The organism is Undibacterium sp. Di26W (assembly GCF_049340265.1).
Classification (GTDB): Bacteria; Pseudomonadota; Gammaproteobacteria; order Burkholderiales; family Burkholderiaceae_D; genus Undibacterium.
In genome coordinates, this window is record NZ_JBMPOR010000007.1 from 1 (window position 1) to 54,510 (window position 54,510).

The 54,510-nt window shown below is 49.8% G+C and carries 66 protein-coding genes, 1 tRNA gene and 1 rRNA gene (1 of these 68 only partly in view); 52 read left to right on the forward strand and 16 right to left on the reverse strand.

Annotation, left to right across the window (positions count from 1 at the left end; all coding sequences use genetic code 11):
* Positions 1-8 precede the first annotated feature (8 nt).
* From rrf to ACO0LM_RS10390, 6 genes are all read left to right on the forward strand, one after another.
* Positions 9-121: ribosomal RNA gene (rrf, locus tag ACO0LM_RS10365) — 5S ribosomal RNA — on the forward strand.
* 507 nt (positions 122-628) lie between these two features.
* Positions 629-1,318, forward strand: coding sequence for an aquaporin Z (aqpZ, locus tag ACO0LM_RS10370; RefSeq protein WP_422990609.1), 690 nt, complete (start codon positions 629-631; stop codon positions 1,316-1,318).
* 157 nt (positions 1,319-1,475) lie between these two features.
* On the forward strand, positions 1,476-2,042 hold the full coding sequence (locus tag ACO0LM_RS10375) for a DUF1415 domain-containing protein (protein ID WP_423036790.1): 567 nt from the start codon (positions 1,476-1,478) through the stop codon (positions 2,040-2,042).
* 455 nt (positions 2,043-2,497) lie between these two features.
* Complete coding sequence (locus tag ACO0LM_RS10380) at positions 2,498-3,748, forward strand: aspartate kinase (protein ID WP_422990605.1); 1,251 nt, start codon at positions 2,498-2,500, stop codon at positions 3,746-3,748.
* A 102-nt stretch (positions 3,749-3,850) separates the two neighbouring features.
* A tRNA-Ser gene (locus tag ACO0LM_RS10385) sits at positions 3,851-3,942 on the forward strand.
* Between the two features lie 159 nt (positions 3,943-4,101).
* Positions 4,102-5,235 (forward strand): tyrosine-type recombinase/integrase, encoded by a 1,134-nt coding sequence (locus ACO0LM_RS10390; RefSeq protein WP_423036792.1) that lies wholly within the window; start codon positions 4,102-4,104, stop codon positions 5,233-5,235.
* Here ACO0LM_RS10390 and ACO0LM_RS10395 read toward each other — a convergent pair.
* The 9 genes from ACO0LM_RS10395 to ACO0LM_RS10435 all read right to left on the reverse strand — a co-directional run bounded on the left by ACO0LM_RS10395 (position 5,214) and on the right by ACO0LM_RS10435 (position 9,851).
* The gene (locus tag ACO0LM_RS10395; protein WP_423036794.1) at positions 5,214-5,390 is read right to left on the reverse strand and encodes a helix-turn-helix transcriptional regulator; all 177 of its coding nucleotides are present in this window, start codon (positions 5,388-5,390) and stop codon (positions 5,214-5,216) included. The genes ACO0LM_RS10390 and ACO0LM_RS10395 overlap by 22 nt on opposite strands.
* Complete coding sequence (locus tag ACO0LM_RS10400) at positions 5,387-7,246, reverse strand: ParB/RepB/Spo0J family partition protein (protein WP_423036796.1); 1,860 nt, start codon at positions 7,244-7,246, stop codon at positions 5,387-5,389. The genes ACO0LM_RS10395 and ACO0LM_RS10400 overlap by 4 nt, the downstream gene beginning before the upstream one ends.
* 13 nt (positions 7,247-7,259) lie before the next feature.
* A complete protein-coding gene (locus ACO0LM_RS10405; RefSeq protein WP_423036798.1) occupies positions 7,260-7,463 on the reverse strand; it encodes a hypothetical protein in 204 nt (67 codons plus the stop codon).
* Between the two features lies 1 nt (position 7,464).
* Positions 7,465-7,638 (reverse strand): hypothetical protein, encoded by a 174-nt coding sequence (locus ACO0LM_RS10410; RefSeq protein ID WP_423036800.1) that lies wholly within the window; start codon positions 7,636-7,638, stop codon positions 7,465-7,467.
* Complete coding sequence (locus ACO0LM_RS10415; protein WP_423036802.1) at positions 7,638-7,787, reverse strand: hypothetical protein; 150 nt, start codon at positions 7,785-7,787, stop codon at positions 7,638-7,640. The genes ACO0LM_RS10410 and ACO0LM_RS10415 overlap by 1 nt, the downstream gene beginning before the upstream one ends.
* Positions 7,784-8,209 carry a hypothetical protein gene (locus tag ACO0LM_RS10420; protein ID WP_423036804.1) on the reverse strand — a complete coding sequence of 142 codons (426 nt, stop codon included), beginning with the start codon at positions 8,207-8,209 and terminating at the stop codon, positions 7,784-7,786. The genes ACO0LM_RS10415 and ACO0LM_RS10420 overlap by 4 nt, the downstream gene beginning before the upstream one ends.
* A 158-nt stretch (positions 8,210-8,367) precedes the next feature.
* Positions 8,368-8,658, reverse strand: a complete 291-nt coding sequence (locus tag ACO0LM_RS10425; protein ID WP_423036806.1) for a hypothetical protein — start codon at positions 8,656-8,658, stop codon at positions 8,368-8,370.
* A gap of 310 nt (positions 8,659-8,968) precedes the next feature.
* Positions 8,969-9,313, reverse strand: a complete 345-nt coding sequence (locus tag ACO0LM_RS10430; RefSeq protein WP_423036808.1) for a helix-turn-helix domain-containing protein — start codon at positions 9,311-9,313, stop codon at positions 8,969-8,971.
* Between the two features lie 232 nt (positions 9,314-9,545).
* Positions 9,546-9,851 (reverse strand): hypothetical protein, encoded by a 306-nt coding sequence (locus ACO0LM_RS10435; RefSeq protein WP_423036810.1) that lies wholly within the window; start codon positions 9,849-9,851, stop codon positions 9,546-9,548.
* Positions 9,852-9,919: 68 nt separating this feature from the next.
* Between ACO0LM_RS10435 and ACO0LM_RS10440 the strand changes: the two genes are divergently transcribed.
* From ACO0LM_RS10440 to ACO0LM_RS10470, 7 genes are all read left to right on the forward strand, one after another.
* Positions 9,920-10,411 (forward strand): YmfL family putative regulatory protein, encoded by a 492-nt coding sequence (locus tag ACO0LM_RS10440; RefSeq protein ID WP_423036812.1) that lies wholly within the window; start codon positions 9,920-9,922, stop codon positions 10,409-10,411.
* Positions 10,401-10,838, forward strand: coding sequence for a hypothetical protein (locus tag ACO0LM_RS10445; RefSeq protein ID WP_423036814.1), 438 nt, complete (start codon positions 10,401-10,403; stop codon positions 10,836-10,838). The genes ACO0LM_RS10440 and ACO0LM_RS10445 overlap by 11 nt, the downstream gene beginning before the upstream one ends.
* Entirely contained in the window at positions 10,835-13,336 is a 2,502-nt protein-coding gene (locus ACO0LM_RS10450) for a VapE domain-containing protein (RefSeq protein ID WP_423036816.1), read from the forward strand. The genes ACO0LM_RS10445 and ACO0LM_RS10450 overlap by 4 nt, the downstream gene beginning before the upstream one ends.
* A 371-nt stretch (positions 13,337-13,707) precedes the next feature.
* Positions 13,708-14,142 carry a hypothetical protein gene (locus tag ACO0LM_RS10455; RefSeq protein ID WP_423036818.1) on the forward strand — a complete coding sequence of 145 codons (435 nt, stop codon included), beginning with the start codon at positions 13,708-13,710 and terminating at the stop codon, positions 14,140-14,142.
* A gap of 1 nt (position 14,143) precedes the next feature.
* Positions 14,144-14,665: a hypothetical protein gene (locus ACO0LM_RS10460; RefSeq protein ID WP_423036820.1), complete on the forward strand. Its 522-nt coding sequence runs from the start codon at positions 14,144-14,146 to the stop codon at positions 14,663-14,665.
* A 61-nt stretch (positions 14,666-14,726) separates the two neighbouring features.
* Positions 14,727-14,951: a DUF7681 family protein gene (locus ACO0LM_RS10465; RefSeq protein ID WP_423036822.1), complete on the forward strand. Its 225-nt coding sequence runs from the start codon at positions 14,727-14,729 to the stop codon at positions 14,949-14,951.
* Positions 14,952-15,018: 67 nt separating this feature from the next.
* A complete protein-coding gene (locus ACO0LM_RS10470; RefSeq protein ID WP_423036824.1) occupies positions 15,019-15,783 on the forward strand; it encodes a hypothetical protein in 765 nt (254 codons plus the stop codon).
* A gap of 133 nt (positions 15,784-15,916) precedes the next feature.
* Here the strand turns inward: ACO0LM_RS10470 and ACO0LM_RS10475 are convergent, their stop codons facing one another.
* A complete protein-coding gene (locus ACO0LM_RS10475; RefSeq protein WP_423036826.1) occupies positions 15,917-16,810 on the reverse strand; it encodes a hypothetical protein in 894 nt (297 codons plus the stop codon).
* Positions 16,811-16,906: 96 nt separating this feature from the next.
* On the opposite strand from ACO0LM_RS10475, the gene ACO0LM_RS10480 reads away from it, so the two are divergent.
* The 30 genes from ACO0LM_RS10480 (at position 16,907) to ACO0LM_RS10625 (ending at position 43,070) form a co-directional block, all read left to right on the forward strand.
* On the forward strand, positions 16,907-17,500 hold the full coding sequence (locus tag ACO0LM_RS10480; protein WP_423036828.1) for a hypothetical protein: 594 nt from the start codon (positions 16,907-16,909) through the stop codon (positions 17,498-17,500).
* Positions 17,501-17,556: 56 nt separating this feature from the next.
* Positions 17,557-19,566: a phage terminase large subunit family protein gene (locus ACO0LM_RS10485; protein WP_423036830.1), complete on the forward strand. Its 2,010-nt coding sequence runs from the start codon at positions 17,557-17,559 to the stop codon at positions 19,564-19,566.
* Positions 19,566-19,793 (forward strand): gpW family head-tail joining protein, encoded by a 228-nt coding sequence (gpW, locus tag ACO0LM_RS10490; protein ID WP_423036832.1) that lies wholly within the window; start codon positions 19,566-19,568, stop codon positions 19,791-19,793. Before ACO0LM_RS10485 ends, gpW begins: the two co-directional genes overlap by 1 nt.
* 2 nt (positions 19,794-19,795) lie before the next feature.
* On the forward strand, positions 19,796-21,412 hold the full coding sequence (locus tag ACO0LM_RS10495) for a phage portal protein (protein ID WP_423036834.1): 1,617 nt from the start codon (positions 19,796-19,798) through the stop codon (positions 21,410-21,412).
* Positions 21,412-22,713, forward strand: coding sequence for a S49 family peptidase (locus ACO0LM_RS10500; RefSeq protein WP_423036836.1), 1,302 nt, complete (start codon positions 21,412-21,414; stop codon positions 22,711-22,713). The genes ACO0LM_RS10495 and ACO0LM_RS10500 overlap by 1 nt, the downstream gene beginning before the upstream one ends.
* Positions 22,714-22,770: 57 nt before the next feature.
* Positions 22,771-23,157 carry a head decoration protein gene (locus ACO0LM_RS10505; protein WP_423036838.1) on the forward strand — a complete coding sequence of 129 codons (387 nt, stop codon included), beginning with the start codon at positions 22,771-22,773 and terminating at the stop codon, positions 23,155-23,157.
* 70 nt (positions 23,158-23,227) lie between these two features.
* A complete protein-coding gene (locus ACO0LM_RS10510; RefSeq protein ID WP_423036840.1) occupies positions 23,228-24,256 on the forward strand; it encodes a major capsid protein in 1,029 nt (342 codons plus the stop codon).
* A gap of 36 nt (positions 24,257-24,292) precedes the next feature.
* On the forward strand, positions 24,293-24,475 hold the full coding sequence (locus tag ACO0LM_RS10515; RefSeq protein ID WP_423036842.1) for a hypothetical protein: 183 nt from the start codon (positions 24,293-24,295) through the stop codon (positions 24,473-24,475).
* Positions 24,472-24,795 (forward strand): hypothetical protein, encoded by a 324-nt coding sequence (locus ACO0LM_RS10520; RefSeq protein ID WP_423036844.1) that lies wholly within the window; start codon positions 24,472-24,474, stop codon positions 24,793-24,795. Before ACO0LM_RS10515 ends, ACO0LM_RS10520 begins: the two co-directional genes overlap by 4 nt.
* 2 nt (positions 24,796-24,797) lie before the next feature.
* Complete coding sequence (locus ACO0LM_RS10525; RefSeq protein WP_423036846.1) at positions 24,798-24,971, forward strand: hypothetical protein; 174 nt, start codon at positions 24,798-24,800, stop codon at positions 24,969-24,971.
* Positions 24,955-25,383 carry a hypothetical protein gene (locus tag ACO0LM_RS10530; protein ID WP_423036848.1) on the forward strand — a complete coding sequence of 143 codons (429 nt, stop codon included), beginning with the start codon at positions 24,955-24,957 and terminating at the stop codon, positions 25,381-25,383. Before ACO0LM_RS10525 ends, ACO0LM_RS10530 begins: the two co-directional genes overlap by 17 nt.
* Positions 25,384-25,451: 68 nt before the next feature.
* Positions 25,452-26,204: a hypothetical protein gene (locus tag ACO0LM_RS10535; protein WP_423036850.1), complete on the forward strand. Its 753-nt coding sequence runs from the start codon at positions 25,452-25,454 to the stop codon at positions 26,202-26,204.
* A complete protein-coding gene (locus tag ACO0LM_RS10540) occupies positions 26,201-26,554 on the forward strand; it encodes a hypothetical protein (RefSeq protein ID WP_423036852.1) in 354 nt (117 codons plus the stop codon). The genes ACO0LM_RS10535 and ACO0LM_RS10540 overlap by 4 nt, the downstream gene beginning before the upstream one ends.
* A gap of 272 nt (positions 26,555-26,826) precedes the next feature.
* The gene (locus tag ACO0LM_RS10545) at positions 26,827-29,478 is read left to right on the forward strand and encodes a hypothetical protein (RefSeq protein ID WP_423036854.1); all 2,652 of its coding nucleotides are present in this window, start codon (positions 26,827-26,829) and stop codon (positions 29,476-29,478) included.
* Positions 29,475-30,071 (forward strand): DUF2460 domain-containing protein, encoded by a 597-nt coding sequence (locus ACO0LM_RS10550; RefSeq protein ID WP_423036856.1) that lies wholly within the window; start codon positions 29,475-29,477, stop codon positions 30,069-30,071. Before ACO0LM_RS10545 ends, ACO0LM_RS10550 begins: the two co-directional genes overlap by 4 nt.
* Positions 30,068-30,919 (forward strand): DUF2163 domain-containing protein, encoded by an 852-nt coding sequence (locus ACO0LM_RS10555; RefSeq protein ID WP_423036858.1) that lies wholly within the window; start codon positions 30,068-30,070, stop codon positions 30,917-30,919. The genes ACO0LM_RS10550 and ACO0LM_RS10555 overlap by 4 nt, the downstream gene beginning before the upstream one ends.
* The gene (locus ACO0LM_RS10560) at positions 30,916-31,353 is read left to right on the forward strand and encodes an NlpC/P60 family protein (RefSeq protein ID WP_423036860.1); all 438 of its coding nucleotides are present in this window, start codon (positions 30,916-30,918) and stop codon (positions 31,351-31,353) included. Before ACO0LM_RS10555 ends, ACO0LM_RS10560 begins: the two co-directional genes overlap by 4 nt.
* A gap of 2 nt (positions 31,354-31,355) precedes the next feature.
* Positions 31,356-35,144, forward strand: coding sequence for a phage tail tip fiber protein (locus ACO0LM_RS10565; RefSeq protein ID WP_423036862.1), 3,789 nt, complete (start codon positions 31,356-31,358; stop codon positions 35,142-35,144).
* Positions 35,141-35,506 carry a hypothetical protein gene (locus tag ACO0LM_RS10570; protein WP_423036864.1) on the forward strand — a complete coding sequence of 122 codons (366 nt, stop codon included), beginning with the start codon at positions 35,141-35,143 and terminating at the stop codon, positions 35,504-35,506. Before ACO0LM_RS10565 ends, ACO0LM_RS10570 begins: the two co-directional genes overlap by 4 nt.
* Complete coding sequence (locus ACO0LM_RS10575; RefSeq protein WP_423036866.1) at positions 35,503-35,673, forward strand: hypothetical protein; 171 nt, start codon at positions 35,503-35,505, stop codon at positions 35,671-35,673. Before ACO0LM_RS10570 ends, ACO0LM_RS10575 begins: the two co-directional genes overlap by 4 nt.
* A 28-nt stretch (positions 35,674-35,701) precedes the next feature.
* Complete coding sequence (locus ACO0LM_RS10580; protein WP_423036868.1) at positions 35,702-36,574, forward strand: hypothetical protein; 873 nt, start codon at positions 35,702-35,704, stop codon at positions 36,572-36,574.
* 88 nt (positions 36,575-36,662) lie between these two features.
* Positions 36,663-36,974: a hypothetical protein gene (locus ACO0LM_RS10585; RefSeq protein ID WP_423036870.1), complete on the forward strand. Its 312-nt coding sequence runs from the start codon at positions 36,663-36,665 to the stop codon at positions 36,972-36,974.
* Entirely contained in the window at positions 36,975-38,090 is a 1,116-nt protein-coding gene (locus ACO0LM_RS10590; protein WP_423036872.1) for a hypothetical protein, read from the forward strand. It abuts the gene before it with no gap.
* Positions 38,091-38,094: 4 nt separating this feature from the next.
* Positions 38,095-39,270 (forward strand): hypothetical protein, encoded by a 1,176-nt coding sequence (locus ACO0LM_RS10595; protein WP_423036874.1) that lies wholly within the window; start codon positions 38,095-38,097, stop codon positions 39,268-39,270.
* Positions 39,267-39,821: a hypothetical protein gene (locus ACO0LM_RS10600; protein WP_423036876.1), complete on the forward strand. Its 555-nt coding sequence runs from the start codon at positions 39,267-39,269 to the stop codon at positions 39,819-39,821. The genes ACO0LM_RS10595 and ACO0LM_RS10600 overlap by 4 nt, the downstream gene beginning before the upstream one ends.
* A gap of 11 nt (positions 39,822-39,832) precedes the next feature.
* On the forward strand, positions 39,833-40,384 hold the full coding sequence (locus ACO0LM_RS10605; RefSeq protein ID WP_423036878.1) for a DUF4376 domain-containing protein: 552 nt from the start codon (positions 39,833-39,835) through the stop codon (positions 40,382-40,384).
* A gap of 68 nt (positions 40,385-40,452) precedes the next feature.
* Positions 40,453-40,629 carry a hypothetical protein gene (locus ACO0LM_RS10610; RefSeq protein WP_423036879.1) on the forward strand — a complete coding sequence of 59 codons (177 nt, stop codon included), beginning with the start codon at positions 40,453-40,455 and terminating at the stop codon, positions 40,627-40,629.
* A gap of 13 nt (positions 40,630-40,642) precedes the next feature.
* Positions 40,643-41,617 (forward strand): hypothetical protein, encoded by a 975-nt coding sequence (locus ACO0LM_RS10615; protein ID WP_423036880.1) that lies wholly within the window; start codon positions 40,643-40,645, stop codon positions 41,615-41,617.
* Complete coding sequence (locus tag ACO0LM_RS10620; RefSeq protein ID WP_423036881.1) at positions 41,614-42,111, forward strand: hypothetical protein; 498 nt, start codon at positions 41,614-41,616, stop codon at positions 42,109-42,111. The genes ACO0LM_RS10615 and ACO0LM_RS10620 overlap by 4 nt, the downstream gene beginning before the upstream one ends.
* A gap of 170 nt (positions 42,112-42,281) precedes the next feature.
* Positions 42,282-43,070, forward strand: coding sequence for a DNA adenine methylase (locus ACO0LM_RS10625; RefSeq protein ID WP_423036882.1), 789 nt, complete (start codon positions 42,282-42,284; stop codon positions 43,068-43,070).
* A gap of 87 nt (positions 43,071-43,157) precedes the next feature.
* Here ACO0LM_RS10625 and ACO0LM_RS10630 read toward each other — a convergent pair whose 3' ends face one another.
* The 5 genes from ACO0LM_RS10630 to ACO0LM_RS10650 form a co-directional block, all read right to left on the reverse strand.
* The gene (locus ACO0LM_RS10630) at positions 43,158-43,841 is read right to left on the reverse strand and encodes a type II toxin-antitoxin system HicB family antitoxin (RefSeq protein ID WP_423036884.1); all 684 of its coding nucleotides are present in this window, start codon (positions 43,839-43,841) and stop codon (positions 43,158-43,160) included.
* A gap of 245 nt (positions 43,842-44,086) precedes the next feature.
* Positions 44,087-44,329, reverse strand: coding sequence for a hypothetical protein (locus ACO0LM_RS10635; protein ID WP_423036886.1), 243 nt, complete (start codon positions 44,327-44,329; stop codon positions 44,087-44,089).
* A gap of 114 nt (positions 44,330-44,443) precedes the next feature.
* Entirely contained in the window at positions 44,444-44,596 is a 153-nt protein-coding gene (locus ACO0LM_RS10640; protein WP_423037185.1) for a helix-turn-helix domain-containing protein, read from the reverse strand.
* A 25-nt stretch (positions 44,597-44,621) separates the two neighbouring features.
* Positions 44,622-45,008 carry a hypothetical protein gene (locus tag ACO0LM_RS10645; protein WP_423036888.1) on the reverse strand — a complete coding sequence of 129 codons (387 nt, stop codon included), beginning with the start codon at positions 45,006-45,008 and terminating at the stop codon, positions 44,622-44,624.
* A 29-nt stretch (positions 45,009-45,037) separates the two neighbouring features.
* Complete coding sequence (locus ACO0LM_RS10650) at positions 45,038-45,274, reverse strand: hypothetical protein (protein WP_423036890.1); 237 nt, start codon at positions 45,272-45,274, stop codon at positions 45,038-45,040.
* 402 nt (positions 45,275-45,676) lie between these two features.
* Here ACO0LM_RS10650 and ACO0LM_RS10655 point away from each other — a divergent pair, with 402 nt between their 5' ends.
* From ACO0LM_RS10655 to ACO0LM_RS10675, 5 genes are all read left to right on the forward strand, one after another.
* The gene (locus tag ACO0LM_RS10655) at positions 45,677-47,014 is read left to right on the forward strand and encodes an HlyD family secretion protein (RefSeq protein WP_423036892.1); all 1,338 of its coding nucleotides are present in this window, start codon (positions 45,677-45,679) and stop codon (positions 47,012-47,014) included.
* Between the two features lie 161 nt (positions 47,015-47,175).
* Positions 47,176-47,592, forward strand: coding sequence for a hypothetical protein (locus ACO0LM_RS10660; RefSeq protein ID WP_423036894.1), 417 nt, complete (start codon positions 47,176-47,178; stop codon positions 47,590-47,592).
* A gap of 87 nt (positions 47,593-47,679) precedes the next feature.
* Entirely contained in the window at positions 47,680-48,606 is a 927-nt protein-coding gene (locus tag ACO0LM_RS10665) for a TraB/GumN family protein (RefSeq protein ID WP_423036896.1), read from the forward strand.
* A 286-nt stretch (positions 48,607-48,892) separates the two neighbouring features.
* A complete protein-coding gene (locus ACO0LM_RS10670) occupies positions 48,893-51,019 on the forward strand; it encodes a peptidase domain-containing ABC transporter (RefSeq protein ID WP_423036898.1) in 2,127 nt (708 codons plus the stop codon).
* 76 nt (positions 51,020-51,095) lie between these two features.
* Positions 51,096-51,296 carry a hypothetical protein gene (locus ACO0LM_RS10675; RefSeq protein ID WP_423036900.1) on the forward strand — a complete coding sequence of 67 codons (201 nt, stop codon included), beginning with the start codon at positions 51,096-51,098 and terminating at the stop codon, positions 51,294-51,296.
* On the opposite strand, the gene ACO0LM_RS10680 is transcribed toward ACO0LM_RS10675, so the two are convergent.
* A complete protein-coding gene (locus tag ACO0LM_RS10680; RefSeq protein ID WP_423036902.1) occupies positions 51,293-51,565 on the reverse strand; it encodes a hypothetical protein in 273 nt (90 codons plus the stop codon). The two genes, ACO0LM_RS10675 and ACO0LM_RS10680, sit on opposite strands and share 4 nt — an antisense overlap.
* A gap of 450 nt (positions 51,566-52,015) precedes the next feature.
* Here ACO0LM_RS10680 and ACO0LM_RS10685 point away from each other — a divergent pair, with 450 nt between their 5' ends.
* The 4 genes in view from ACO0LM_RS10685 to ACO0LM_RS10700 are tightly spaced (at most 9 nt apart) and all read left to right on the forward strand, a layout consistent with a single transcriptional unit that may run on beyond the window.
* Positions 52,016-52,561, forward strand: coding sequence for a pilus assembly FimT family protein (locus ACO0LM_RS10685; RefSeq protein WP_423036904.1), 546 nt, complete (start codon positions 52,016-52,018; stop codon positions 52,559-52,561).
* 9 nt (positions 52,562-52,570) lie between these two features.
* Positions 52,571-53,104: a type IV pilus modification protein PilV gene (gene pilV, locus ACO0LM_RS10690; RefSeq protein WP_423036906.1), complete on the forward strand. Its 534-nt coding sequence runs from the start codon at positions 52,571-52,573 to the stop codon at positions 53,102-53,104.
* Positions 53,101-54,174, forward strand: a complete 1,074-nt coding sequence (locus ACO0LM_RS10695) for a PilW family protein (RefSeq protein ID WP_423036908.1) — start codon at positions 53,101-53,103, stop codon at positions 54,172-54,174. Before pilV ends, ACO0LM_RS10695 begins: the two co-directional genes overlap by 4 nt.
* Positions 54,174-54,510 carry the 5' portion of a pilus assembly PilX family protein gene (locus ACO0LM_RS10700; protein WP_422986015.1) on the forward strand. 245 nt of this gene lie beyond the right edge of the window, so the window shows 337 of its 582 coding nt (coding positions 1-337); the start codon lies at positions 54,174-54,176; its stop codon lies off the right edge, out of view. Before ACO0LM_RS10695 ends, ACO0LM_RS10700 begins: the two co-directional genes overlap by 1 nt.

Sequence of the window (54,510 nt, forward strand, 5' to 3'; positions counted from 1 at the left end):
AAGTTATGCCTGATGACCATAGCTAATCGGTACCACCCCTTCCCATCCCGAACAGGACCGTGAAACGATTACGCGCCAATGATAGTGCTGCAACCAGTGTGAAAGTAGGTTATTGTCAGGCTTGTATCCAGAAACCCCCGCTAGAGCAATTTAGCGGGGGTTTCGCTTTGCGCGATCGGAAAATACACGCGTAACACCAGATCAAAAACAACACCAACATCAACATCAAGACCTCTCAACACAGAGGCACAGAGATGCACAGAGGGCACTGAGAAAGGCAAGAACAGCAAAATCATGAGAACTTCTCTGCTTTTACTCTGTGGCTCGGCCTTCGGTGCATCAGCGGGACGGTAATGAAGATCAGCAGATCCTCTTGTTTTGCTCTGTGAACCTCTGTGCCTCCGTGCCTCTGTGGTGAGCGGTCTTACAGCTTTTTAATGGTTTTCGATTTTGAAAAACATGTTTAATTTGCCTGCAATACCTCAGATTTTCACACTTCCCATCACAAATTTTAACAATAAGGCAATATAAAATTTGCTATATTGATGCCACTTTGCTTTCAGTTTTAGAGGGAATGAGAGTAAGGTAGTTAACATCCATATTCCTCAATAGAAAAGTGAGCAAGCAAATGAAACAATACGGTGCAGAGTTTTTTGGGACATTCTGGCTGGTGCTGGGTGGCTGTGGTAGCGCTGTGCTGGCCGCCGCATTTCCGGGTGTGGGTATCGGTTTGCATGGGGTATCGCTGGCATTTGGTTTGACCGTGTTGACCATGGCTTATGCGATAGGGCATATCTCGGGTTGTCACCTGAATCCTGCTGTTTCCATCGGTTTGTGGGCTGGTGGCCGTTTTCCGGCGAACAAGCTGTTGCCATATATCATTGCCCAGGTACTGGGTGGCATCGTGGCGGGTGGGGTGTTATACCTGATCGCCAGCGGCAAGGCCGGGTTTGACGTATCGGCTGGTTTCGCATCCAATGGTTACGCAGATCATTCGCCAGGTGGCTATTCCTTGTTGGCTGCATTGGTGACTGAAGTAGTGATGACGGCGATGTTTTTGATCATCATTTTAGGTGCGACAGATGCCAGGGCACCGCAGGGCTTTGCACCGATTGCTATTGGCCTGGGCTTGACCCTGATCCATCTGATCAGTATTCCTGTGACCAACACGTCAGTTAATCCGGCGCGTAGTACAGGCGTTGCCATTTACGTGGGTGGTTGGGCGCTGCAGCAACTGTGGCTGTTCTGGATAGCACCTATTGTTGGCGCAGTGCTTGGTGCGCTTGCTTATAAGTCGATAGCCAGCGAAGACAAATAAGTAGGGATAACAGCATCTGTTGGTGCAGGTGCTGTTGCCCGATGGAATGGTCCGGGAATGGCCCGAAAATGGTCCGGAAGCACATTAAATTTTCTGATGTCATGCAGATGGAAAATTGGCATGTTATTCTCGGGCCTTCTTCATTTTGATGTTGATCATGACCAGTAATCTCCTTAATTCTGCGGATGTCATTGCAGCGACTGAATTGTGGCTGGAAAAGGCTGTTATCGGACTGAATTTATGTCCCTTTGCCAAAGCTGTGCAGGTGAAGCAGCAAATTCGCTATATCGTCAGCCAGGCCCGTACGCCGGAAGCTTTGCTGGATGATCTGGCGCGTGAATTGGAGTTGCTGGCAGAAACGAATCCGGAAAAAACCGAAACGACGCTGCTGATTCACCCGATGACCTTAAATGATTTCCTGGATTTCAATGATTTTCTGGATGTCGCAGATGGTCTGCTGGAAGAAGTGGAGCTGGATGGGCAACTGCAGATCGCCAGCTTCCACCCCGATTATCAGTTCGCCGGTACCGAGCCGGATGATATTGAAAACTATACCAATCGCGCGCCTTTCCCGACTTTGCATCTGTTGCGCGAAGATAGCATAGACAAAGCTGTTCTGGCTTTTCCTGAGGCAGAGCAGATCTATGAAAAAAACATGGATACCATGCGTGAACTGGGCCATGAAGGCTGGCGTCGCCTGTTTTCCAAGTATGGCAAAAAATAAACTGCGCCCCCAATTTTATAAAATCTCGGCGGCGAGCTATTTGCATAGCAATTGAATTCTTATATTGATATGCAAATAAGTAATTTGTAGTGATGCATAGTTGCCGAATTCTTGTAAAACATCATTTTTCCTTATACTCAGGGGAGTATAAGTAATTTGCACGGCTCATATAGCTATGACAGAGCCGCTTGCCCGTCATATATACTCCATGAAGATGGCTGTCATTCACAGACCTCCCCGGTTATTTCAGTCCATAGTGCATTGCATTTTCTTGCTAATCGGGCGCAAATTTCTTAATTGAAATACCATTTTTCTGTAGAAAATTTGCTTTCACTTCGGCAATGACCACTGTTTCTTCAGGATTTCTGCGTCAGAGTGCCTTGTTATTTTGCGGAGCAACATGTACAGTAAGAGGTTGATTTTTCGCATTTTTCACCCCTTAGTCTTCTATATCTATGGCTTTAATCGTCCACAAATACGGCGGTACTTCGATGGGTTCGACAGAACGCATCAAGAACGTCGCCAAACGCGTCGCCAAATGGCATGATGCCGGTCACCAGATAGTTGTGGTGCCTTCAGCAATGTCAGGCGAAACCAATCGTATCATCGGTCTCGCAAAAGAGATTTCCGCGCAACCTGATCCACGTGAACTCGACATGATTGCCTCGACCGGCGAGCAAGTATCGGTCGGTTTGCTGGCACTGGCCTTGCAGGCCATAGGCAAGCAGGCTGTATCGTATGCAGGCTGGCAGGTCGCTATCAAGACTGATTCAGCCCACACCAAAGCCCGCATCGCCTCGATTGATGATGTCAAAGTCAAAGCCGATCTCGATGCAGGCAAAATTGTCATTATTACCGGCTTCCAGGGCGTGGATGACAAGGGCAATATCACTACCCTGGGTCGTGGTGGCTCTGATACTTCTGCGGTAGCGGTAGCTGCGGCCCTGAAGGCGCAGGAATGCCTGATTTACACAGACGTAGATGGCGTCTACACGACTGATCCGCGGGTGGTGTCTGATGCCCGTCGCCTGAAAACCGTGACTTTCGAAGAAATGTTGGAAATGGCGTCGCTGGGCTCCAAGGTATTGCAAATTCGCTCGGTCGAATTTGCTGGTAATTACCGCATGCCGACCCGCGTATTGTCATCATTGACTGACCCTTTAATGCCGCTGGAAGAAGAAGCAAATTCCGGCACCCTGATTTCGTTTGAGGAAGATACACACATGGAACAAGCTACCATCACCGGCATCGCGTTTAACCGTGATGAAGCAAAGATCACCGTTTTGGGTGTGCCCGACAAACCTGGCATCGCCTACCAGATTCTGGGACCTATTGCCGATGCCAATATCGAAGTCGACATGATCATCCAGAATCAATCGGTGGAAGGCAAGACCGATTTCACTTTCACGGTGCCGCGTGGTGAATATACCAAGGCCATGGAAGTGCTGGAAGGCAGCGTCAAGGCGCATATCGGTGCCGGCAGCATCGTTGGTGACTCCAAGGTATCCAAGGTCTCTGTGGTCGGCGTTGGCATGCGTAGCCACGTCGGTATTGCGTCCCAGATGTTCCGCACTTTGTCGGAAGAGAGCATTAATATCCAGATGATTTCCACATCAGAGATCAAAATCTCTGTATTGATCGACGAAAAATACATGGAACTGGCCGTGCGCTCCCTGCACAAAGCCTTCGGTCTGGAAAGTGCATAAAAGAAAAGATGATTTTTTAGGGTTGACTGTTGACCAAAATCATTCAAACAGCTATTATCTCGGTCTCGATTGCGACTGAGTAATTGGCAGTTGTAATAGTGTGGAGATGTGGCCGAGTGGCCGAAGGCACTTCCCTGCTAAGGAAGCATTTGGGGTAACCTGAATCGTGAGTTCGAATCTCACCATCTCCGCCAGTAACACGTAAGAAGGGGTTAAGCCTAGTAAGGTTTAACCCCTTTTTCCTTTTGTAATCAAGGGTTTAACGTCATTTCATGCAATTTGGCGTCATCTATTGTAAATAATGATAAGTAGGTAGAATGTAGGTAAGACAAAAAATTTACCTACTTTCCGCGATGGCTCTTACCGTTAAACAAATTGATGCAGCAAAGCCCAAAGACAAGCCGTTTAAAATCCGCGATATAGAGGGCCTATACCTCTATGTGTCGGCGGCTGGCTCTAAATCATGGAAGTGCGATTGCGACGTAGCTGGCAAGCGCACGACCATCACATACGGTAAATATCCTGAAGTCTCCCTGGCCTATGCAAGGCTAAAGAATCTCGAACGAAAAAAAGCACCGGCTGAGATTAAAAACAAAGTGCCATCGTTTAAAGAGGTGGCCAGGCAATGGCTCGATAACAAAGTGCCGTCACTTTCCAATAGCAAGCACCAGCACCAGACCATAACGTCCCTGGAACAGATCATCGCTAAAATAGGTGACCTGCCTGTCGATAAAATACCGCGCACCACATTCGTCCAGGCCCTGCAAGATTTTGCAGATACGCCAGAAAGCGCCAGGCGCTTGGCTGGCCGGGTCACTATGGTGATGGATTACGCGATGGACCTGGGCTACTTAGAGCAGCACTCAGCGAGCAACTTAACCAGGGTGCTGCCGTCGATCCGTGCGCGGCGTCACATGGCCTGCATTGAACTCAGTGAAGCCCCAAAACTGTTTAAGGACATTGCAGGGATGGAAGAGGGCGTATCGAAGCAGGGGTTGATGTTGCTGGCGCATACCTTTGTCAGGACAAACGAGCTGATCAAGTCTACGCTGAGTGAGTTTGATTTTAACAATAATGTCTGGATCATCCCGGCAGAGCGCATGAAATTACGCAAGGCGCACGTTGTGCCGCTGACGACACAAGCACTCAAGATTATCTCTGACCTGGCCGATGTGACTGGCTCAGAATTCCTGCTAGATTCGCCAGTTAAGCGCGGTCAGCCTATTACCGACAACTCGATGCTGTTTGCCTTGTACAGGCTTGGATATCGCGGAAAGATGACTGGACATGGTTTTAGAGCGCTGGCCAGCACAGTGCTGAACCAGCAGACTCAATTTAATCGGGATTGGATAGAGAGACAATTGGCACACAAAGAAAGCGATGATGTGCGTCTGGCGTATAACCGCGCTGATTATTACGATCAGCGCGTCACCATGATGAAGTGGTACAGCGACTGGATTGACACTCAGATTGCTGCTGTATGTTGAGATGCAAATTTTTCAATGTCTTCTTGCTTCCAGCGTAGAAAGCGGCCAACTTGAAACGGTTTAGGAAATATCTCTTGCCGTCTCCAGACATAAATAGTTTGGCGAGTTACTTGCAGATAGTCGATGACATCCTGTTGAGAGAGTAGTTTAGTCATGCTGCGCCTTTAGATGTTGGGTATGGCCAGGGGGCATTCTTTGGTAAAACTACTTCCGCCTCTTTTGCCGCCTTGTTTTCTTCAGTCAATGTTACGTCGGCTGGTGTCTCAGTTTTTGGCTTGCGACCACGTTTCGCTGGTTTTTGCACCGACTCTGGTGCTGTTTCAGGCTCGACAGGTGTCTCCAGTTCGGCACGTACCTGGTCGGGGTCGATGCCTTCGGCCCTAGCCATTGCAAGCACGGTGTTAAACTGGTCGTCTTCGTCGCCCGCGTCATCAATTGTCCATTGACTGATGCTGAGTGTTTCGCCCAGGATTAGGTCAACAAGCAGTATTTGAACTTCTTCAATTGATGCCTGATCAATGTAGCTGCACACGGTTTCGTCATCACCACTCTCAAACGGGTATAAGTCGCCCAGGAGATCGTCTGGCACCGAAAAATCATTGCGATAGTCAGTAACGATAGCTTTGACAAATTCACGCAGTGATTGCAGGCTGAAGCCAGCGAAACTACGTTGGCGGAGCCGCTTATACAGGGCAACGCGGAAAGAGGTTTCTTTTTCGGCGCGTTGTTTTTTCTCATCCTCTTTCTTGCAGCGTTCCAGGTAAGCGTCGTTCTGGGCTGAATCGACAACCTTTTCTTTATCTTTTGCTTGTTCAAGCGCAGCGTATTCTTGCTCGGTATAGCAAAGCCCGGCCTTTTCAAGTGCTGCTTGGACCTTAGCGCGGGTGTATGCCATTTTGACTTTGCCAAAATCGAGCTTGATTGCAAAATCTGCTGCAGGTGCTTTGGCTGCAAGTAGATCAATGACCTTAGTGTCAACTGGTGCTGTATTGTCTTTGACACGCTCAAAATAACGGAGCGTCGCCTCGTCATCAACGTTCTCGTTCCCCCAACGGTCGTAAATGATCTGGTTGTTGGCTTCGGTCGCTTGCTGACCTTCAAGTACGGGAATCCCCTTTTTATTGGCGGCATTCAGTTTCTTGACGTTGTGCGCGGCTGTTTTTTCGGCAAAGCAATCTGGATCAGTGCAAATGTTCTGGTCGGTATCGGGAAAAATTTCTGGTTGATTGCCGGTGCGTTTTGGGCATTTATCGCATGATCCGGCAATCGCGAGTAGCTTGGCGTCTTTGATTTCAAACGTCGCCTTGGTTAAGTCCAGCATATAGCGATTTTTGATAATCTGGACGGCAGCGCGATACGACAGCGTGTCACCGTTGTGCTGTGGTGCCAAAATCTCTTTTGCTGCCTTCACCTGCAGCGCCGGTGTTGGAATGCGGGCGATAAGCAGCGCCACGCTATGATTGAATTTGTCATCCAGAAAATCTTCGCGCAATTCAAGTGCCAAGTTGCACAACTTCAAGCGGCCATAAATATAGCTGCGTGATCGCTTCAGTTCGTCTGCTAACTGGTCGGCATTGTAGCCATGCGACATCATCAGGTTTTCATACCCTTCTGCTTCTTCCAGTGGGTGAGGGTTTTCCCTTTGGAGGTTTTCCAGAATTTGAATTTTTGCCGCCTGCAGGTCGGTCAATGTTCGACACATCGCAGGTATGGTGAATGCACCAGCGATGATGCTGGCGCGGTAGCGACGTTCACCGGCGACAATTTCAAACCCTTCTGGGTCGACCTCGGTCGGTGCGACTGGGCGAATGAGAATAGGTTGTGCTACACCCATTTCCTTGATACTAGCGGCCAGTTCCTGCAAGGCGACTTCATTAAAGCGCTTGCGGTTGGTTTTTGATATGCGTATATCGCTAAGTTTAAAAATATTGAAGGTGCTGTCATCGACCAGCTCGGCAACGATGATCGGCTGGTCTGTGTTGGCTAATGCTGTAGATTCTGAAAGGCTCATGAACTGCTCCTGGTTAGATAGGTATCAAAGTGTCTGCCGGCACGCGATAAACAATGCCGGGTAGTGGGTGGTCAATCTCGATAACTGCATGCTCTCTGCCGTTCAAGAGGCAGGGTAAAAAGTCGATGACCTGGCCGGATTGCGGGCCGTAGTCGCTATCAAAGACGACTCGGCTACCAATGGCCGGGGTAGTGGATGCGGGCTGATTTTTTTGCATTTCAGCCCCGCTTTTTCAAAAGTGCAGACGTCTGCACTTTTGCAGGTTTCTGTCTTTGAGTGATGTATGCGCGACCGTACAAGCCTGTGAATACACCAGGCTTAGGATTGGTCGGGCCTTCTTTGGCTGTCAGCTCTGTGGGCTTGATGCGATGGGTCAGGAAATTGAAAGGCATTATTTACCTCCAACTAACGGCAGGGCGCTGACTGAGGCAATGCCGAAATGATCCAATGCGTCGAGTATGGCATCGGCAGATGTGGGCGCAATTGCTGGATAGCTGACGACCTGGTCAGGTGTGCGCACAGTGACCGTAAAGGTACTCATGCTGCCACCTTGTCGCTTACGCGGCGTTTTTGATTGGCTGGTGCAGGTCTGTCAGGTGTGCGATAGCCTGGGGCTGTGTCAATGGAAATAAACACCTGGCCTTTTTCAAAGATGGCGTGGTCATACAATCCGCTGGAAATTCCCAGGCGATAGACTTCCACGAAGCCTAGGGATAACAGGCAATCATGCAGGCGGCGGTCGTGATGGCTGTAGTACGTCTCGCTGAGGAACAGCGGGCGCGGATAGAAGGTGTTGTCTTCTAGTTGGCTGCAAACCTTTAGCTGGTTTCCCAACTGGGTTTCAAGCTGCCTGATTATTGGCTCGGCAGCTTCTATCTCGGACATCATGCGCACGATTTCGGCTGTACGAGTTTCAAAGCGACGTTTGTTTTCGTCGATCAGTCTTTGCAAAAAGGTCTTCATATTTAGCTCCGTCTAAAAAGTTGACAAGCCAAATATTAGATAAATCTAAATTTAATATCAATAAAAATATTAGATTTATCTAAAAATATGTTTATTGTTACACTTTTGGAATTTTTTACGTTGTATTTTTAACGCGAGAAAATTGGGATACATGAGGCTCAGCGAGACTTCAAAGCCAATTCTATTTCTGTAAAGAAACCTACAATTTGACCATGTTTTGCACTGCTGATCTTGTCATTATCAACTGCTGACAAAACACACATTGGCAAAATAGGTGAGTGTGGCGGCAAGGTATTAACTTCCTTCAGATACAACCTTCCCATTTCGGTTCCAAGTAAGACGCCATCTTCATAAGTTCCCTTGTTTGGAAAGGACCAGTAAGAAGCGGTTTTTTTTTGACGGTCTTTTTTGATAAATGGCAGTATTTTCCTAATGGTTGGTTGTTTCACGTCTATTTCCTTCTGTTAATTCATATACTTTATGTGGCTTCATTTCTTGTTGCCGAATTCAGTGTAATTGTTATTAATATATTTACTGAATCGTTCACAATGTTTAAAGCACGTATGTTTCAAGGAATGTTCCCCTCACGCAAGTGTTAATAAAAACTGAAACAGTGGTGTTTAAGTACATGCAATTGGGGACTGTGACTATAGTAGGACATAGGCCAGCACCCATTGTTAAGAGGCGAGGAGGCAGAAACTGGATACGATGATCCAGTACTGCTAGAGCAGAAAAAAGCCCGCGAACAGCGGGCTTTTTTTATTGAACCTTTGATTTTAGGGAGAATGTCTCAATAATCGCGATAATTTGACTTAGATCAGTATCGCTGAGCTTTTCCATGCGTTCTACCGCAAGAGCTATTTGAGCATTAGCCCCCTCATATTTATAACTTACCTTCGGTGGATCATCCCCATTAATAAGCCAGGCAGGGGTGATGCTAAGTGCCTCACAGATTTTCAATGTGTTTGAAGATGAGGGGCTCTCTGTGTCCCCACGTTCCCATTCGGTAATAGTCGCCGGTTGGACGCCAATTACCCTCGCAAAATGCGATTTCTTGAGTCCCTTAGCTTCGCGGGCAACTTTTAGTCGTTCGTACCATTTCATGAACGCAATCCTAAAGTAAAAATATTTAGATTTAGCTAAAATTCATCTTGATGTTTAAATTAGATTAATCTAATATTTGCGACTATTATGAAAACAGACTCGATGCCAATTAAAGAGGATGACTCGCGGATTATTGACCAGCTTGGAGGGACTGGTGCGGTTGCGCGCCTGTTTGAAATTAAAGACCCGACAGTGTCAATTTGGCGGCGAAACGGTATTCCGAAGGCGAGGCTTATGTACTTGAGGCTTGCATACCCACATTTATTTGTTTCCGAAGTGAGCGTGCAAGAAGAGAGCGATCCCCGTCAATGCTCGGACTTATCCACGTCTTAGTTTCGATTTCGGCCAGGGCCTCGCAAACAATCACAAACAGGCTTGGGTCGTGTTTAAGCAGTGCCTTCAACAGTATCGCTATCGATTGGGATGTCGCCAAACGGAAGCTGTCGATTGTGCTGTTCAAGTAGTCAGATTTTTTTATTAGATCATTGAAAAGTCGCTGCATTTCATGACGTTCTTCAGCGGTTGTTTTGGATGTCATCGCATTGGCTCCTTGTTGAATTTGAGCGAAGTGTATGCGCGGTTTGGTGATAGTTCAACCACAAGGAAATGGGGGAAGTTGTGAATTTACGGCAAGCATATTTATCGATGATCAGGGCTTACCAGGGTGGCTGGGATGGCATGGCGGCTGTTCTGGCCATGAGCCGCGATGGGCTCGAAAACCGCATCTATGAGCGCAAAGGGCAAGACCTGCATGTGCAAACTGCTCTGCAAATGCAGAAATTTGCATGCACGACCCATTTTGCCGAAGCGGTCGCCACCGCAAGCGGCGGCACGTTCGTACTTCTGCCGTGCTTGGATCACATTGACAACAGCTCAATAGCTGACAAATTCCATGAGTTGTATGGAGAACTGGGCGAATTATCGGTCGAGTTTCAAGCTGCGACAAAGGATGGCGAAGTCGATGCGAAAGAGCGCGAACGCATCAATTGCGTGGTGGACCGCATGCACAAAACGATGGATGAGCTGCGGGCGCTGACATTCAAATTTTACTGCCATGAGACGGCAGCAAAAACAGGAGGGCGCAAGCATGGCAATTAGACGTTCAGGCCCGCGTACCGGCTCTGCGGCACACCGGGCAATATGCCGCCTTGTTGAACTCGGTGGCCGTGCAAAAATCAGCCAGTTGCTCGATGTCATCCCTGTCGAGTATCACCGCGCCCACACGCTGGAAAATCATGTATTGATGCCTCTTGCTGAGTTTGCCCTGGTATTGGAAGTGGGCGACTACCTGCAGGCCACACCCAAGGGAAAAGAATACGCTGGCCAGCACCTGGTCACGCATTTGCCTGTGGGTCAGAAGTATGTCGGCCAGATCGTGCCTGGTCGTGTACCTAGTGTGCCTCGTCCTTTGAATGTGGCCAAACATCGCGCCGGTGCGCCATCCCGGCCTGGCTCTGAAGACTGGCGCGATATACCGTCGCTTATGGGTGGCCAGCGTATTGCCCACAAGGGATCAAGCAATTGAATCTCAAAGACATCGAGCGCGTAGCGCTCGCACTTAATAATTCTATCGAAGCTACGCTTGGCGATTGGTTCCCCAGGGGAGTCATCGAAGGGGCAGAGTTTTGTATTGGTTCTGTCTCCGGCGAAGCCGGGCAATCATTACGCATTCGCCTGAAAGGCGACAAAATCGGCATCTGGTCCGACTTCTCAGAAGGGGAAGTCGGCAAAGACCTGATTTCACTTTACGCTTACCGCGAGGGATTGTCCCAGGGTAAAGCCTGCGCGGCGCTAGCTGCGCAGTTGGGTATAGAGCTTACCCCAAGTGACCCTAATTTCAAGCCTAACAAAGCTGTTTCTTCAATTGCTAAAAGGCCGCAGAAACCAGCGCCTGCGCAAGCTGCACAGGGGGTAGAAGACCGTAAGCCACGTACCGAATGGACGCCTGTTTTACCCGTTCCAGGGGATGCTGGCCCTTATCCAGTTGCGCATAGTCACCGTGGACGACCAGAGGCGCATTGGGAATACCTGGACCAGCAGGGGCAATTGCTGGGAGTGATTTACCGATTCAAGACGTCGGATGGAGGCAAGGAGGTTTTGCCTTGCGTATATGCGCAACATCCAGTAACGGGGGCTTGTGACTGGCGCTGGATTCAATTCAGAGAGCCGCGCCCTTTGTATATCCGTTGCGCGTTTCGGCCTGAATTGCCGGTGCTGGTGGTCGAGGGTGAAAAATGCGTCGATGCGGCATTTGATCTGGTTGGCGATGTATTCGATGTGGTGTCCTGGCCTGGTGGTGGCAAGGCTGTATCCAAGGCAGATTGGGCGCAATTAAGCGGTCGCTGCGTTGTGCTGTGGCCAGATTGCGATTCAAAGGTTTATAAGGAAAAACACGCCAAAGCGGGGCAGATCAAGCCAGAAGAAGAACAGCCTGGCGTCATGGCGATGGTGGAACTCGCGGACATTTTGCGCGGGCATGGCTGCGAAGTGGCGATGGTGGATGTGCCTGCACCTGGTGTGTTGGATGATGGCTGGGACGTGGCTGATTTGATCGCCGACGGTGGCCAGCGGGATGACGTGTTGGCCTGGACTTGCAAGCACCGTGGTGCTGCAGCAGAGCCTTCACAGTGCGATGCGGTAGATGATTCTGATGTGCCCGAATGGCTGGATGAAATGCCTGTTATTGATGAGGTGGCAGGGCAGGGCGGGCAATCTACCCCTCGTCCGGCTGGCGCTGGCAAGGTGTCAAGGTCGAATATACGGGCGTCAATGATTGCTACGGCGCAGGGTGGTGTGAAGGGATGCCGGGAGAATGTCTATATCGCGCTCAAGAATGACCCGGTGTTGCTTGACCTGGTTGCCTTAGATCAGTTTTCTTTACTTCAGGTGAAGCGTAAAACACCGCCCTGGCATTCTGATCCGGGCGAATGGAATGAGGGTGATGACTTTCACCTGGGGATGTTCCTGGCGAACCATTACGGCTTGGTGCTGGCTTCAGTCGGCGACATCGAAAAGGCAGTCGCACAGATAGCGCGTGAAAATGCTTTTAATCCAGTGACGGATTTCTTTGACCATTGCGCTGAAGTTTGGGACGGCCAGGCGCGTATCGAGAGAGCCTTTGTTGATTACTGGGGCGCTGAAGAATCGGAATACATGCGCCTGGTCTCGCTGATGTTCTTTGTGGGCCTCGCTAAGCGTGCGTATTACCCTGGTGTGAAGCATGACTATGCGCCGGTGTTTGAGGGCAAGCAGGGCGAGGGTAAATCGACAGCGCTGGCGATACTTGGTGGCGAGTGGTTCGCAGATACACCATTCGAAATGGGCAACAAGGATGGCTTCCTAGCTATTCAAGGTATTTTGATTTACGAGATAGCCGAACTGGAGCAATTCAACAGGTCTGAGGTGACAGCCATTAAGGCGTTCATGTCATCGCAAAAAGATCGATATCGAGAGCCATATGGCCGCAGGATGAAAAATCAGGCCAGGCGCACGGTTTTTGCGGCCACAACGAACCAAGACGAATACTTCAAGGATACGACAGGTAATCGCCGGTTCTGGCCTGTGGATGCCTTGCGCCTTGATCTTGATGGATTGCGCCGGGATCGTGAGCAGTTAATCGGTGAAGCCGTGCACCTGATGCGCAAGGGCGTTAAGTGGTATCCGACCCCTGAGCAGCAATTCAGTCTGATAAATCCACGCCAAGAAAGTAGGGAAATATCTGATGTGTGGGTGGGCCGGATTTGGGAATACCTGGATGGTCGCAATGCAGATGGTGAAGAAACCGCGCTTCCTAAATTGAACCAGGTGACAGTACGGCAGGTTTTGGTTAAGGCGCTTCATTTCGACTTAAACAAGCTGGGTAACGCCCGGTCAGAGTCAACCCGCGTGGGTTCGATCATGACCAAATTTGGCTGGATCAAGAGGAAAGGTACGACAGGGGCAAGAGAGCAGTACTACGTTCGCCCTGGAAGTGAAAAAGAAGTAGATCAGCAGCAGGGGAATGATGATGATCTGCCTTTATAAACGGGCCATAGCGGCGTTCTTGCACCAGGGATCGTGCATGGTTGAACCATGTGCGGAAAAGGGCAGACAGCGCTTGCTGGCCGGAATGACAGCAACTTTATTGCAGAGATCGTGCGCCATTGTGTTGCGTGCGGAAAAGCGTAAATCGTTGACATTCACGTCCAACCTAGCAACCTCGTCCAACCTTGTTTTTTATAGGTTGGACGGCGGAAAGCCCCGTGTTTATTGGGCTTGTCCAACCTTCATACCTTCTCGCACCCCCGCACATGCGCCCGCACGTATACGTGCGCACACGTGGGGCTTCCCCAAAGAAAAATATTTCCTACAACTCAAAAACAGGTTAGACGAGGTTAGGAGGTTAGACAAAGCCAATGGCATCAACGGTTTTAGCCGTACAACCTACTTGTCCAACCTATTATTTTTTTAAAGGTTGGACGATGAGCAAAAAACTAAGAAGTGAAATGCCACAGACAGCCGGATGGGTATATCAATTACGAACAGGACAAGGGACTGAATTTGTGAATACGCAATTACGTAAGGCAATCGCCGGTGAAGTCGGGCATTTTTGGGCTTCAGAGAACGGTCATGAGGTTGGTACGCGAGATACCAGGGCAACATCAGCTTACTTTTTGAATGAGCGAGGCAGGACCGAACGATGCGACCCGGATTGGATGGTTGATGCCTTGGCGTTGGCAAAGGCGCGGGGTATCACGATAGAGAGAAAAGATTTTACCGACCCAGATGAGTCGCGGGAAATAGCAAAGAAATTACGGGTAATCATGGCAGAGGCGAAATATGGAAAATAATATGATCGATTTGGAATTGGAAAAAAGATTGATGAACTGGCGTGATACCGTGCGTGGTGGCATCGGTGGTGGTGGAAGCGCCTGCTGTGCAGCGTGGGCAGCGGCGTACGTTGCTGCAAGAAATAAAGAAGAGGAGGCCATTGAGATTTCGTTAGAAATTAATGAGCCACAGTCTGCGCTTAGGCGAATTGATATAAATGAGTTAGACGGTTGGCTCGTTGAGGCAGCTGTGCGTGCCAATCTGCATTATGACCAGCGCATGGTGCTAAGGCTAAAGTACGTTATGGAGTTTCCAAACCATTTCATAAAAAACAAATTGCGTGTTCAAAATCTACGCATCAATGACACGTCTATCAGGCTCATTCATGGTCGCGCAATCGACAATCTGAAAAAAGTTCTAGAAAAGTTGGAAACTCCTGCTAAAATTCGTTCTTACAATTCGCACGCACGGTATGTTCCGCGCCCAGACGCTACTGTCGTCCCTTCGGGGGCGACTGCGCCCGAAGAAAATGCAAAGCCCTGAAGGACTGAATAAGTTCTCGGGGTTTTTTTGTTTGTACTCGAAATTTCAGGAGGATGGAAGCATGGATAATCAGCATCAACAAATAAAAGGCTACCGCGATCTGACGCAAGCCGAAATCGATGCAATGAATAAAGTCAAAGCCAAGGCCACGGAAGTTGGCGATCTGGTGGAAGAGTTGAAAGCATTGCCGGGCCTTGATCAGCGCTGGGTTTCTATTGGTGCAACCGATTTGCAAAAAGGTTTTATGTCGGTCATTCGTGGCATTGCTCAGCCGACTACATTCTAAGTTTTACTCCTGGGTGTGAAGCTCGCCTTATGCCCCGGTTACCAAGTGATAGCTGGGGCAATTTTTTATGTTTAAAGTTTCGATAAAATCTAACTTTGATCAGGTGATTGCAAAGATGCCTGATTTTCCGCGCAACCAATTGCCTTATGCACTTGCGACTGCTCTGACAAAAACGGCGCAAGAGATTGCCAAGGCCAAACGTAAAGAACTCCAGGATGTGTTTGATCGTCCGACACCCTATACGCTGGACAGCTTATACGTTAAGCCAGCACGCAAGAATCAACTGTCTGCCTATGTGGGTATCAAAGACTTTTCAGCCAAAGGCACGCCAGCTATAAAATTTCTATCAGCACAGATAGATGGCGGCACAAGGCATCAGAAGCGATTCGAACGCGCATTGCAGGCAGTTGGTGCATTACCTTCTGGTTATTATGTTGTGCCTGGGTCTGCCGCTAGGCTTGACTCGTATGGCAACATCGATAGAGGTTTGATCGTTCAGCTGTTATCGTACTTCAAGGCATTCCCAGAGATGGGCTACAAGGCCAACATGACTGATAAGCGCAAGGCAGCACTGGCAAAGGGTAATGCTAAGAAAGGTATTGCTGGCGTCTCCTACTTTGTGGGTAGCCCCGGCAGTCGCTTGCCGCTTGGTATCTGGTCTCGTCACTCGCTTGGGCATGGCAGCGCTGTTAAGCCGGTGTTGATCTTTGTACGCTCGGCACACTTCAAAGCACTATTGGACTTCTACTATGTATCTGAGATCACAGTCAAGGCAACGATGGACAAGAACATCAGGGCAGCAATTGAACAGGCACTCAAAACCCAACGCTGATGTGCATGGCTCTTGCCGGGTCACGGGTCCTTACTGCGTCTCTGTCGTTAGGGGTAATTCGAACCCCGTTGTTTCATTAGTGGCTGGCCTTCCAACTTAGTTAAATTAACCCACCAGAGTTAAATTGGTTAATTTACTTGGTTAATTGTTGATTTTGGGCGATCTCGTGATTTTTGATGATTTCATAAATGTAAGCAGCATACGCAAGTAAAAACCCACTTAATTCATTAAACACATCATGGTAAGAATTTATAGGTGCATCAGAATTGATTTTAATTTCGAGCAATAAAATCAAGTTTTCATATTTCCCAGTGCCAAAATGAGATTCAATAAATTCTTTGTGCGCAACGTCATATTTCCCGTTGTTGAATAGAGCCGAGTCCTTCATTACTTTTTCAATGAAGCGTGTTTTGTCAGTCACTATCCCATGATTGTGAACAATGATATGTCTTAGTTTTTCTATTAAGGTTAGGTATATCTTTGCATTTATTCCAAGGGCATTTTTTGCTTCGATTTTTGAAAGTTCAGGATATAGCAAGCGGAGTCTGGTTAGTATGCTGCTTGGTTTATTCTTTTTATGCTCTACCCTGCTTTGATACCACTCAAAGTCTTTAGAGGGCAACTCAAGCAAAGTTATTTCCCCGAAGTCACTCATTGGCCATGTCTCGTTGTTAGTAAAACCAAGATATGCGTAAACTTCCTCTAGAAAGTCTTCGAACGCTTCATAGGTTTCTGCTAGTAACCAGCAGAATTGTTTGTTTTTTCTTAATAAGATATTTAGTTTTAGATCCTCAACATTGTGTTGAGAACTTCCATACGGCATCAATTGACCATTGACCAATTTCCTATAGGTCGTAACATATAATGCAGATGGTAGAAATTTTAGTTCAGGGGAATTTTTTGCGATATCTTCCTGCCTGCGTAATTCATCGAATTCTTCCTTTGATGCACCTTTGACTATCATTTGAGTTATTTCAATTTCTGAAGATTTCTCAAAATATTTTTTTGCGATGGTTTCTAAGTTCATACAACTTCCTTAAATTTGGACTTGGTAAATTGTTATTTTATTATAGGTATGTTCTTATGCCACTTTTCTATTTAGTTATTTGGGCTAAGGTCGAGAATGTCTGAAAGAAATTATCTCAATCGAAAAGAATTTGCAGAGAAACAAGGGTTCTCACCGGCATACGTTTCTAAGCTTGGAAAGCTGGGGCGGCTGGTGCTCAGCGAAGACGGCAAGATGGTAGATGTACAGGCGACTGCGGATCTGCTAAAAAGGAGCGCCGACCCCAGCAAGGTTGCTGTCGCCCAGCGACATGAGCGTGATCGCGTTGAGCGAGATGTAAAGCAATTCACCAAACCTCATGCGCCTGATATTCCCGAAGCACCATTTATTCCCCCAGCGCCGAACGACGACCAGGACAACTTCCAGAAAGCCCGCGCCAAGCGCGAGCATTACTTGTCGCTACAAGCTGAGAACGAATATTTAAAACAGATCGGCCAGCTGGTCGAGCGCGACAAAGTCGAGGCTGCTGCTTTCAAACTTGCCAGGCTGCAGCGCGATGTAATGATGGGTCTGCCAACAAAGGTCGCCCCCATTCTGTCGTCGATGACAGACTCATGGGAGATCGAGAAAACCATGCGTGAAGCGATCAGAAAAGCCTTAGCGGATCTGGCAATAATGGCTGAGCAAGACTTACAAACATCAATGGACTAGTCTGCTGTGTCACTTTAGTGAGTGCAGACGTCTGCACTCACTAAAGGAACGCACCCATGCCTGCAGTCTATGACGGAGGCCTGGCTTACCGTACACAGTACGCAGCTGGGCTTACACCAGATCAACCGCTTTGGATTGATGTCTGGTCAAATGAATACATGCGTATTCCACCCGAAAACGGCGCTGAACCAGGCAAGTATAGTAGTGACAGAACCCCATACGCTGAAGAAGTAATGAAGTGCCTATCGCCCGAACATCCTTGCCGTCGAGTTGTTGCCAAGGTCGCTTCGCAATTGATGAAAACGCAGGTTGCCTTGAACTGGATATGCGGAAGCATCCACCAGGCACCCGGCAATATGCTGGTATTGCTACCATCACTCAGCCTGGCTAAACGTGTCAGCGGTCGTATCGACAAAACGATCAATGCTGTTCCGGTGGTCAATGCATGTGTGGCGGCACCAAGAAGCCGCGACAGCAGAAACACAATTGACACCAAAGAATTCAAGGGCGGCACGCTCTATATCACCACCGCTGGCAGTGCAGCCAATCTGGCAGAGATACCAGCCCGTTATATTTATGGTGATGAAGTCGACCGATGGGAATTGAACGTCGATAAGGAAGGTGATCCGATTGAACTGGCAGAGGCACGCACCAGCACCTTCGGTCGCAATGCAAAAATTTACTACACCAGCTCGCCGACGCTTGAAGGGTCCAGCCGGATTGATGATCTCTACACCGTCAGCGACCAACGGCATTACTATGTTCCATGCCCACATTGCGAACATTTGCAAGAGCTAGTTTGGGAGAATCTACGCTACGACGATGACTACCGATATGCCTACTATAAATGCGCAGAATGTGATTGCGTCATAGAAGAACATCACAAGACTGCCATGCTGGCAGCAGGGAAGTGGATCGCAAGCGCACCAGGTGACGGTAAAACGGTCGGCTTTCACCTGTCGACCCTCTATGCCCCAGCAGGCTGGACCAGTTGGGCAGAGCTGGGTAAACAGTACGACACGGCTAAAGTCGCCCTGGATCGTGGCGATCCAGAACCGATGCAGGTTTTCTACAATACGCGCTTGGCCAAGTGCTGGGATATGGCGCAAGAACGCGCTCATGCGGACGATTTGAAGAAGCGAGCAGAAAAATATTCTCTGCGAAGCGTACCGGATGGCGTGCTGGTGATTACCGCTGCGGTGGACGTACAGGGCAACCGGCTCGAATTAAAGTTAGTCGGCTGGGGCGTGGGGCTGGAGTCCTGGGTGCTGGACTATGTGGTTATTTCAGGTGACCCAGCAGAGAAAGCCACCTGGGATAAACTGGAAGAAATCCTGCAGACTCCCCTGGTTAGATCAAGCGGTCGTGAAATGAAGATCGAGGCAACTTGCATCGATGCCGGTGACGGTAACTCTTCTGAAGAGGTGTACACATTCACCCGGCCTAAGCGATATCGCAACGTCATCGCGATTAAAGGCGCGAGTCGCCCTAACAAGCCGGTGATTGCCACCAGGCCGACAAAGCTCGATGTCAGCAAACGTGGAAAGACCATGCAGCGCGGCGCTGAGCTTTGGATAGTCGGTACTGATACAGCAAAGGACTGGATCTATAACCGTATTAAATTTGATAGTGGACCAGGCGCCATACATTTCAGTGAAGATTTATCCGCTGATTACTATGAGCAAATGACTGCTGAGCGCAAGCTGACCAGGTATGTCAAAGGTTTCAAGCGGACAGAGTGGGTAAAAGCCAAAGCGGCACGGAATGAAGCATGGGATTTGATGGTTTACAACCTGGCTGCAGCACATTTTTTAGGCTTGCATCGCTGGCGCGAGGCTGACTGGGAGCGTAAAAAGCTCCGGGTTGATCCAGATCAGCAAGACATTTTCGCACCCCAGGTTCCCCAAATTGTTAGGGATGATGACCAGGAAGAAGAGCAACCGGCGAAACCCCAAACAAGACCGAGAGAAAGCCCCAAAGTTTCGGCACCAAAATCAATACCCACACAGCAAAATCCCGGCCAAGAGTCGGGATTTGTCGTTTACCACTCTACGGATTATGACTAATGGCTGATCTCACAACATTACAAGCTTACTTGTCCAGCGCAGAAGATGCGCTCAACAAACTGATGACTGGAACGCAAGTTGTCGAATTTGACCGCTCCGGCACAAAGATTCGCTATACGCCGGCACAAGTGCCTGCGCTTCAAATGTATATCGCCAAACTTAAAAGCCAGATTGCTGCATTGGGCGGTGGTGGTAATCCGCGTCGCGTTATCTATCAATACTTCTGATCATGAAAAGACGACAAAAGAAACCGCACATACGTGCGGTGGATACTGCCTTGCCCAAAGCAACCGCAGCATTCCCCGCGCACGATGGCGCGTCACGTAATAGCCAGCAACTAGCATCGTGGCAACCGTTTGCCGGATCTGCGGATACCGATACGCTGCTGGACCTGCCTTTGCTGACCTCCCGGAGTCGTGACCTAGCGCGTAACAACGGCATTGCCGCTGGCGTGGTGCAAACCAAAGCTGATAACGTGGTCGGCACCGGACTGCGTCTGGTGGCAATGCCCGCCTGGAAGCTGCTAGGTAAAGACAAAGAGTGGGCAGAAGAGTGGTCGCGCAATACCGAATCACGCTTCATGCTGTGGGCAGAAAGCACAGATTGTGATGCCGCTCGCCAGTTGACTTTCGCTGGTCTGACTACGCTGGTATACACATCATCCTTGATAAATGGCGAAGGCTTGGCACTGCCCATCTGGGAATCAGAGGCGGGCCAAGAGTTTTCGACCCGGCTTTTTGTCTTGGAGCCAGACCGTTTATGCAATCCCAACTATTCCTTTGATACTCGGTACCGACGCGGCGGTATCGACATCAATGATTATGGCCGCTCATTAAATTACTGGATACGCACAACGCATCCGGGCGACATCTTTGCCGGGTTCTCTACACCAGGTGTTTGGGAAAAAATTCCAGCGACCACTGCATGGGGGCGAAAACGGGTGATTCACTGGGGGCGTAAAGACCGTCCAGGCATGACCAGGAGCAAGCCTATCTTTGCTGCAGTCATGCAGCAATTCAAAATGATCGACCGATATGCAAATGCTGAACTGGACTCCGCAGTTGTGAATGCCATGATCGCAGCTTTTGTCGAGACGCCCATGGAATATGAAGGTCTGGTGGCCATGCTGGGCGGAAACGAAGAGGCTGTGAAGCCTTACATGGACGACAAAGCGAGACCGCAAAACAGGGCGCGTCTCAAGAGCGGTGCGATTGTGCCTCTTTATCCCGGCGAGAAATTGTCCGCTTTCAATCCAGGCCGACCATCGGCGGGTTTCGGTGCTTTCATGGAAGCAGTGCTGCGACATATCGCCACTGGCGTGAACCTGCCGTATGAATTGCTGATGAAAGACTTCAGTAAAACCAACTACAGCAGTGCGCGAGCTGCATTGCTGGAGGCCTGGCGCTATTTCAGGTCTGAGCGCAAGGCACTGTCCGACTACTGGGCAAAGCCAGTCTACGAATTGTGGCTAGAAGAAGCCGTCAATCTTGGTCTTGTCGAAGCACCAGACTTTTACGCGAATCGTGCTGCCTACTGCCGCTGCCGCTGGATAGGTTCCGGTCGGGGCTGGGTTGATCCGGTCAAGGAAGCGCAAGCCGCCCAGATCCGCATGGACTCCGGTCTGTCAACACTCGAAGCAGAGTGCGCAGAGCAGGGATTGGACTGGGAAGAGGTGTTGCACCAGCAGGCTCGCGAAATGGCCTTGCGCAACGAACTCGGCTTGCCCATGCCATCGCAGAGCAAGCCCCGACCAGGGCAAGCTCCAGCGGGTGAAGATATGCCAGATAGCCCAAACGTTGATCCGAAAAAGGAACAGCAACCAGAAACTGAAGGGGAATTAGAGTGATGCGCTATCCACACCTATTTAGCCGTCTGTACAACACACCATTGATGTTGCACCCCGACAAGGCCAGCGTCATCGAGAACGTGTTTAGGACTTATGCAAGTGGTCTCGTTGTTGATAAGCCAGAGATCGTTGCTGCCAGCAGTTATACAGCGCCAAACGGGACAAAAAAACCTTACCAGGTTACCTCTGGTGGGGTCGGCATCATTCCGGTCATGGGAACATTGGTGCAGCGTGCCAGTGGCATGGACGCCATGTCCGGCATGACTTCTTATTCCAGTATCAATAATTTGCTTGACCAAGCCACAGCAGACCGTGATGTCAAAGGCATTTTGCTTGAAGTCGATAGTCTGGGTGGGGAAGTAAGCGGGTTATACGATTTGGCAGACGCAATATATGCAGCCCGCCAGGCTAAACCCGTCTGGACGATTGTCAATGAACAAGCGTACAGCGCAGGTTATGCAATCGCGTGTTCGGCACAAAAACTCTTTTTGCCACGCACAGCAGGTGTTGGCAGCATTGGTGTCATTGCCTTACATGTAGACCAAAGCAAACGGGACACGGCGCAGGGATACGTCTACACAGCAATCTTTGCTGGTGATAAGAAGAACGATTTTAGTAGCCATGCGCCGCTAAGCGATTCTGCCATGGCAGATTTGCAGGCTGAAATCGACCGGCTACGAATTTTGTTTGTAGATACCGTCGCCCGCAACCGTGCCATATCACCCGACCTGGTCATGTCCACTCAGGCCGGGACCATGAACCCGCAACAAGCCGTCGATGATGGCTTTGCAGACGGCATCGCCACCATGCAAGAAACCATCGCCATGTTAGAAGCAGAAGTGCAAGTTAAACCCCTCAAACCCGCGCAATTCGGCGCAACCAGAAAGGAAACTCGGATGAGTACAAATCAAGAATCGGCATTAATCAGCGCCGAAACCCAAGCAGCCATCAATCAGGCACGTACTGAAGGTCACCGCGCAGGTGCTGCTGCTGAGCGTGAACGTATTGGTGCCATCTTGCAGAGCGAAGAAAGCCAAGGCCGCGAAGCCATGGCTCAGACCTTCGCCCTGGAGACCGACATGGACGCGGCAACAGCCAAGAAACTGCTGGCAAAGTCCCCAGCAGCAGCACAAAAACCGACTGGTAATACTGACTTTAACCAGGCAATGGCGAACGTTACCAACCCTAAAATCGGGGCCGATGGCAATGGTGCTGGTGAGCAAGAGCTGTCACCGGAAGCGCAAGCCGAAGCCATGGCCCTGCGTATTCTTGGCGCGGGCAAGAAAGTGCTTCTCAAGTAACACCTGGCAGTTAAGTAGCAGACATTCTTTTTCAATTACTCATTTCCGGAGATTCACATGGATTTAAATACACAGGCAGCGATTCGCACCGATGTCTACATCCCAGATCGTCTGATTGCCGATGACGCCGATGGCATTGTCGGCAAGGGCATCATTTTGCTTGGTGGCCAGTCCTATTCGCGTGGTACGGTCCTGGGGAAAATTACTGCCAGCGGCAAATATACGCTCGCTGCCACCGCTGCAACGGATGGCTCCCAAAGTCCTAGCGTGGTCTTGGCGCAGGATTGTGACGCAACTGCCGGTGACGCAGGCGGTCTGGGCTACTTTGCAGGCACGTTTAATAGTGCGGCGCTGACAATTGGTGCGGGCCATACGGTGCAATCCGTGACAGACGCGCTGCGTGGGCTGTCCATCATGGTTGTCGATACCATCGGCGGCGTGTAATTCACCTCACTTTGTTCCACTGAAAGCCTCGCCAATGCGGGGCTTTTTGTTTTCCGATATGGAGAAATAAATGCCATTCAATATTTTTAGCACTGCAGTACTGGCGAATGTTGTCGCCTATCTGCCAGCATCTCAGTCCTTCTTACTCGACCGTTACTTCACGATTGAACAACGCAGCCAAACCGAGTTAATTTCCTTCGATATTGAAGGTGGCGCGCGTCGTATGGCTCCATTTGTCTCACCACTGGTCCAGGGCAAGGTGGTGACCAGCAAGGGTTTCAATACCAAGAGCTTTGCACCGGCTTACATCAAAGACAAGCGCGTTTTTGATTCTTCCAAACCGCTCAAACGTACCATCGGTGAGCAAATCGGTGGCAACTTGTCTCCAGAAGATCGTACGCAAATCAACCTGCGTACAGAGCTGGAAGATCAGATCAGTTTGATCACCCGTCGCCTGGAATGGATGGCGGCGCAAGCATTGGTGAGCGGCAAAGTGACGGTCGTCGGCGAATCTTATCCCGCTGTAGTCGTTGATTATGGCCGTAATGCTTCGCATACCATTGTCAAACTGGCTGGCTCCAAATGGTCTGACGCTGGTGTGAACCCGCTCAATGACCTGCAGGACTGGGCCTTAAGCCTGGTCTTGAAAAACTCCGGTGCAATGAGCCGTGACGTCATCATGACGGTCGATGTATGGGAAGTATTCCGCGAAAACCCGTTCGTAAAAACTCGCTGGAACTCCCTCAACAACAACCGTGCTGACATTTCACTCAATGCAGCTGTTGAAACTGGCGGCGTCTACATGGGCAGTATTGATGGTTTCAACATCTATGTCTATTCAGACTGGTATGTTGACCCGGTAGATAACATTGAAAAGCCAATGATCGCCCCTGGTACAGTCGTTCTCTGTGGCGCGCAACTCGAAGGCATGCGTGCCTTCGGTGCAATCCGTGATGAAGAGGCAGGCTTCCAGGCGCTGCCTTACTACCCTAAATCCTGGGTAGAAAAAGACCCCGCCGTGCGCTACATGTTGATGCAATCCGCACCTCTGGTAGTACCTCAACGTCCTAACGCATCCTTGACAGCAACCGTCCTTTAACCTGGAAATCCGGGCAGCAATGCCCGGAGTGAACTCATGAAAATCATTCCTTTGATTACCCTGCAAACGACCGTCAATGATCAGCGCGTGTACATACCACCAGGTGAAGCCTGCGATGTCAGCGAAGATGAAGCAGATGACTTGATCGAGCGCGGCTTTGCTGTCTTGCCTGACGGTGCGCAAAAACCTACTGGCAAAAAAAGCAACAGCAATAAATGAGCGATGGCGCAGACAACTGGCGATTGCTAGTCAAGGAAAACTTCAAGCGTCTTACTGACTATGCTGGTGCAGCAGTGGTTTTTACTGGAACCGATGGCGTAGTGCATACCACTCGCGTTATGTACTCTGAACCATCGGTGGCAGTGTTGAGCGCCATGCAAATCAGCGATGACTATGCCATTGAATATGATCCAGACGACCTGCCTGGCCTGAAGCATCGCTCGCGTATCACGGTCAAAAATATCTCTTTCACTGTCCGTGAAATTACCAACCAAACCGACGATGGCATAACCTATCGTGCAACCTTGCAAAAGGACTAAGTATGAAAACATACCGTATCAAGGCCGGTTCCTTCGTTCTGGATGATGGCAGCGTCAAGTATCCGGGCGAAGAAATCGAATTGCCGGACGATGTTGCCCGCACCCATGCGGCCCTGTTAGAAGCCCCTGAGGATGAGCGAGTAGCCTCTAAGTCCGACTATGACACCCATCAGTAACCAGATCCTCGTTGCTGCCTTGCAGTCGCTGCTTACTGCCGGTCCGGTTGGCACGAATGTCTATCGCTCTCGCGAAGAAGCCTTTCAACGTGAAGAGCTTCCAGCAATTGTGATTCGCCCTGACAACGAAGATACCAATGCCTTTGCTAACCGGGTCGATGAAAACAATTTCGTTTTCAAGATCGAAATTCACGTTCGTGGTGAAGTTTGGGACGACATTGCTGCACCTGTCGCCCTGGCAGTCAACAAGGCATTAACGTCAGATCCGGCGATTCTTACCCTGTGCAGCAGCATTCGGCGGGTCGGTACACATTGGGACGGCGCAAATGCGGATCTTACTGCCGGTGTCCAGACGGTGCGATATCACGCTATCTACCTGTCTGACAGACGCGATACGTCGCAACTGATTTAGTCAATTCAACTACCAGCAATCTCATACGCCTCGTATTCAAACGAGGCATTTTATTAAAGGAATACAATATGGCTCGCCATTTTGGTTCGGGTGTCTTGTGGGCTACGCCTATGCAAGATGCCCTTGGAAGTGCCTATGCAGCGCCTACGGCGTTTCAATTTGGCATTTTGCAGGATGTTGGCTTTGATGCCTCATTCGATGAAAAATTTCTGTACGGTCGTAACAGTTTCCCTGTTGATCAGGGGCGCGGCAAGGGCAAGATGGGTATCAAGGCGAAGTTTGCTAACATCAATATTCTGCCTTTTGCTGCTGCCTTCATCGGCCAGTCTGCCATTGACGGTTTGATTGATACCATTAACGATGAAAACGGTATCGTTTGTGCCGCCACGATAACAATTGCGCCAACTGGCGGGGCCATTTTCTTTGCAAATCTGGGCGTACGCTCCGATGCAAACGGCACTCCCATGATACGCGTGATGGCGAACCCGGCTGCAGGGCAGTACACGACTGACGGTGTGGGCGCATACACCTTTGCGGCGGCGGATGTCGGTAAAACCGTATTTATCGACTACCAGACCACCAATGCAACCGGTGGCAAAATCCTCACCATGCGCAATCAGGCCATGGGCCAGACACCTACTTTCCGTCTGGATCTGTCCATGCGGCGTGGTGGCAAGGTGCTGACGCAGTCCTGGCCGAAAGTGACGTCTAGTAAGTTGGCCATGTCCACCAAGCAGGAAGACTTCTTGATCCCAGAGCTGGATATGTCTGCCATGGCCGACGACCTGGGCAACGTCTGGAAATGGAGTTCATCCGAATGAGCACCATAAAAATACCCGGCAACGAAGTAACAATGGGTGGCAAGAAATACGTGCTGGCCCCATTGAATGCCGCTACATCCAAGCAATACCGCCCCGAAATCAAGGCAGTGTTTATCGGTTCCATGCCTGATATCGAGTTCGTATCTAAGCTTGCGCATGCCAGTCTGTTGCGCAATTACCCCGATATCACACTCGAAGAAGTCGAAGTGATGGTCGATTATGGCAATCTTTTCGAGATATGGGAGACGTTGTTGAATGTATCCGGTTTGGTTGCGCAAGCGGGAAACATGGCGCGGAGAGTGCAGGAACAGATGACGGCGGCGGGCTTGATGACGCCATCGCCAACATAGTAGCCAGCACCGGCTGCACTCCGCAACAAGCCTGGAATGAATGGGACATTCCATCAATCCAGGCACAAAACAAGTATTGGCGGCTGCATCCGCCAACACACAAGCTAACTGCCTTGTACGTGGGGTATGAGCCACCAGATGAAGAGCATGAAATTGTGTCTCACAGCCCATCAGGAGAGGATGAGCAAGGTAGTCTTGAAGAGTTATTTTCGATGTTCCCACCGCCCGCAGGCTTGATCTAGGCCAGCGGGCTTTTTTATTTTGGAGTTCCCATGTCAGACAAAGCAATCGAATATGAAGTCTCGGCCAACCCTGGCCCGTTCGAGGCGGGCATGGAAAAAGTGCAGACGTCTGCAAAAAAGACAGCAAAGGACATAGAAACAAGTTATAAGGCACTGGAAGGTTCCATGCAACTGGTTTCCAATGCGTTTAAGACTGTCACCGGGCTAATCGGCACGATGACAGCAGTGATCGCAGGCGGCAAGGCATTCAAAGAAATCATCGGTGCATCGATTGAATGGAGCGGCGAAGCCAAGAAACTGTCGGTACAACTGGGCATCACTACTGAACGTGCCAGCGTCATGATGGTGGCAATGCGTCATATGGGCCTGGATAGCGAAATGGTGACCATGGCCGCTGGCAAGATGGCGAAGCAAATCGCCACCAATGGCCAGGCGTTTGAAACCTTGGGTGTTAAGGTCAAGGACACAAACGGGCAGTATCGTCCCACTCTGGACATCATGGGCGAAGTGAATGCCAAGCTCAAAGAAATCAAGAATCCCATCGAACAAAATATTGCAGGCACGCAGGCCTATGGCAAGTCCTGGAATGAAGTCAAAGGGATGCTCAAGCTCACGACAGAAGAAATCAAAGCAGCTGAACAGAAAACCAAGGATCTAGGCTTAGTGGTTGGCGATGAAGGCGTCGCACAGGCAAAGCAATACAAAGAGTCGATCAACGACATGAAGCTGGTCATGACGTCGCTGGAGGTGCAAATGGGTAACGCGCTACTACCCGCATTTGTCAAGATAGGCGGCTGGTTATCAGGCGTGGGTCCGACTGCCGGTAAGGCAATGGGGCTTGTGATGGATTTACTCGGCAACATCTTGGGTATGGTTGGCGATATCGTCATGGACCTCTGGGGGTTGTGCAAATCAGGCTTTGCTGAGATAGGCAATATCGTCAGCGAGGTCATGGGCGGCAGCGCACCTGGCGCGATGGAAATTTTCGGCAATGCTTTAAAGGTGATCGAGATCGCATTTGTCGCGTTTAAAACCGCCATCAATCTCATTATCGAGATCATCAAGGGCTACATAGAAATACTGGTGGTGCATGTCATGCGCATGGCCGACACAATTAACCATGCATTACACGGCGACTTCTCTGGGGCCAAGGCAGCATGGCAGCGCGGCACAGAAGATATTCAGGACATCGCTACAAGACATGCAAAGAAGATGGTCGAGATTGCCAGAGCAGGCAAAGAGATGGCCGACGAGATCGTCATGCGCGGCCCCAAATCGGGCCCAGAAATAAAAGACAAAAAAATTAGCGGCGGTCCGACCTATGACTTTAGCCAGCCAGACAAAGGCAGCAAAGATAAAAGTCGCATGCGCGAATGGGAAGCGAAACTGGGTGCTGACAAGGATGGCTATGCAAAACAACAGGAATTGGCTGGCACTGCGCACGAATACAGCCATGAAATGGAACGTGACTATTGGAAGAAAATACTTGACACGGTCACAATGTCGAAAGAGGAACGGGCGCAGGTTGAGAAGAAATTCTACGCAGAGAAAGCGATAATTCGTAAGGAAGCTTTCGAAGCAGAGATAGCGGGCGAGAAAGCCAGCCTAGAAAATTTCAAGCACAACCATACCGAAAGGTTGGCGATTGCTGAACGGATGTACAAAGCCAACGTCGCTCGATACGGTGCAGAAAGCAAAGAAGCGAGAGCTGCCTACGCTGAAATCAACAAAGAGCATAGAGCGATGGCTGAGCAACAGCAGGCCACCAATAAAATCATAGAGGAATCCAGGCGCAATGCGGCGTTGGCAGGCATTGATGCTGAAGAGCAGGCTTCTGAATTGGAAGTGGCATTGCACCGGATGACGACCGAGCAACTTTTGCAGAAGCAAGAGGAATTTGAAACCCGACGTTATCAGATCAAGATGCAAGCGATGCAGGCTCAGGAAAAATTGATGCACGGGCCGGATGAAGATCCGGTGGCGCTGGAACAAATGCACCAGCAAATGGAAGCGCTTGAAATGCAGCACCAGCAGCGCCTTACGCAAATACGTAATAAGGCAACGCTAGAGCAAAACCGCATGACTAGCAGCATGTACGGAAGTATTCAGTCTGGTATGGCCAGCGTGATTGCTCAGACCTTGCGAGGAACCCTGACATTACGCGGCATGCTGTCTGGTCTGTTCCAGGCAGTGACAAATGCAATTATCGATATGCTCGCAAAGCAGGCTGCAGAGATGGCCATGAATTTTGCATTGCAAAAGTTACTCGGCAAGGGGCAGGCGGTCAGCGAAATTGGCGCAAATGCTGCCGTCGCTGGTTCTGCGGCGTTTGCGTCGATTGCAGCAATTCCTATTGTTGGGCCAGCCATGGCCCCAGCGGCAGCGCTTGCTGCCTCTGCTGGTGCAATGGCCTTTGCACCAGTCGCGGCATCGGCAGCGGGTGGTTACGATATCCCTGGCGGGCTGAATCCGGTCGTGCAGACGCATGCACGCGAGATGATTTTGCCAGCGAAATATGCCGACCTGATTCGCGCCATGTCTGAGCAAGGCGCGGCAGGCAACACCAACGCAGGCCACACAATCAACTATCACGATCATTCCGGTCGCTTGACACAGGAAGATATCAGGCGCAATGCAAAGACGATTGCTGATGTTATGAAAGACCACACGAAGAGATCATGAGCGACTTAAAATTCCCCGATTTACCCGGCATCACCTGGCAGGTAAGCTGGCAACCTTCGTTCAATACGAAGATACAAACGGCAGTCAGCGGCAAAGAATACCGTGCATCATTGATGGCAAATCCGATTTATAAGCTCACTCTGAACTATGAATTTCTGCGGCACGGTGCAAAGAACGAGCTGCGGCAACTGGTCGGTCTGTTCCTCCAGACGCGTGGGGCCTTTGATAACTTCCTATACAAGTTCCCAGACGACAGTGCCGTCACTGACCAGCTAATCGGTGTAGGTGACGGCAAGACCAAAATCTTCCAGCTTTCTCGAAGTTTCGGCTCGGCATTCAGTGAGCCGGTGCAAAACGTCGATGTCGTGACTAACATCAAGGTGGCCGGGGTTGTAAAGACAGGCGGCTACACGGTGTCAGAGAGCGGCCTAGTGACATTCGCAGCCGCACCTACCGGGGATGTTAGCTGGTCGGGTTCCTACTTCTACCGGGTCCGCTTTGAGCAGGACTCGCAAGAGGTCGAGCAGTTCATGAAGGATTTATGGTCTGCCAAGAAAGTCCAGCTCATCGGCAGCTTAGGGAGACGTATATGAGGCCAGCCAGCGAACAACTGATTGCATTGCTCAACAGTCAGCGTTTTGTCACCTGCAACCTGTTCACTTTCACGCTGATCACCGGCGTGGATTATCGCTGGACGGATGCCGATGTCGATATCCCGGTAGGCGACCATGTCTTCAGTAGCACAGGCCCGGCGATCAGCGGGGCCAAGTACCGGCTGGTGCGCGGCATGCAAGTGAGTGACCTGCAGCTCAGTGTCCTGGTCAAGCCGACCGACCTGGTGGGCGGTGTGCCGTGGTTTTTGGCGACCCGGTCCGGCGCTCTAAAAAATTGCCACGTCCGCATCGATAAGGCGTTTATGCAGGATTGGGGTAAGCCTGCAGAAAGCCTGGTGATTTTTGAAGGGGACGTGACCGAAAGCTATGACACTGACCAGGAAGTCGTCCTGACGGTGGCTTCAGATGCTAAGCGCTTAAATACAAGCATCCCCCGGCAGATATTCCAGCCAGGCTGCATGCGCACTCTGTACGATTCAGGCTGTGGTGTCGATAAGGTTGCGTATAGCTTTGAAGGCACAGCCACGACCGTGCCTAACCGGCACAGCTTTACCACCAGTCTGGGCCAGCCTGACAACTACTTTGCATTCGGCGAGATCATTTTCACCAGCGGCGACAACAGTGGCGTGCGGCGCTCGGTCAAGGGCTATGTGGCAAACAAGATCGAGCTGTCCTACCCGTTGACGTTTGACCTGCAGGAGGGCGACACCTTCACGATCCGCGCCGGTTGCGACCGGACAAGGGGCGAGAATGGCTGCGCCAAGTTCGCCAACGTTGACAATTTCCAAGGCACGCCATACGTGCCACCGCCGGAGTCTGCAATATGAGCCTGAGCGAAACACAAAGAGCGGCTATAGTGGCCGAGGCAATGACCTGGTCAAACACCCCGTATCACCACCAGGCGAGCATTAAGGGTGCGGGAGTGGATTGCATCATGCTGATTGTGGAAACCTACAGGGCATGCGGTCTGCTGCCTCCTGAGTTGGACCCACGGCCATACACGTCTGACTGGCATTTGCATCGCAATGATGAAGTGTACCTGGGCGGGGTCGAGCAGTTTTCAGAGCCGACAAATACACCCCTGCCTGGTGACGTTGTGCTGTTCCAGTTCGGGCGCTGTGTTAGCCACGGCGCTCTTGTCGTTGCATGGCCCTTGGTGATTCATGCATATCAAGAAAACCGTTTTGTCGTGCAGACGGACGTTAGCAAGAGCGATGCTCTGATGTCCCGGCTGCGCGGCTTTTACACACTGAAAGGATAGTTATGTCCGGTTTGTTTGGCGGCGGCCAGGTGCAAAGCTCGACCCCTGTAATCTCGTCGATGCAGATTCAGACCTCCTGCTATGGCCGTCCAGTTCCATGGGTGTTTGGTCAGCAGCGGGTTGCACCTAACCTGATTCATTACGACGACTTTACCGCCATTCCGCACACCCACAGCCAAAGCGGTGGCAAGGGGGGCGGCGGTAACGACACGACAGATTACTCGTACTCGGTTGCGCTGCTGCTGGCCCTGGGGTCTGGTGAGATCGCCAGCATCGGGCGCACATGGAAAGACAAAAAACAATCCACTCTGGCCGACCTGAAGCTGGATTTTTATGACGGGTCAGCTACGCAATCATCATACCCGTACTTTGTGACCAAGCACCCAGAAAAGGCACTGCCGTATCGTGGCCTTGCTTACGTCGCATCCGGCGCGTATGACCTCGGCACGTCGGCAACCCTGGGCAATCATACGTTTGAAGTGCAGGCACCCGGCAGCATCAGCTCAAAGTTTCAAGGCAGTGAGGTGCATGATGCCGACATCGTGGATGTCATCACGGCCATATTGACCGATACGAATCAGGGCATAGGCTTGCCGCCTGAGTCAGTCGGCGACCTAGAGCAGTTTAGGACCTATTGCCTGGCGAATAGCCTGTGGGTCAGCCCGGCATACAATGAGCAGCGCGGCGCGTTTGACTATATCCGCAACTTGCTGACGATAGGCTTTGCTGATGCCGTGTATTCTGGCGGCGTCTTCAAGATCGTGCCTTACTCAGATGTCCCGGCCACCAGTACGCTGGCCACCTATGACCCGGTGCTTACGCCTTTGGAGCTGACAGAGGATGACTTCCTGACAGGTGGCGGCGAGATTATTAAGATCAGCCAGAAGCCTAGCGATGAAGCGTACAACAAGGTGCAAGTCAAGTTTGCCGACCGCGCCAACGATTACAACGACAACATCGCGACGGCCAGCGACGATGCCGACATCGAGCTGCACGGCCTGCGGGCCAAGGACGTGGTCGAACTGCATGAGATTGCCGATGCGGCGGTCGCACAGAAGGTAGCCGACTTCATCCTGGCCCGGTCGCTGTATGTGTTGAACACCTATGAATTCCGGCTGTCCTGGAAGCATGCCCGCATTGAGCCGATGGACGTGCTGCTGCTGACCTACGTGCCTAAGTACCTGGATCAAACCCCGGTGCTAGTCGTTGAAGTCAATGAAAGTGAGGATGGGGTATTAAGCATCCTCGCTGAAGATTACCCGATGGGGGCAAATCGCAGCAGCACAAAGCCAGTGCCAGGCACGGGCAGCTCCAACATTAACTATGCGGTGCAGCCAGGCGATGCCAATGCGCCAGTGATGTTTGAACCACCTGCGCGGCTGACCAACAACACCCCGCAAATATGGCTTGCCACTTCAGGCGGGCAGAATTGGGGCGGCTGCGTGGTCTGGGCTTCGACCGACGACACGACCTATCAAAAAATAGGCAGCGTCAAGGGTAGCGCCGTTCACGGCGTTTTATCTGCTGGTCTGGAAGTTGGGGCGGCCCACGATGCCACAAACGCGCTGAGCGTGGATTTAAGCGTATCCAAGGGTGTTTTGAAACATGGGACAAGCCAGGCAGCGCAAGACCTGCTGACAGCCTGTTACGTCGATGGTGAATACATCGCGTACAGCAACGAAACTTTGACCGGCGCGAATGCCTACCGACTGACAGGCCTGGAGCGTGGCGCGTATGGCGTCGATATCGCTGCCCATGCATCCGGTGGCAAGTTTGTATTTCTGGATGCCAGCGTCTTCAAGTACAACTACCCCAGGGAGTGGTCGGGCAAGACAATCTGGATCAAGCTGGCCAGTTACAACCAGTTCGGCAATAGTGTGCAAGACCTGTCTAAAGTCACGGCTTACCAGCACACCATCAACGGTGCGCCGGTGACAGTCGCCACAACCCTGCGCACCTCGCCCTTGGTGTTTGGGATACGTGTTGACTGGACCTTGCCACCAGGTAGTGCTGACTATTTGCAGGCGACAGAACTCTGGTACAGCGCAAGCCAGAGCAGGGCCAATGCAAGCTTGCTGGTTAGCCTGGCTAGTCCCCAGGCCAGCCATACACTAACTGGCTTGAAGGCAGGCCAGATACTGTATTTCTGGATACGCTTCATTGATAAGCTGGGTAACGTCGGTAACTTTTACCCGACCGGCAATGGTGTTATGGGGCAGTCGAGTATCGATGCAGATCAGATACTTGACTACCTGGCCGGGCAGATCGGCAAGACGCAGTTGGCGATTGATCTGCTGACGCCAATTGAAAAGATCAAGCAGATTGATCTGCTGCAGAAACAGGTTTTCGATATTCAAAGCACCGTGTTCGAAATACCTGCAGGCGCAGACTTAAGGGAGATGATCGCCCAGCAAGCAGACCTAGCCAGCAAGAGTGATGCCCTGGCAGCGACCCAGCTTGTCGCCCTGGCCAGCGCCGACAAGTCGCTGTCAGCAGCCCGGACGCAGCTTATATCGCGCCTGGCTGATGCCAAATCTAGCATCGTGGATTTACAGGTTTCCCTGGTCGATAAAACGCAGGCGCTGTCGCGTAACATCACCACGGTGCAGAGCCAGTTCGCCGGTAATCTTGCCCTGGTACAGTCAGCACAGAATACGCTGACAACAAAGACCAATGCAATGGCTACTAAAATCGATACGGTGGAAGCCACGGTCGGTCAGAACAGTGCGGCCATCCAGATCGAGGCAACGGCGAGGGCGTCTGCAGATGCTGCCCAGGCACAGACCGTCATCACATTGCAGGCATCGGTGAATAACAGTCTGGCGATTATCCAGACGGCGCAAACCACCCAGACAACCGCCACAACAGCGCTATCGACCCGTATCGATACGCTGCAGGCGTCTGTCGGTGCCAATAGCGCGTTGATTCAAAATGAACAGACGGCAAGGGTCAACAGTGAAGCCAGCATCGCACAAAGCATCACAACTCTGCAGACTGCTTACGGGTCTGTGAGTTCAGCAATACAGTCTGAAGCAACGACAAGGTCCGATGCAATCGGCGCAGTGTCCCGGCGTGTCGATACGATAGAGTCCACGGCCAACGGCGCATCGTCTTCAGTGCAAACTATGAGTACGGCTGTTTCTACGATCAGCGGCAGCTTGTCGGCCATGCATACGATCAAGACGCAAGTGTCTGCCGGTGGCCATACTTACCTGGCAGGCATTGGCGTAGGGGTCAGCAACGAGACTGGCGTGATTGAATCGCAGATACTGCTATCAGCGAACCGGGTGGCCATCATTGATGAGTCCAGCGGCACGCTGTCTGTGCCGTTCGTGGTGCAGGGCGGCCAGGTGTTTATCCGTGACACTTTCATCGGCAATGCAACGATCACCAGCGCCAAGATTGCTAACTTATCAGTGCAATCTGCGCATATACAGGATTTGACTGTAGGTGAGAACAAAATCACAGGCAACTCGGTGACCGAGGCCGACGACTTTATGTCAGGCGCATCTGATGGAACCAGCTTTGTAGTGACGGCCACGTCGAAGGTGATGATCATTGCTTCATACCTTGCCAACTATATCGGCAACTCTGACAGGGGGCATTTTGGTTTCGGTGTGCGCGGCCAGTTCGTCACTGATGTGGCCGTGTCGTATTACACATCGGGTGGTGCATCAACAGTCAGTATTTCCGGCACGTTGGGGCCAGGCACATATCAACTGCAAGTATCTGGAGGGCAGTTGACAGATGCCACGATCCTGCGATGTTTTATTTTGAAAGTGAAAAAATGACAGACAACGGCGAAGTGTCATTCTATGACCAGACCGGGCGCATCACAATGACTGGTGCGCTTTCACCCGCAACACTGGCGCACTATGAATCGATAGGGGCGTCGTATGTAGCAGGTATTTACGACACGGCACTGTACTTTGTTCAGGGTGGCACGATCGTGACGCGTCCAGCATCACCAGCCATCCTCGTTGACTTTGATCTGGTTGACGTGCACATCGGCTCGGTGGTCCGTATCAACAAGACCGATTATGTGGCCGACTCCGATACCGTGCATTTAAGCCTCACGTATCCGGGCGACTACGACGTGACTGTGCTGGATTTTCCGTATCAAGACGCAGTGTTCAAGGTGACCAAGATATGATTATTCAGCACACCGAAGATTACAAGACCCTGCGCAAAGCAGAGTATCCACCAGTCGAGCAGTTAGGCGATGCGCTGTATTGGCAAAGCCGTGGTGACAATTCCAAAATGGAGGCGTATCTTTCAGCGTGTGAGGTTGTAAAGAAGAAATATCCAAAACCTGACTGAATTTATTTAATCTATAAAGGATGCTTCAATGAAACGATTTTTGCCAATGATACTTTTGACAGTTGTAACCACCATGGTTTCTTCAACAGAAACGAAGCCTCTCCAACTGCCAGAAGATAGCCAGAAAAATACTGCTGAAGCAAAACCCTTGGACCGAGGTCCTGTATTTGTTAAGGGGGAGATAACTGTCAAGAAGGATGGTGAGGAATCACTGAGAGATTCTGAGAGTGAAAAAGTTAAAGCGAAAAAAGAATCGGATTTAGTTTGCTACACGTTTTGGCTGATGATTTTTACCGCGTTGCTTTTCTCTGTGACTTTTCTTTTATGGTTTGCTACTTATCGTCTTAGCAGGGATGCTAGGTCGACTGGTGATCGACAGGCTTCAGATATGAATCGGTCACTTGAAATCGCTGAAAATTCCGTTAAGTTGGCTAGGGATGAATTCATCGCATCGCATCGTCCAAAGTTGATTTTGCGAGATGCAACCAGTAAGCAGGATATGGGTGCTCCAATTTTCGTTAGATACATAATCGCAAATATCGGAGAATCAGATGCAACTATAGTCACTGGTGCACTTAGCGTTCATTTTTTTAAAGGGTATCAATTTGGGCCGGACAATTTGCCAGAGCTGAATAACGGAGATAGCAACATAGATCCTTTAGTAATTAAAGCCGGTGAACAGTATTCGCTGCAATACAATGCGTCCATAGGATGGGCAAGTAACAACGATACCGGTACCATTTTCAGCGAGGGTGAATACGGGCTGTTTTTTTCAGGTCAAATTGTCTATGCAGATAGTCGAGGAACGCAACGTCGTACCGGTTTTAGAAGAAAATATATTTCCGGCCAGCATAGGTTTCTGACTACTGAAACTGGTACACATTACGAGTATCAAGATTAATTTGTAGTAAACACTGACTTTGCTTTAGAAGTTTCCCGGAAAGCCGCTATTAGCGGCTTTTTTTACGCCCATTGAATAGGAATACATCATGATTTATTCAGGCATCCAACACAGCACTACTGACCAGATAACGGGCGCACCGGCAGCGTTTCATGTGGTCGGCACCTATACCGTTGATCTGCGCAGCAAGTTGACCATCGCGGTCATCCTGGCCTTTTTTAACCAGGATACCTATTTCGGCAAGAAAAATCCCTTGTTCCAGACGACTGCCACCATCAAAGCCGTACCACCCAGCGACATGGACCCGGTCACCTGGATTTATGAACACCTGGTGCAAGTCGTCGAGAGCGAAACAAACAACGTGTTTGCAAATGCAACCTTGATCGATGCTGAGGTTTAAATGAACTGGTACAAACTAGGATTAGTCGCACTCACAAACGGCAGCAACATCGTCGCCGGCACGGGGACCGACTTTATCAGTAACGTGCGGTCGGGCAGCATCTTCTGCGGCCCGGATGGAAAGTTTTACGAAGTGGCGGCGGTGGCCAGCTCGGTGTCGTTGACGCTGGCGCTGCCATATGCTGGCGCGTCTGCAGCGCTGGCCACATACGCCATCGTGCCGACTCAAGGCTACATTGCCGACCTGGCCAAGTCAGCGACAGACTTGCTCAATACCTTTGGCGCATTCCGCGATGCCTACGTGTCCGGAGAGCTGAATGGTAAGGGGCTGGAACTGAAAGGCATTCTGGCGGGGCCAGAGGACCTGCCAGCCAGCCCGGCCATTGGCGACGCGTACCTGGTCGGTTACAGCATTTATGTCTGGAGCGGCGCGGCCTGGACGCATTCGTCGATCCGGGGCGCAACCGGCGACAAGGGCGACAAAGGCGACACAGGCAGCATCACGCCAGAGCTGCAGGCACTGCGCGACTCTGCCTTGACAGCATCACAAACGGCTGCGCAAACAGCAAACACCTTGAGCGCGGCCCTGACGGCGTTTTCGAGAGTCTTCCTTGGTAATCGCCCGAATGACCCTACGACAGATGCGCAGGGCGCGGCATTACTGGAAGGCGCTGAATACTTCAATACCGTCACGCGCAAGATCAGGCTCTACAGCAATGGCGGCTGGGACGACGTCGACGGCGCTGTGCAACTTGCGACCGGCAATGCAGCTATCAGTGCCACTAATGCTGCGATCAGTGCCACCAATGCGGCCCGGTCGGAAGCGACAGCCCTTGATGCGCAGCAGATCGCCGCAAACAAGGCTGCATTGATCAGTAGCACCTTGATAGACGTGACTACACAAAAGGACATTGCCGTCGCCAAAGCCAGCGAAGCGCAAGGCGCTGCCGGTGCTGCTGCAGAAAGCGCCGCGCTGGCACTACAGGCAGCGCAGACAGTCGTTACGGGTAACGTAATCACGTCGGTCAATGGCCATGTTGGCGCTGTCGTTCTAAAAACTACGGACCTGGCCGATTACATTGATCCGGTCGGTCTCTCTATCGTCTTCGGGAGTTAATGGTATGAGTTTTAACGAAAAGGTTCTGATCGTCGGGACTGTGGACACGGAAATTTATTTATGTCCGGCCACATTCTCCGGCTCCATGCACGGCCTTGTGTTTTCCAATATCACTGGGGCCGACGTTACTGTCGCGCTGAAACACTACTCGCAAGCCAGCGGGCAAATTACCGTGTTTGCCAATGCCTTAAAAGTCGCGGCTAACACCCCATTGGCCTGGCCTAAGCCGATTAATCTGGTCGCCGGTGACAAGCTGATCTGCGCGGCCAGTGCCGCCAATGCCGTCACCGTGCTGTCGGCTGTCTATCTCGGTAGTTCGGCCCCGGCTGCTGCAGGCCTGACGCCTCGCGGCACGTATACAGATCAAGCCAGTTATGTTCTCAATGACGTGGTGACACTTGCCGGGACATCGTATATCAACGTCGCGCCCTGCATCGGTGTTTCCCCCCCTGCTGCAAACTGGATGATCCTTTCGCTGAAAGGTGAAAAGGGTGACCAGGGCTTGCAAGGTATTCAAGGTGTGAAAGGAGATGCAGGGTTACAAGGTATCCAAGGTGTGAAAGGCGACACAGGAAGTGCACCATCAACAGATGTGGTTGCTGAGGGCGCTACAAACAAGTATTTTACGGCCCCGCGAGTTTTGTCTACTGCGCTGGCTGGTCTAAGCGTAGTTACAAACCAAGTTATAGCGGCAACAGATACTGTTCTGCAAGCAATCGGTTATTTACAAAAGCAGATCAGCGATGCAGTTACCAGCATTGCGACAAAACAAGCCAATCTGGTTTCAGGAACCAACATAAAAACCGTGAACAGCACTAGCTTGTTAGGTGGCGGCGACGTGGTAGTTGGATATGCAAATATTCCCCAAAACAGTCAAAGCGCGGCTTACACTTTAACTGCGGCGGATGCAAACAAACATGTTCTACATCCCTCTGCGGACACCACTGCACGCACGGTCACTATTCCAGCCAATAGCGTGGTCGCCTTCCCAATTGGGACAGCAATCACATTCGTGAACCAAGCATCTGCAGGTGTGCTAACGATTGCTATCACGTCTGACGTGATGCGCCTGGCTGGTACTGGAACAACTGGTAGCCGAACGCTTGCTGCCAACGGCTTGGCGACGGCGCTTAAAATTACATCGACGGAATGGATCATTTCCGGCGCGGGGCTGACATGAGCGCCATGATGCAGCTCATGCTGGCAGGCAAGGGGAAAACGACTGTCTCAGGTTCGCTTAGCGGAGCAGGGGCTTTGACAATTCCACCGGGCGTAACCCGAATAGATTTTAATGGGCAAGGTGGATCGGGTATCAGCCCGACAATGACGGGTACACAAAGCTTCTATAACTCTTATACGGGTGGTGGGGTAGCAGTAGGTAATGTGGACGGTCTTCCTGATTCTACTGCCAATGACGTCACCCCTCTCAACGGTAGCAGTCACACTTGGTATAAATACAGCGGTGACGTAAGCAAGACTTACTATAATTTTACCGGGGTAAACGATAGTACTTATCCGTATTATCTATATCTTAAAAACTATTCATCTGCGGTTACAGGCCCCAGTACTACGGCAACTTTTGAGAGCAATACCCAACTTTGGCCGGGTACGAATTTCTCAGGCTACCCGGTGACTGAGGATAAAACTATGACTGGGCTTTCTGGTGCCGGCGGATCGTTAAGTTACAACGTCGCTGGCGGGACTACTTTACTTTATACATACACGTACTGATACCTACTTATATGAAATACGCAAAGTTAAATGAAGATGGAACGTTCGATAACGAAATAGGGCCAGGGAATATTGAATGGGACGCTACCCATTTTTGTTCTGCATCCAACCTGACCGAGCTCGAAGCCGCGACATTTCGTGTGGTCCCACTATTTGAAACTGATCCACCAAAAATCAATGAGTATCAGCTCGTAGAGCGTGATGGTGCCGAGAAAGTTGGCGGGCAATGGCGCTACAAATGGAAAATTGTAGATATCACTGATCCAGCAACTATTGCGCAAATAGACGTAAAAAAAGCTGCAGCAATCCGTGAATCAAAAAAAGCGCAACGCCAAGCAATCGTCGATGCCATCACGGTTGTCGTCGGCGAAAAGGTATTTGATGGTGATGAGGTAAGCCAGGGGCGCATGGCCCGTGCACTGATTGCGCTGCAATTTGCAAATCTGTCCTCTACAAAGTGGACGTTGGCGAATAATGAAACTGTATCTGTAACGGTGCCTGAGTTATCCCAGGCATTGATACTCTCGGGTCAACGTCAAACAGATATCTGGGCTTTGTCCTGATAGCTTTTTAACGCTGGTCTGAGTCAACGCAACCCGCCATTTGGCGGGTTTTTTATTTAGGGGTGGTGATGTCAGACAAAGATTTACAACGACTGGCTGAAAAAGAAGCAATCAAAGAAGCATTGCAGGAATGGCTCGACAAGCAGTTCGCGCTGTTCGGCAAATGGACACTCGCTGGGCTGGCTGCAGCGGGGCTGGCGGGTTTAGTGTACCTGGCGCTGATGGGCCAGGGTTGGCATAAATAAGAAAGGATGAACGATGGAAAAGATCAAAGCGTTTTTCATGAGTAAGCGCACATACGGTATATGGCTGTTTTCTGCCCTGGTACTAGCCTGGCTTTTTTGGACTGACCCGGACAAGGGGGACTCTACAAGGGACATGCTGCAAAACCTCGTCAGTGTCGGCCTGGCTTTCACCGCTGCGCATATTGTGCGTAAGTTTTACCTCGACTACATCAAGCTGCAGGACCATGTCGACGAAGCAAAGAAGGGCAACATTGGCTCCGGCCTGGTTGTCTTAGGGACCATTATCTTTACCTGTGTAGCGGCGCTGATCTTCAGCACGCGGGCGCATGCTACGGACGTGCGTACATACGTCCCGGTGGGGGCAAAGCAGTATTGCCCGGAGCTGATGTTTGAGAAAAACAAGTTGTGGCCAGATCACCCGGACCCGGCAGCGCTGTGCAGTCTTGTCGAGCAAGAGAGCTGCATCAGTCTCACGCACCCGACCTGCTGGAACCCGAAGTCGCGCCTCAAAACAAGTCGAGAGGAGGGCGCTGGCTTCGGCCAGATCACCAGGGCATATACAGCGGACGGTAAGACCCGCTTTGACGCCCTGCAGGCTGCAAAACAGCTTGAACCGAGCCTTAATGAGTGGACCTGGTCTAACGTCTATGATCGCCCTGATTTGCAACTGCGGGCAATTGTGGCCATGAACCGCGACTGCGCCCGGCGTCTGTCCCGGATCGTGTCAGATCCCGCTGAAGTCTTGCGCATGTGTGACGCAGCATATAACGGCGGCTACGAAGGCATGCAACAAGAGCGCCGAGCGTGCGGCCAGCGTGCGGGATGCAACCCCCAAAAATGGGCGGCGAACGTCGCAAACGTCTGTTTGAAATCGAAAGTCAAATGGAAGGGGTACGGCGCGTCTGCCTGTGACATCAATCGCTGCCACGTCGATTTTGTGTTTAACGTGCGCCATGACAAGTACCTGCCGTTTGTGAGGCCGACATGATGTTCTATGCCCGCCTGGTGGCTATTGCTGCGCTGCTGGCCGGGCTATTTGCTGGTATCGGTTACATCCATCACAAAGGTGTCACCGAGGGTAAGGCAGAAGTGCAGCAAAAGTGGGATGCCGACAAGCTGGCCAGGTCTCAAGCAGAGACAGCGGCCACGCTTTCACGCGTCAAAAATAACGAGCGCATTGCAGAACAGCAGGCGCTCGATAACTCAAAAATCAAGAAAGGTCATGATGACGAAATCGCTGCTATCAGGGCTGCTAATGCTAGTCCTTACCGCTTGCGCATCCCCGACAGTGTCTGTCGTGGATTTACCAGCGCCACCCCAGCCCAAAGCCCCGGAGTCGGCAATGCGCCCGCTGCCGGAACCCTTGCACTTCCAGAAGAGATTGAAAGAAATCTTCAAGACTTGATCCAGGAGGCCGACACCATCGTGGCTTCCTGCAGGGCGGCACAGTCGTTCATCCGTACCAACGGCATGGATAAATAGCCGACCAGGCGAGTGCAGACGTCTGCACAAACCAAAAAGAACAGAGCGCCGGTGTAAGTTGCGCTAACAACTTACACCGGCCTCAATCCACTGATTGAGCAGTGAACCGAGCAAGGCTCTGCCACCTCGCGAGGCGGGCGAAGTCTAGCACAATCAATAAGGTTTACTCAATGGCAATGCCCATAATTCCGTGGATCGGCGGCAAACGTCGCCTGGCCGACAAGCTGATCCCTAATTTTCCTCCCCATAGCTGCTATGTAGAAGTGTTCGCTGGCGGGGCGGCTTTGTACTTCATGCGGCAACCGGCTGAGGTCGAAGTCATCAACGACATCAACGGCGAGCTGGTCAACCTTTACCGGGTCGTAAAGAATCATCTGGAAGAGTTCGTGCGGCAGTACAAGTATGCACTTTCAAGCCGGGACGTGTTTGGATGGCAGCAAGTTACACCACCCCATACATTGACTGACATACAGCGTGCAGCTCGCTTTTTCTACCTTCAGCAACATGCTTTCGGTGGCAAGGTCGACGGCCAGACATGGGGAACTGCCACGACGGCTCCGCCCCTCAATTTCATGCGGATAGAAGAAAACCTCTCTGCGGCCCATTTGCGCCTGACATCGGCCTTTATTGAGAACATGGACTGGCACAAGCTCATGCTGAAGTATGACCGGCCACATACTTTTTTCTATCTCGATCCACCGTATTGGGAAACGGAAGGATACGGTGTGGATTTTAGTATCGGGCAATATGAGCTGATGGCCGATACGCTCAAGAAGTTAAAAGGCAAGGCCATCGTCAGCCTGAACGATCACCCGGACATCCGGCGAATATTTGCGGACTTCGAGATCGATACAGTACCGATAAAGTACAGCGTCGGGGGAGGTGGTAAGACCGTGGATAGAATGGAAGTGATTATCTATTCATGGGACCGGGCAAGTGACCCGGTCGGTTTGTTTTGATTGAATAAAAAAACAGGCCAGAACATATGGCCTGTTTTTTCTTCAGATAGATACTCATACGACATCACTATTTTGATTCAACCTTATTCAAAACCGGCAATCAGAACTACTGCAAATGATTCGTTGTTTTGAGCAAAGATCCGCCAAATCCTCCCAGGCTTTTAAGTCTGTGCCTGACGTGTAAAGGATAGCTTCAAGCACTGTGACGTTGTCATCGAATATATATGCTTTTCGAGTTGAGTTCTTGGATTCCCAGGAATAAAGTGCTCCAACAGCATCTGTTGCAGCGGTATTTCTGGCAAGGAACTGATCGATTTTGTCTTCCGACCTGACGAATTTCCATTTAGTAAGGAGCGTGGACGAAAACAGCGAAAGACTTACTCCTAGCGACTTCATGGCTTCATGAATCGTCTCAATTTTAGTTGCATGTTTTATATCAACTAATCTATTGACAACTTGTGCGGAAGTGTTCATCCGTCTAGCTAGTTCGGCGGGTCTGACATTTTGCTGTAACATTTCGTTGAGCAATAATACCTTGGCCCATACTTGCAAATGAAGCTCTACTAATTTCTCTCCAGGCATTAGAGCTGAGGCCAGGGGAACGGGACGCTTTTTTTCAAAGTAGGATGCCATTGCGGATACAAGTGCTTCTGTGGCCTCGAACATCGCATTTTCTTCATCAAATCCATGTGTATTTGCCTCGGGTATATCCCGAAAAGTAACTGCATAGCTACCGGATTTTTCCGGCGTAAAGGTTGCTGGATATTGCATATGTATTCCTTGTTAAAGAAGTGCGGTTGATGCGGCACCATTTATAGGGAGTCGCTTCCGCTGTGGTTAAATCAACTTGCAAGCTCGATTTGCGGCATCGCACCTCTTTACGCTGTTGATGATGAATGCATGTTACACGTCGGTGTTTAATAAATCAATAAAAAATAAGCAAAAATGTTTATAAATAGCGATTATTGTTTTCAAGAATGCCAAATATAAAACGCTACCTGTTGGCAGCGTTTGTTTTAATCTTCCCAGATTGTTGTTACACCGCGATTTACCCAGATGCGTTTTGAGTCGTTATCTGCGCTGAGTTCCTGGACCCACTCGCCGGTGCAAATATTTTTGCCAAACTTGTCAGATGTATAGTAATTGAACCCCTTATAAACAATTGAGATCGCTACTTCGTTAAGAAAATCTACTTCTGCCATTTGATGGCCGATACTTCTGCCATTCAAATCGAATGCTGGGGCGATAATATGTTGCATCGTTTGGTTCCTTTCGTTTGAAACCGAATCGTCGGTTGGCGCTAAACAGTGTTGTGCTGTCTATGTGTTAATAATAGTCTCAATATGAGACTATGGCAAGTAGGTAAATAAAATTTATTTTCCCTCTGACCAGGGAGTAAGTCCATTTGCGATGGCAGCGCATGCCAGGCCAATATGAAAAGGGATGCTGCTGCCAGCGATATACCTGGCATACGTAGCCCGACTAATTCCCAGGGCTTTTGCGGCACTATCATAGGTTAGCTTCATTGCGGCCTGCCAGGCGATTAAGTCTTCAGTCTTCACCGTTCCCTCCTAATAGTCCCATAGCATCATCTCGCAGCAGGCGATTGATGATCGCGTTATCGCATGCCCTTCTTAGTGTTTCCGGCTCTGGTTTGGGATCAAGCCAAACAAAATCGGACATAGCCACGCCATGAGTCTGGCAAACATATAACTCTTTGAATCCATCGGGCATCAAGCCGACAGCACTAACCAGATGCGACTCCATGTTGTGGCCCGTTGCGTTGTGTCGGTCCTCCCGCACCCTGCAAATAAAACGGGGGTAGCGGGTATGTGTCAAGTATTCGTCCTGGTCGAAGCCATCCTCGCTATTGTCGGACGTGGCTTCGCCCCAAATGAACGGGGGTAGTTTATTAAATGCTGAGTTTTTTGATGACATGATAAAAGGCCCCTTTCGGGGCCAGTTGGTTAGTTTACTAACAGGAAAGATAGTGTTGGCTGTGTTACTTTAAAACCGGCGTCTCTGAGCTGCGCAGCAGCTATCAAAGTTAATGCGGCGAGGTAGTCACGGTTCAAGTTCTCGTTGAATAGAACATTTCCATCTTCAATACGAACAGTCCAGTTCGTAGGTGCTGTGGCGGGTTTCCAATGTGGAAATTCAGTAACATCTGGTATTGCGTTCAGAATTTGCTGCTTCGTGATCATAAGTTTCCTTTCGTTTGGGACCGAATCGTCGGTTGGCGCTATACAGCATTGTGCTGTCGATGTAATAATTATAGTCTCAAAATGAGACTATTGCAAGTCTTGTTAGTATAGTTTAGTGACCCAAATGTCTAGTCTATCTTGTGAAGTGAGGCAGGAATTTTCATCATTGGTATAGCTACCACTTTAAAAACGCACGCACGTGCGGCGCGCGATTCTAGCAAATGACTGCTCAACATTACAATAGCTTGCCCCCAAAATATATATTTACATTTTTTAACAATGTTTAAAAACTTCGGTTTATGATTATTCAAACGGCGCATGATTGCGCCAACAATGAATATTGCCGAAGATAAACGAAGATGAAATACAGAAACAAGCAATTTGATATCAATAAGGGCGCTAATGAGTAATTCCAGCCCTTTGTTCCGTCCAGAAGTCACCGCAGCATTAGGTAGTCAATGGATGGGTTCCATCCGCCTGGCACAACCCGCCTCGGCAAGCCTGATTGCTATCGTGGCAATGTTGATTGCCGCCGCATTGGTCGCCTACATCACTTTTGGCAGCATTACAAAAAAAGCCCGTGTGACTGGCATCACCGTACCTGTAGGCGGTCAGTTGAGCGTCGCTGCGCCGAATGCAGGCATATTACTCAACACCCACGTCAAAGAAGGCGAACTGGTCAAAGCAGGACAAGTCCTGTTCACCATCAGTACAGAAAGACAAAACAGCCAGGGTGAAATCACAGCTCTTGTCGCCCAGCAATTGGCCACCCGTGCAGATAGTCTGGCAGCAGAGCAAAGGCTGCGCCAAACCCAGTATCAGGAAAAGAAACTGGCATTGAGCCAAAGGCTGGCGAATCAGGAGCAGGAATACAGCCAACTTGAACAAGAACTGACCTTGTCGCTACGTCGCCAACAATTGGCTCAGCAAAGCGTCAGCAAGTTTGAAACCCTGCAAGGCAATGGCTATGTATCCGCCGCCCAAACCCAGCAAAAGCAGGAAGACCTGATCGACATCAGCACCCGATTAAGTACCTTGCAACGTAATAAAACCCAGTTACAGGCGAATAAAATTGCCTTGCAAGACGAACTCAACACCCTGGCAAACACGCTGGCTACCGACCTGACCCAAATCGACAGGGCCAAAGCCAGTCTGAAACAGGAAGTAGCAGAAAACGCCAACCGTCAGTCCAGCCAGATTACTGCACCGCAGGCAGGTACAGTCACGGCCCTGACCAATCAAAATGGACAAGCCATTAATGCAGGCCAAGTATTGGCGAGTTTGATACCGTCCGATGCCAAAGAGAGGGCGGATAAATCAAAAGCTGGTCAAACCGCCGGTCTGTTAGAAGTGCATCTGTATGTACCGAGCCGCACTGCTGGCTTCATCCAGCCAGGGCAGCAAGTATTGATTCGTTATGCCGCCTTCCCCTACCAGAAGTTTGGCTTGCATACCGCGACAGTGACCGATGTCAGCCGCACCCCATTTGCACCATCAGAGTTACCACCCCACCTTGCAAGCACGATCTTGAGCAATGCGCAGCAGGCGATTAATGGATTTAACAGCAACGAAGCATTGTATCGCGTCAGGGTCCGGCTGGATGAGCAAAGCATTCAAGCCTATGGGCAGGCACAAGCCATCAAGCCTGGCATGACGCTGGAGGCAGATGTGTTGCAAGACAGTAGAAAGATTTGGGAATGGGTGCTGGAGCCAGTGTTGGCAATGACGCAACATGCTTAATTAGGGCAAGAAAAGAATTTCAGAATTCGTTGCTGAGCCTGTCGGGAAAACCCAACAGACCCAGCTCGGAAAAACCGTTCAGGGTGGACTAGACCTTGAACGGAGCAGTAAAACCATGCCATGAGGTATGGTTCTCTTTAACTATACGAAGGATACATAAAATGTACGTAATTACAAATGAAGCATTGTTAAATGACATTAGTGGTGGACTCGACGACGATCCGCCTCCAGCGGATTCGGGGTCCATAACAACAACGACAAAGTCCACAAATGAAATCTGTGTTGGGTTTGTCACACCATATGCAATTGTAGCTGTGGATGTGGGGGTAGCATTGGGAATAGGTGCTGCCACCAGGAATCCATTTCTTGGTGCACTGGCGGGAGCAGCCTATAGCAGAACTGGCGCGTCTGATAATGCTGGAGCAGCAGTAGCTACTGAATTATGTTCGACTTCCACTACAACGATAGACTTGAACCCGAGCTATTACGATAATGGTTCTAGTTGTACAAATTCATTTGTTGGCTCACTGGGCAGCGGTACTTTTTATTCCGATATGATGCCCGTAAAGGATAAGTAAAAGTAGGAATAATTGGGAGCGGTTCGGAATGCTACTGGCCGCTCCTTTTTTACGTTACGCGAAAATTTCGAATCAGGTCCCAAATATATGAATTTAAATACAGGTAATGCGAGGCCATTTCGGGCGTTTTTTTCGTTGTTTCTTCTCATTGTTTTTTTAGGAAAAGTAAGCACAGCGAGTGCCGCAGTCATTTATAAAATTCATGGGAAAAATGGTAGCGCCTATCTAGTTGGCGCAATGCATATAGGTACAGAAAATCTATATCCTTTAGACCCCAAGTTAGAAGAAAAATTAAAAACCTCACGAATCTTAGCAACAGAGGGACCAATTGGCCGAGTTCCAGAATGGGACCATTCATTAGCGAAACTATTGAAATTATCAGCCAACGAACACATTGAAGATTTCGTTTCGCCTGCTTATTTTGAAAAGGCTAAATCGATTGCAAAAAACAAAGGACCGTATCCTGCACAAGTAATTGACCAATTTTCTGGTTATTACCCATATGCAATTTACCAATTAGTTGGCGATTTCATTCCCGCAGACAACCACCTATATTTACCTGGCACTGAAATGTATCTTGGTGCCATTGCTGATCGTAATAACATAAAAAAAGTGATCCTTGAGGATCCCGCAGATTTCGTCAATTCCGTAAAAAGCTTTACGTCGCCTGAAATGGACATATTGATGCAGTCAGTAATATCGCTGTTTGAAAAAAAACCCCTTAGAGATAAAAATTTTTCTCTTCACCAAAAACTCGCTGCGCTGACAAAGCAAGGTGATTTTGCAAATGTAAAAGAAATTGACGAAGAATTTATGATTCAAAATTTATCTTGGACTCCGGAAATATTTAATAAACTGATAAATCAGCGCAACATTGGATTATCGAAGAGAATTATCGAATTAATGAAACAAGATGGGCCGTTTTTTTTTGTTGTTGGCGGCTCTCATATTCCAGGGCCAGAGGGGATAGTAAATTCACTTCGATTAGCAGGCTATACAGTCACTGAGGAATAACCCATGCGTTGGAAAATTTCAAAATTCAAGCAGTCAATATTATGTGGTCTTATAAGTTTTTTTGTCGGCCTTTTAGGGGGCGTACTGGAAGAGGAGATAACGTCTTTTGATATTACAGTCATCTTGAAGATATTCGTCCATTATTTTCCAATAGGCTTCCTGTCTGCTTGGATTTACCTTCTGTTTAAAAGAGATGTCGATTAGTACTATTCTTCAACTGATTTTAAAACATATGCACATCTGGTGATGTGAATAAAAAAGTATTTCTACAATTCACGTCGAACAAATGAACTTAAAACTCCAAACCGAATCCAGCGAATGCGGCCTGGCCTGCCTCGCTATGGTTGCCAGTCACTTTGGCTATAACACTGACCTCGCTGATTTACGTCGTCAATTCTCCATCAGCCTCAAAGGCGCGACGCTGGCGCAACTGATGCGTCATGCATCGGCCATGCAGTTGAGTAGCCGCCCTTTGCGCCTGGAACTGGATGAGCTTGATCAATTGGCCGTACCCTGCATCCTGCACTGGAACCTCAATCACTTTGTGGTACTGAAAGCCGTGCGCAAGGACTGGCGCGGCAATGTAAGCTTGATTTTGCTTGACCCGGCGGTTGGTGAGCGTCGCGTCTCTGTCGAAGAAGCGTCCAAACATTTTACCGGCGTGGCGCTCGAACTGGCACCCAGCCCTGCATTTAAACCAAAAGATGAAAGGAAGCAAGTTGCCCTGCGTGATTTGACTGGTCACATCGTTGGTCTGCGTCCGGCCATTGTCAAAGTCATTGCTCTTGCATTAGCTTTGGAAATCTTTGCGATTTGCTCACCTTTGTTCAATCAGTTTGTGATTGATGAAGTGATTGTCAGTGGCGACAAAGAACTATTAACCGTATTGGTTTTTGGTTTTATCTTGTTGATGATTACTCAGAATGCCATTGGCCTCGCTCGTAGTTGGTTTCTGATGCGTTGGAGCATGGATATCAGCTTGCAATGGTCTTCGCGAGTATTAGCGCATTTGGTACGTTTGCCTGTTTCATATTTCGAAAAACGGCATCTGGGTGACATACTATCTCGATTTGGCGCTATTGGAGCCATACAAGGGACTTTAAGCAGTATATTCATCGAGAGTGCACTTGACGGCTTGATGGCCATGCTGGCACTGGTCATGATGCTGGTGTATAGCATGAAGTTGAGCGCGCTGGTGGTAGGTGCTGTGGTGTTGTATGCTGGCCTGCGCTGGGTTTTCTACCAGCCGTTTCGTGAAGCATCGAAAGAAAGACTGGTCTTGTCATCCAAAGAAAGCAGTCACTTCCTGGAAACCATGCGTGCAGTCACCCCATTGAAATTGTTTGGTCGTGAAACTGAACGCCTATCGCGCTGGCAGAATTTGAAGATGGATGTACAGAACCGCGATATCAAAACGCAAAAACTGTCCATCATCTTCAAGGTCAGCAATACCCTGATTTTTGGTATACAGGGATTGGCGCTGTTTTATATTGGTGCTGGTCAGGTCATGCAAAACACGCTGACTGTCGGTATGTTGATGGCATTCTCCAGTTATGCCGGTACGTTCACTGGCCGCATATCCAGCCTGATTGATGTCTTTATCAGTTACCGCATGTTGAGTCTGCATAGTGAAAGGCTGGCAGATATCGTGCTGGAAGAGGCAGAACCAGAAACAGCAATGGAAACGGATATCTCGCGCATCCACCCTGAGATTACACTCAAGAATATCAAATTCCGCTATGCCGAAGGCGAGCCATGGGTATTGAAGGATATTAACCTGACCATCCCTGCAGGACAAAGCATTGCCCTGGTTGGCCCCAGTGGCTGTGGCAAGACGACCTTGTGCAAGATCATCCTTGGTTTATTAAAGCCGACCGAAGGCGAAGTGCTCATTGATAATATCCCCATCACCCAACTGGGCGTCAAAACTTACCGTCAACTAGTGGGAACGGTGATGCAAGACGATGTTTTATTGGCTGGCTCCATCATGGATAACATCAGTTTCTTTGATAGCCACATCAATCAGGAACGTGTCGAAGAAAGTGCCATGCAGGCCGCCATCCATCAAGAAATCAGCGCCATGCCTATGGGCTTTCAGACGCTGGTGGGGGATATGGGCAGCAGCCTGTCTGGTGGACAAAAGCAACGCGTCCTGCTGGCCCGTGCCTTGTACAAGCAGCCCAAGATACTGGCGCTGGACGAAGCGACCAGCCACCTGGATGTGAACAATGAACACAAGGTCAATCAGGCACTTAGTCAATTGCAGTTAACCAGAATCATGGTGGCGCACAGGCCAGAAACCATCAACTCGGCTGAACGTGTGGTGTCAATTCAAGACGGCACTATTGTGGAAGTGCGGGCAGCGGTACCTAAACCCCTGCTAGAGGATGTGACCGGATTGAAACTTGTCTAACAAAAATTGGTCTACTCCGGAGGGGGTAGTAAATTTACTTCGATTAGCAAGTTATACAGCCATCAAGGATTAACACATGCGTTCGAAGATTTCAAAACTCAAACAACCAATATTGGGTGGTCTTATAACTTTTTTGATCGGTCTGTCTCCAGCAGCAATAAAAGGAGAGGTATCGCCTTTTGATATTGCAGCCATCTTAAAGATAGTCATCTTTTATTTCCCTCTAGGCTTCGCGGTTGTTTGGATTTACTCTCTTTTTAAAAGGGATGTTGGCTAAGGTCCTAAAGGCAGTTCAAGGTTACTGTTTCTCGCAATTGTTATATATTTTCTTTGCAAATCTGTCGGTTGCGCACCGTCATTTTTCAAATCTTTGAATTGTTCAGCAGCTGCGAAACACAACAAATGAGGGTTTTCTTTTGAATCGTTAGTTGCAATTACATATTCTCGGGAATTTCCTTCAAAAGATACTTGCAGGCTGGAAATGATACCCGCTGAATTCTCCCTCACCACAACTTCATAAGTTTTTCCTTCAATTGTCAATTTCATGATTACTTGCACCTTCAATGAATAAGAGATTAAAGTAGGACATATTTGTAAATTTTACAAATGCTAATTTTCTTCTTCACAAAAGCCATAATTTTTTTTGTGGGTAAGTAAGTAGGTAAATATTGGAATATATAGTAGCAGCAAGGCATATGTATTCCACCATCTCCGCCAGCAATACTGAAAAAGCCCCTGGTTTCCAGGGGCTTTTTCTTTTCGTACATAGCATTGATGCTATCCCACCTTGGTTTTAATTCTTGTTGCGGCTCAATGCCGGACGATACCTCCTCCATATTTCACTGTTGAATATCACTTCCGTAAGAGGCTATAACCGCTTATCGGACGAATATTACCGGTCAACTGTTTCCCGTCGCCAACGAAGTATTTTTATCTTATATTCATTATCAAGCTAATGATGTTGTATTCGATAAACTTTGGTATGACCCCAACTTCATGATCAATCGCAAAACATTGCCAGGCAAGACCCGAGGTTTCTCCCTGATCGAGCTGTTAATCGCCATGGTGATCCTGTCCATCTTGACTGCTATTGCCTATCCCAGCTTTCAGCGCATTATCATCCGCACAAAACTGAACGCAGACAGTACCTTGTTTTCGCAAGATCTGGCGTTTATGAAAGGCAAGGCCAAAACCAGGACAGGCAGCACGATTACGATGTGTCCCAGCTCTGATGGAGCAAGCTGTACCGGGGGTGCCTGGGGGACGGGGCGGATTATCTTTTTTGACGAAAATGCGGACGGTATTGTGACTGTGGGTAAGGATGAACTATTGGAGGTCCGTGCTGCTTCGGGCGGCACCTCAGTCATTACCGTGACTGGTTTCAATAGCGGGGCGAATATTCAATACAAATCTACAGGTGAGGCCCGTTATTCGGGAGTGGTTAAGCTGTGTGATAGCAAACTTCCCGGGAATTTTGGTATTTCCCAATCAGTACTTATCACGGGCATGGTGCATAAAACTACCAGTGTCACCTGTCCTTAGGATAATGATATGAGATCGCAAAAGAAAATTGTCTTGAAGCGCATGGTCGGCGCCTCCTTGTTGGAGGTATTGGTCGCCATATTGATATTGTCTTTGGCGGCGCTGGCAAATGCAGGTTTACAGATTTCTGGTATACGGGCCAATTCCAGTGCCAAGTACCGCTCCATTGCAGCAGCGCATATTAATGATATGGCCGATCGTATGCGTGCCAATCGTTCCGGGTTGAGTTATTTTAATTTGGTCAAGGGAATTCCCTCATCGGATCCTCAATCTGGTTGTTCTGCTGTATCTACCCCATGCAATGCTGCTGAAATGGCGCAGCATGATTTTTATGAATGGACTACAGCGCTGTCAAACGCTATACCCGATGGCAAAGCAGCTATTTGTCTTGATACTCAGACAGGTCCAACGAATCCTGCTACTGATACCTACACTTCACCTACATGTAGTGGCACAGGGACGACATATAGCATCAAAATCTGGTGGGATGATTCACACGGTGAAAAAATTCCGCAAATTTTTACGACAAATTTTCAGCCATGAAAATCTATTCATCAATCCTGTATCGTCAAAAAGGTTTGTCTATTGTCGAGCTGATGATCGCTCTGACCTTGGGCATGATTATCACTGTTGTAGCTGGTTCCATTTTCGCATCCGGTTCCAAGGGTTACTTTGTTCAACAGGAACAATCACAAATTCAGGAGTCTGGCAGAACCGCTGTGGATGTGTTGAGCAGAGCCGTGCGTACAACCAGTGATTTTGGATGTCGTTCTGACTGGACAGTCACCAAGATTGCCGGATTTGTGAACCGTATTAATACCAGTCCGCCGTATGCTTACAATTACGGCACCAATCCGCTTGATGCCCAGGTGGTTGGCTACGATGGAACCGGGTCTGGATGGTCTCCCAACATTCCAAGTGATCTGCCTATACCAAGCAATGCTGACAAGAATAGCGATATTGTTACCTTGCGCGGTGTGACCGGCAGTCCCGCAGTCGTCATTGCGCCGTTCATGACTGCAGCGACGGACGCTGTTACCGTCAATACTGGCAACGGTTTTGCTGCCAATGACGCGCTGGTTATTTCTGATTGCATGATCTCCACAATTTTCCAGGTATCGGGTACACCTGATACGACTGGTACGCTGGTTCATGCTGCAGCCGGTAGTCCCGGTAACGTCAACAACACATTGGCAAAGGTCTATGCCAGCGGAGCGGAAGTCTATAAATTGGCTTCGACGACTTTTTATGTCGCACCCAGCCAGTTTAGTAGCAACCCTTCGCTGTGGCGCATAGTTGGTACCAACGCTGCGGAAGAGTTGGTCGAGAATGTGGAAAGACTCAAAGTTTATTACGGCATGGACCCGACCGTCGGTACGGACAATACCAAACGTGATTATTCACCGAACACGTATGTTCCTGCGAATGCTACCGGTATCGATATGAGTAAAGTGATCAGCATCAGGTTTAGCATGTTAATCCGCTCGCCCAATGACAATGTAACGAAAGCCTATCAAACCTATACTTTTGATGGTACCGCCACCACTGCGACAGACTATCGTTTGCGCACTGTGTTCTCTTCAACGATTAGCCTGCGAAACAGAGTTTTGTAATGAACAAAAATAATAACTCCCAAGCTGTGACCAGCATGAAGCGCCCCCGTTCACCGATACTGGCGCATCAAAAAGGAGTCTCTTTGGCCGTGGTACTGGTGATGGTGGGCTTGTTGGCCATTATCGGTATCAGTGCCATGCAGATGAATGTGTTGCAAGAAAAAGGGGCAGGTAATTTCCGCGACCAGGATCTGGCGTTTCAAACAGCCGAATCGGCTTTGCGTGATGCTGAACTGTATGTGGATACCAATCTGACGCCGACTTCTGGTTTCTCGACCGCATGTACCGGTGGTTTATGCTTGCCCTCAGCAACTTCCACTCCGGTTTGGCTGGACA

Excerpts from the sequence above, each read along its gene's own strand:
- aqpZ (WP_422990609.1), top strand. The coding sequence starts at position 629 with ATGAAACAATACGGTGCAGAGTTTTTTGGGACATTCTGGCTGGTGCTG.
- ACO0LM_RS10375 (WP_423036790.1), top strand. The coding sequence starts at position 1,476 with ATGACCAGTAATCTCCTTAATTCTGCGGATGTCATTGCAGCGACTGAA.
- ACO0LM_RS10380 (WP_422990605.1), top strand. The coding sequence starts at position 2,498 with ATGGCTTTAATCGTCCACAAATACGGCGGTACTTCGATGGGTTCGACA.
- ACO0LM_RS10390 (WP_423036792.1), top strand. The coding sequence starts at position 4,102 with ATGGCTCTTACCGTTAAACAAATTGATGCAGCAAAGCCCAAAGACAAG.
- ACO0LM_RS10395 (WP_423036794.1), bottom strand. The coding sequence starts at position 5,390 with ATGACTAAACTACTCTCTCAACAGGATGTCATCGACTATCTGCAAGTA.
- ACO0LM_RS10400 (WP_423036796.1), bottom strand. The coding sequence starts at position 7,246 with ATGAGCCTTTCAGAATCTACAGCATTAGCCAACACAGACCAGCCGATC.
- ACO0LM_RS10405 (WP_423036798.1), bottom strand. The coding sequence starts at position 7,463 with ATGCAAAAAAATCAGCCCGCATCCACTACCCCGGCCATTGGTAGCCGA.
- ACO0LM_RS10410 (WP_423036800.1), bottom strand. The coding sequence starts at position 7,638 with ATGCCTTTCAATTTCCTGACCCATCGCATCAAGCCCACAGAGCTGACA.
- ACO0LM_RS10415 (WP_423036802.1), bottom strand. The coding sequence starts at position 7,787 with ATGAGTACCTTTACGGTCACTGTGCGCACACCTGACCAGGTCGTCAGC.
- ACO0LM_RS10420 (WP_423036804.1), bottom strand. The coding sequence starts at position 8,209 with ATGAAGACCTTTTTGCAAAGACTGATCGACGAAAACAAACGTCGCTTT.
- ACO0LM_RS10430 (WP_423036808.1), bottom strand. The coding sequence starts at position 9,313 with ATGAAATGGTACGAACGACTAAAAGTTGCCCGCGAAGCTAAGGGACTC.
- ACO0LM_RS10435 (WP_423036810.1), bottom strand. The coding sequence starts at position 9,851 with ATGACATCCAAAACAACCGCTGAAGAACGTCATGAAATGCAGCGACTT.
- ACO0LM_RS10440 (WP_423036812.1), top strand. The coding sequence starts at position 9,920 with ATGGGGGAAGTTGTGAATTTACGGCAAGCATATTTATCGATGATCAGG.
- ACO0LM_RS10445 (WP_423036814.1), top strand. The coding sequence starts at position 10,401 with ATGGCAATTAGACGTTCAGGCCCGCGTACCGGCTCTGCGGCACACCGG.
- ACO0LM_RS10455 (WP_423036818.1), top strand. The coding sequence starts at position 13,708 with ATGGCATCAACGGTTTTAGCCGTACAACCTACTTGTCCAACCTATTAT.
- ACO0LM_RS10460 (WP_423036820.1), top strand. The coding sequence starts at position 14,144 with ATGATCGATTTGGAATTGGAAAAAAGATTGATGAACTGGCGTGATACC.
- ACO0LM_RS10465 (WP_423036822.1), top strand. The coding sequence starts at position 14,727 with ATGGATAATCAGCATCAACAAATAAAAGGCTACCGCGATCTGACGCAA.
- ACO0LM_RS10470 (WP_423036824.1), top strand. The coding sequence starts at position 15,019 with ATGTTTAAAGTTTCGATAAAATCTAACTTTGATCAGGTGATTGCAAAG.
- ACO0LM_RS10475 (WP_423036826.1), bottom strand. The coding sequence starts at position 16,810 with ATGAACTTAGAAACCATCGCAAAAAAATATTTTGAGAAATCTTCAGAA.
- ACO0LM_RS10480 (WP_423036828.1), top strand. The coding sequence starts at position 16,907 with ATGTCTGAAAGAAATTATCTCAATCGAAAAGAATTTGCAGAGAAACAA.
- ACO0LM_RS10485 (WP_423036830.1), top strand. The coding sequence starts at position 17,557 with ATGCCTGCAGTCTATGACGGAGGCCTGGCTTACCGTACACAGTACGCA.
- gpW (WP_423036832.1), top strand. The coding sequence starts at position 19,566 with ATGGCTGATCTCACAACATTACAAGCTTACTTGTCCAGCGCAGAAGAT.
- ACO0LM_RS10495 (WP_423036834.1), top strand. The coding sequence starts at position 19,796 with ATGAAAAGACGACAAAAGAAACCGCACATACGTGCGGTGGATACTGCC.
- ACO0LM_RS10500 (WP_423036836.1), top strand. The coding sequence starts at position 21,412 with ATGCGCTATCCACACCTATTTAGCCGTCTGTACAACACACCATTGATG.
- ACO0LM_RS10505 (WP_423036838.1), top strand. The coding sequence starts at position 22,771 with ATGGATTTAAATACACAGGCAGCGATTCGCACCGATGTCTACATCCCA.
- ACO0LM_RS10510 (WP_423036840.1), top strand. The coding sequence starts at position 23,228 with ATGCCATTCAATATTTTTAGCACTGCAGTACTGGCGAATGTTGTCGCC.
- ACO0LM_RS10515 (WP_423036842.1), top strand. The coding sequence starts at position 24,293 with ATGAAAATCATTCCTTTGATTACCCTGCAAACGACCGTCAATGATCAG.
- ACO0LM_RS10520 (WP_423036844.1), top strand. The coding sequence starts at position 24,472 with ATGAGCGATGGCGCAGACAACTGGCGATTGCTAGTCAAGGAAAACTTC.
- ACO0LM_RS10525 (WP_423036846.1), top strand. The coding sequence starts at position 24,798 with ATGAAAACATACCGTATCAAGGCCGGTTCCTTCGTTCTGGATGATGGC.
- ACO0LM_RS10530 (WP_423036848.1), top strand. The coding sequence starts at position 24,955 with ATGACACCCATCAGTAACCAGATCCTCGTTGCTGCCTTGCAGTCGCTG.
- ACO0LM_RS10535 (WP_423036850.1), top strand. The coding sequence starts at position 25,452 with ATGGCTCGCCATTTTGGTTCGGGTGTCTTGTGGGCTACGCCTATGCAA.
- ACO0LM_RS10540 (WP_423036852.1), top strand. The coding sequence starts at position 26,201 with ATGAGCACCATAAAAATACCCGGCAACGAAGTAACAATGGGTGGCAAG.
- ACO0LM_RS10545 (WP_423036854.1), top strand. The coding sequence starts at position 26,827 with ATGTCAGACAAAGCAATCGAATATGAAGTCTCGGCCAACCCTGGCCCG.
- ACO0LM_RS10550 (WP_423036856.1), top strand. The coding sequence starts at position 29,475 with ATGAGCGACTTAAAATTCCCCGATTTACCCGGCATCACCTGGCAGGTA.
- ACO0LM_RS10555 (WP_423036858.1), top strand. The coding sequence starts at position 30,068 with ATGAGGCCAGCCAGCGAACAACTGATTGCATTGCTCAACAGTCAGCGT.
- ACO0LM_RS10560 (WP_423036860.1), top strand. The coding sequence starts at position 30,916 with ATGAGCCTGAGCGAAACACAAAGAGCGGCTATAGTGGCCGAGGCAATG.
- ACO0LM_RS10565 (WP_423036862.1), top strand. The coding sequence starts at position 31,356 with ATGTCCGGTTTGTTTGGCGGCGGCCAGGTGCAAAGCTCGACCCCTGTA.
- ACO0LM_RS10570 (WP_423036864.1), top strand. The coding sequence starts at position 35,141 with ATGACAGACAACGGCGAAGTGTCATTCTATGACCAGACCGGGCGCATC.
- ACO0LM_RS10575 (WP_423036866.1), top strand. The coding sequence starts at position 35,503 with ATGATTATTCAGCACACCGAAGATTACAAGACCCTGCGCAAAGCAGAG.
- ACO0LM_RS10580 (WP_423036868.1), top strand. The coding sequence starts at position 35,702 with ATGAAACGATTTTTGCCAATGATACTTTTGACAGTTGTAACCACCATG.
- ACO0LM_RS10585 (WP_423036870.1), top strand. The coding sequence starts at position 36,663 with ATGATTTATTCAGGCATCCAACACAGCACTACTGACCAGATAACGGGC.
- ACO0LM_RS10590 (WP_423036872.1), top strand. The coding sequence starts at position 36,975 with ATGAACTGGTACAAACTAGGATTAGTCGCACTCACAAACGGCAGCAAC.
- ACO0LM_RS10595 (WP_423036874.1), top strand. The coding sequence starts at position 38,095 with ATGAGTTTTAACGAAAAGGTTCTGATCGTCGGGACTGTGGACACGGAA.
- ACO0LM_RS10600 (WP_423036876.1), top strand. The coding sequence starts at position 39,267 with ATGAGCGCCATGATGCAGCTCATGCTGGCAGGCAAGGGGAAAACGACT.
- ACO0LM_RS10605 (WP_423036878.1), top strand. The coding sequence starts at position 39,833 with ATGAAATACGCAAAGTTAAATGAAGATGGAACGTTCGATAACGAAATA.
- ACO0LM_RS10610 (WP_423036879.1), top strand. The coding sequence starts at position 40,453 with ATGTCAGACAAAGATTTACAACGACTGGCTGAAAAAGAAGCAATCAAA.
- ACO0LM_RS10615 (WP_423036880.1), top strand. The coding sequence starts at position 40,643 with ATGGAAAAGATCAAAGCGTTTTTCATGAGTAAGCGCACATACGGTATA.
- ACO0LM_RS10620 (WP_423036881.1), top strand. The coding sequence starts at position 41,614 with ATGATGTTCTATGCCCGCCTGGTGGCTATTGCTGCGCTGCTGGCCGGG.
- ACO0LM_RS10625 (WP_423036882.1), top strand. The coding sequence starts at position 42,282 with ATGGCAATGCCCATAATTCCGTGGATCGGCGGCAAACGTCGCCTGGCC.
- ACO0LM_RS10630 (WP_423036884.1), bottom strand. The coding sequence starts at position 43,841 with ATGCAATATCCAGCAACCTTTACGCCGGAAAAATCCGGTAGCTATGCA.
- ACO0LM_RS10635 (WP_423036886.1), bottom strand. The coding sequence starts at position 44,329 with ATGCAACATATTATCGCCCCAGCATTCGATTTGAATGGCAGAAGTATC.
- ACO0LM_RS10640 (WP_423037185.1), bottom strand. The coding sequence starts at position 44,596 with ATGAAGCTAACCTATGATAGTGCCGCAAAAGCCCTGGGAATTAGTCGG.
- ACO0LM_RS10645 (WP_423036888.1), bottom strand. The coding sequence starts at position 45,008 with ATGTCATCAAAAAACTCAGCATTTAATAAACTACCCCCGTTCATTTGG.
- ACO0LM_RS10650 (WP_423036890.1), bottom strand. The coding sequence starts at position 45,274 with ATGATCACGAAGCAGCAAATTCTGAACGCAATACCAGATGTTACTGAA.
- ACO0LM_RS10655 (WP_423036892.1), top strand. The coding sequence starts at position 45,677 with ATGAGTAATTCCAGCCCTTTGTTCCGTCCAGAAGTCACCGCAGCATTA.
- ACO0LM_RS10660 (WP_423036894.1), top strand. The coding sequence starts at position 47,176 with ATGTACGTAATTACAAATGAAGCATTGTTAAATGACATTAGTGGTGGA.
- ACO0LM_RS10665 (WP_423036896.1), top strand. The coding sequence starts at position 47,680 with ATGAATTTAAATACAGGTAATGCGAGGCCATTTCGGGCGTTTTTTTCG.
- ACO0LM_RS10670 (WP_423036898.1), top strand. The coding sequence starts at position 48,893 with ATGAACTTAAAACTCCAAACCGAATCCAGCGAATGCGGCCTGGCCTGC.
- ACO0LM_RS10675 (WP_423036900.1), top strand. The coding sequence starts at position 51,096 with ATGCGTTCGAAGATTTCAAAACTCAAACAACCAATATTGGGTGGTCTT.
- ACO0LM_RS10680 (WP_423036902.1), bottom strand. The coding sequence starts at position 51,565 with ATGAAATTGACAATTGAAGGAAAAACTTATGAAGTTGTGGTGAGGGAG.
- ACO0LM_RS10685 (WP_423036904.1), top strand. The coding sequence starts at position 52,016 with ATGATCAATCGCAAAACATTGCCAGGCAAGACCCGAGGTTTCTCCCTG.
- pilV (WP_423036906.1), top strand. The coding sequence starts at position 52,571 with ATGAGATCGCAAAAGAAAATTGTCTTGAAGCGCATGGTCGGCGCCTCC.
- ACO0LM_RS10695 (WP_423036908.1), top strand. The coding sequence starts at position 53,101 with ATGAAAATCTATTCATCAATCCTGTATCGTCAAAAAGGTTTGTCTATT.